This is a genomic window from Caulobacter sp. DWP3-1-3b2 (assembly GCF_049896325.1).
Classification (GTDB): Bacteria; Pseudomonadota; Alphaproteobacteria; order Caulobacterales; family Caulobacteraceae; genus Caulobacter.
On record NZ_JAFCUB010000007.1, the window covers coordinates 51,890 to 106,330 of the forward strand.

Below are 54,441 nucleotides of genomic sequence, written 5' to 3' on the forward strand. Positions count from 1 at the left end.
CGGCGTGTTTTATGACGACGCGGCGCTGGCTGCGGCGTGGGACATTTGCAAGGACTGGACGGCCGAGGATCGCGCTGGCCTGCGTCGCGACGTGCCGAAACTAGGCCTGAAGGCTCAGGTCGCCGGCCGCTCTGCCCAAGACGTGGCCAAGGACTTCGTCGCTATCGCCCGGCAAGGGCTGAAGGCGCGCGCCCACGTCAACGGCGGCTTTCTGGATGAGACGATCTATCTGGGCGAACTTGAAGAGATCGCCGACAGCGGGATAACGCCCGCCGAGCGCCTGCTGGCGGTGTATCACGGCGCCTGGAAGGGCGACATCAATCGGGTGTTCGAGGATTTCGCCTACTAGGGGATTTTTCGAGCGAAGTGGTTCCGGTTCGCGTGAAGAAAAATGCGTCAAAACAACAGATTAGAGTTCACGGCCTGACGCAGTCAGGTCGGGAAAAGCTCTAAGCGGACCTCGAAACGCTTGCGCCTCAAAAAAGGGCGCGCATCGCCGCGATGATCCCGACCCAGGCGGCCACGCTGGCGCCCAAGACGATCAGGCGCCCCCAGGCGATGGGCGGCAGGAGCGGCTGACGCACCGACGAACGCGGGGCGGCGTTAAGACGAGAGTCATAACCAGTGTAGGCCATGGCGTTCCTTCCCATGCCTCTCTCTGGAGGCCTCGCGCTTAAGCGCTGCCGTACTGCAGCGCCTAAATAGTTAACGAAGCCTTGGTAATTCGCGAAAAATCAGCGCGGCTCAGATTGATCCGGTTCCGTCGTACGGGCGGCCGACGACCGAGCGACCGTCGTCGTTCTTGATGTCGTCGCCCTTTCGCGCTTCGTCCTCGGGCGTATCGACATTGGCCTGCCAATGCTCGGCCTGGCTGGCGCCGGAACCGCTATCGGTATGGCGGACGACGTCATCGACATCGACATGGACATCGTCATCCAAGGCCGCGGTCTGGGCTGGGGCCTGGCCAGCGGACTTGAATTCCACGTGCTGTGGATAGAAGGCCAGGCGTCCGGCGATCTGGCTCACGGCCGGAAACGGGGTCTCGTAGGACCAGACGGCGTTCTCGATCAGCTGCCGGTCGCGGTAGATCGTGTAATAGGTCGCGTCCCCCTTATAGGGGCAATGGGTGACCTTGTCGGTCTTCTGCAGGAAGTCCATGGCCACGTCGGACCGAGGGAAATAGCGCACCACCGGATAGTCGGCTTCGGCCAGTCGCAGCACGTCGTCGCTGTCGGCGATCTCGTGACCTTCAAACAGCGCCGCGACCCGGCCCGGCTCGCGCGAGCAGGTGATCGGATGATCCCGGTCTGGCGTTTTCATGGTGTTTCTCCCGTAGCGCGCGAAGGCGGCTATATGCAGAACGCGCGGGGCCCTGAGGGGGGTCCAAAGCGGCAAGCCATTGCTTGTGAAACGCCGACTCCCGTGATCTTCTCCCCGCCGAATGGGGAGGGCGAGGGCGAAACGACCTGTTCGACGCCCCTGCCGCTTGAATATCTCAAGGTTAGTGAATGAATATCGTTGTCGCCATGGGCATCCTGGTCACGCTGGTGACCGGCATACCCGTGCTTATCCAGATCTTGCGAGGCCATCCGCGCGGGCTGATCATCTGTTTCATGGCCGAGATGTGGGAGCGTTTCTCCTACTACGGCATGCGCGGCCTGCTGATCTTCTACCTCACCCAGCATTTCCTGTTCGATTCGAAGACAGCCAGCGGCCATTACGGCTCCTACACGTCGCTGGTCTATATCGTGCCGCTGCTCGGCGGCTTCCTGGCCGACCGCTATCTGGGCACCCGCAAGGCCGTGGCGTTCGGCGCCATCCTGTTGGTGGCGGGCCACCTGACCATGGCGGTCGAGGGCCATCCGGCCACCCAGACCCTGACCTATGGCGGCCACGCCTACGAGTTTCAGGCCACGGGCCGGGGCGAGGAACGCGTCGCCAAGATGATGATCGCCGACAAGCCCTATGACGTGGCGGCCAATGACCAGGGCGACTTCGAGATCAAGAACCTGCCGGCCAATTCGATCATTCCCTCGGTGCTGCCCAAGGGGCAGTATCAGCTGGGCGTCGAAGACCGTGATCCGCTATATCTGAACATCTTCTGGCTGGCCCTGTCGCTGATCATCGTCGGCGTGGGCTTCATGAAGGCCAATGTCGCCACCCTGGTGGGCCAGCTCTATCCCCAAGGCGATCCGCGTCGCGATCCCGGTTTCACCCTCTACTACTACGGCATCAACCTGGGCTCGTTCTGGGCGGCCATCCTCTGTGGTCTGCTGGGCGTCAATGTCGGCTGGAACGCGGGCTTCGGCATGGCCGGCATCGGCATGCTGGCCGGCTTCATCGTCTTCGTGCTGGGCAAGCCCCTGTTGTTGGGCAAGGGCGAGCCGCCCGAACCCAAGACGCTCAAGGCGCCGGTCGTTGGCCCGATCAACCGCGAAGGCCTGATCTATGTCGGCGCGCTGGCCATGGTGGGGATCGTCTTCTTCGTGGTGCAGTATACGCCCGTCGTTGACTTCACGCTGGTGGCCGGGATGTTCGGTTCGCTGGGCTATATCCTGTGGTTCGCCTTCGTCAAATGCGAGAAGGTCGAACGCGAGCGGCTGCTGCTGGCCACCGTGCTGGTGCTGGGCGCGGTGGTGTTCTGGACCCTGTTCGAACAAGCCGGTTCGTCCCTGAACCTGTTCGCGGCCAGTAATGTCGATCTGGTGCTGCTGCACAAGCCGGTGACCTGGTTCAATGGGGCGGTGATCCTGGGCGCGCCGGAGCAACTGGCGGCGGCGGGGATCGATCCCAAGAGCGGCTTCTGGGTCAATACTTCGTTCAACGCCGCCCAGACCCAGGCGATCAACGCCGGCTGGATCCTGATCTTCGCGCCGGTGTTCGCCGCGATGTGGACCTTCCTCGGCTTCCGAGGCCGCAATCCGGGCCCGATGATCAAGTTTGGCCTATCGCTGATCCAGGTCGGGGCGGGCTTCCTGGTGCTGCTGATCGGCGCTCACTTCGCCGATGGCGCCTTCCGCATGCCGCTGGTCTTCTTGGTCATCATGTACATGCTGCACACCTCGGGCGAGATGTTCATGTCGCCGGTCGGTCTGTCTCAGATGACCAAGCTGTCGCCGCTGTCGATCGTCTCGTTCGTGATGGCCGTCTGGTACATGGCCCTGGCCATGGCCAACTGGCTGGCCAGCAAGATCGCCGGCATTGCCGCGACCGAAACCGTTGGCGGCCAGGTGCTGGACCCTGCGGCGGCCATGACCCAGTCGTTGCTGGTGTTCAAGATCATCGGCCTGGTGTCGATCGGTATCGGGGTGCTGTTCCTGATCCTGTCGCCGATCCTCAAGAAGTGGTCACACGGCTCGGACGACACCACGACCATGCCGGCGGCGGAGCCGGCGCCCTCCACCGTCTGATAAGAAGGCCCCGGAGCGATCCGGGGCCTTCCTGCTCTCACGATCAGACCCTGCTGGGCTCGTTCTGGCCGGGCAGGCGCACGTGCAGTATGCGCACATCACCTGCCATGTGATTGTCGTGCATGTCCGGGCGAACTTCGTAGAAAATCCGGCAGCCACTGGCCAGGCGACAGCGCACACCCGGAAATGTCTCGCTCAGTGGCTAGGTGACGGGCGTGTTCACGAGATTCGCGATGGCGCCCACGAGGACTTCCATGCGCTCGAGAGCCTGAGGCGTGGGGCCGGCATAGGCAAAGAACCGATCTTTCGCGGCCTGGAGGTCTCGCCTGGCACGCGGCGTGAGTTCGAGGTCGCGCGGCAAGGCGAGATCAGCCCGTCTGGCGTAACACTTGAGCGCGCGCCTGGTCCAAGAGCTTCTGGAGATAGGTTAGGGCGCCGTCGCCCCGCAGCGAAAGACCTGCCTCCGAGTCCTGTCTCGATTGCTCCAGCACCTTGGCTATCTCCAAGTCCTCCAGCGAGGCTGTGGAGGTCGCGATGTCGTCGGTTTGAGCCATGGGGCGCTCCTGTGCTCTTACAATAACGCCTGTCATTTGGCCTGTCACCTAGCCTGTCACGCGCTCGGCCGCCACCCCTCCGGCGCCAGTTCGAAGCCCTCAAACCGAAACCCTGGCGCGACGGTGCAGCCGACGAGCGTCCACGCCCCCAGGCTGACGGCGGTCTGCCACCAGCCGACCGGCACGATGACCTGCGGACGACAGCCGGCCCGCAGGTCGGGGCCGAGCGTATAGGCCGTGAGGCCGACACCGTCGGGCGGCGACAGGGTCAGAGCGATCGGGGCGCCGGCGTAGTAGTGCCAGGTCTCGACCGCGTCGATGCGATGCCAGGCCGACAGCTCCTGCGCCTGCAGCAGATAGTAGATCGCCGTCGAGGCCGAGCGGCCGTCTGCCGGCGCTTCGTCCTCGAAGGTGCGCCTGTACCAGCCGCCCTCGGGGTGCGGCGCCAGGTCGAGCAGGCGGATGATCTCCCTGGCGCCCAGGTCGCCGGAAAGGCCGAGCGGCGGCGTGCTCATCCCTTGAAACCGTCCTTGGCGGCGCGGATTTCGCCGAACGCCTCGGCGGGCGACAGGTGGGGGCGCAGCAGCGGCGCGCGCAGGAACGGGTTGGTGGCCTTCTCCAGGCCGATGGTGGTTGGCACGGTGGCTTCGCCGCGCTCACGGGCGGCGAACACCTGATCGGCCCGGATCTTGAGCGCCGGTTCGTCGTCCACCGACAGGGCGAAGCGGGCGTTGGACGCGGTATATTCATGGGCGCAATAGACGGTGGTGTCGTCCGGCAGCGCGGTCAGCTTGGCCAGCGACCCCCACATCTGCTCGGCGGTGCCCTCGAAAAGTCGCCCGCAGCCGAGGGCGAACAGCGTGTCGCCAACAAAGGCGATGCGGTCCGCCGCATCGTAATAGGCGATGTGCCCCAGGGTGTGGCCGCCGGTGTCGATCACCGATAGGGTCGTCTCGCCCAGAGCGACCGTGTCGCCCTGGCCCACCGGCCGGTCCAGCGGCGCGATGCGGGTCACTTCCTGTGGTCCGACGATCGTCGCCCCGGTCGCCGCCTGGATCGCCGCGTTGCCGCCGGCGTGGTCCGGGTGCCAATGGGTGTTGAGGATCAGGTCCAGGCTCCAGTCCAGGGTTTTCAGCGCCGCCAGTATGGCGTCGGCGTCGGGCGTATCGATGGTCGCGACCTTGCCGGTGGCGTCATCGCGCACCAGAAAGCCGTAATTGTCCGACAGGCAGGGGAACTGGTGGACGGTCAGCGACATGCTTCGGCTCTCCTGGGGGCGACGGAACGGTGACGCGCGGTGTTCGCCCGCCTACATAGATGAGGCCGCCTGCCAGGAGACTCAATGCGTCGCGACGTCCTCGATCTTAGAGCCTTCTACGCCACCCCCCTCGGTCGGTCGGCGCGCGAGATGCTGGGGCGCAAGGTCGAGGAGGCCTGGGGCGATGCGCGGGGCCTGGACGTGCTGGGCCTGGGCTACGCCACGCCCTTCCTCGACACCGCCCGCGCCAAGGCCCGGCGCGTGGTTGCGGCCATGCCGGCGACGCAGGGCGTCGAGGTCTGGCCCCGCGGCGAACCCAACCAGGCCACCTTGGTCGAGGAGACAGCCCTGCCGTTTCCCAACGCGATGTTCGACCGCATCCTGGCCGTTCATGCCCTGGAGGAGGCCGCTGACCCGGCCGCCGTTCTGCGCGAAATCTGGCGGGTCATGGCCCCCTCGGGCCGACTGATCGTCGCCGTGGCCTCGCGCGACGGGCTGTGGGCCGGGGCGGAGAGCACGCCGTTCGGGCACGGCCGGCCGTTCAGCCGCCACCAACTGGAAAACCTGCTGCGCGAAGCCGACCTGGAGCCCGCCGGCTGGACGCGGGCGCTCTATGTGCCGCCGACGGCGGTGATGTCGCGCTGGGCCGAGGGGTTCGAGCAGGTTGGCGCCCGCCTGTGGCCGCGCTTCGCCGGCCTGATCCTGATGGAGGCGGTCAAGCAGACCTTCGCGGTCAAGCCGCGCGGCAGCCGCCAGCGTGTGCGGGTCTTCGCGCCCGGCGTGCTGGCCCCGTCACCCACCGGTCCGACGCCTGTTCGGAAGGCGCCGGGCAATCTAAATGCCGCAAGGCCCTTGGAGCCTTCGATTTCCGGGCCTAGCCTTGAGTCGCAAACACCGTCGCCAGCGAGAGCCGCGCCATGAAGATGATCGTCGCCATTATCAAGCCCAGCCGTCTGGACGCCGTGCTTGAAGCGGTCACCGAGGCGGGCGCGTCGGGCCTGACGGTCACCGAGGTGCGTGGCTATGGCCGACAGAAGGGCAAGACCGAGGTGTATCGCGGCGCCGAATACGAGGTGAAGCTGCTGCCGAAGGTCAAGCTGGAGATCGCCGTGCCCACCGATGTGGTCGAGTCGGTGGTCGAGGCCCTGCAGCGGACCGCCAACACCGGCAAGATCGGCGACGGCAAGGTGTTCGTCATGGACCTGGAACAGGCCCTGCGCATCCGCACCGGCGAACGCGACGCCGCAGCGATCGCCGGCTAGCCTCGCCAACAAAAAATGACGGCCAGCGGCCGGGCAAGCGCAGCCATGACGCCGGTCGATGCGTTGGGAGCGTTCACGTCAAAGGGGCGACATGGCCGACGACGCATCTCTGCCGAACCCCGCCACGCTGCTGCAGCCGGGTTCGACCTGTTGGCGGCTCGAGACCGCCGAACGGCTGGCGCTGTTCATCGACAATGATGAGGCGTTCGACGCCCTGAAGACCATCCTTTTATCGGCCCGCAAGTCGATCTGGATCCTGGCCTGGGTGTTCGATCCCTTGACGCGCCTTGACCCTGACCGGGTTAAGAAGAGCCGCGACCCGGAGCGCGTCGATCGCATCGGCCTGCTGCTGCGTCGCCAGGCGGCGCTGAATCCGGTGCTGGACGTCCGTATCCTCGTCTGGGACATGCCATTTCCGATCGCGGCCTCGCAGCTGTTCGGACCCCACCGGGGCAAGGTGTTCTTCGCCGGCTCGCGGGTGAAGTATCACCTGGACAACACCCTGCCGGCCAGCGCCTGCCACCACCAGAAGGTTGTCGTGGTCGACGGCACAGTGGCCCTCGTCAGCGGCGGGGACATCGGCATCGATCGCTGGGACACCACCCGGCACCTCGACAACGACCCTCGTCGGCGTCTGCCGACCGGCCATCACTATCCGGCCCGGCACGAGGTGGCGGCGATGGTCGAGGGCAAGGCCGCCGAGGCGCTCGGCGACCTGTTCATCGAGCGCTGGCGCAAATCCACGGGCGAGATGATCGAGCGGTCCGACAAGCCCGCCGAGAGCCCGTGGCCCGACGATCTGTTGCCCGACCTGCGCAAGGTCGGCCTGGGCATCTGCCGCACCCAGCCCGCCTGGAAGGGCGATCCCGAGATCAATGAAACGATGTTGATGCACCTGGCCAGCATCAAGTCGGCCAAGCGGCTGATCTATCTGGAGAACCAGTACATCACCTCGCCGATCATCGTCGAAGCCCTGGCCGAGCGCCTGGCCGAGGCGGGCGGTCCCGAGGTGGTCACCATCGGTCCGGCCCACAGTCCAAGCTATTTCGACCAGATGACCATGGACAGCGCCCGCACGGCGGCGATCAACCGCCTGCGCGAAGTCGACGTTCACGGCCGGTTCTCGGCCTTCAGCGCCAAGACGCCCAAGGGCGCGGCGATCATTGTCCACTCCAAGGTGGCGATCATGGACGACAAGATGCTGCGGCTCGGTTCGGCCAATCTGAACAACCGCTCGATCGGTCTCGACACGGAATGCGACATCGCCTTTGAAGGCCGGGACGACGCCAGCCGGGCGGCCGTGCGCGCCTTTCTAGGAAGGTTGATCGGCCACTTCATCGATCACGAGACCGAGCATGTGCTCGAAACCTATGATCGCGAAGGCAGCCTGGCGGTGACCATCAACCTGCTCGATCGCCGGGGCGGCCAGCCGCGTCGCCTGGCGCCGGTGCCGGTCCGCGAGCTGACCGGCGTTCAGAAGTTCATCGCCGACTGGAGCCTGGGGGACGCCATCACCCCGGACGACGCCTGGCGTCCTTGGGGCCGCCGCAAGCGGCTCAAGCGCGATCTGCATCGCCTGATGAACCACGAGGGCTTGAAGCTGACATTGCCGGGTCACCTGCAACGGGACTGATCTCCAGATCGACGACCAACGGCAAATGGTCCGACGCCACCCGGGCCAGGGCGCCGTACGGCGAACTTATGCCGACCGTCTTCAGACCCTTGGTCAGAAAGACGTGGTCGATCCGCATGAACGGGAACTTGGAGGGGAAGGTCGCGGTCGGCGTCTTGTCCCAGCCAGCGCTCCGGGTCTGGGCGTCGCGCAGCACCGCCTTCAGCATCCGGTAGGTGGCCGAATAGGGCGAGGCGTTGAAGTCGCCCAGCAGGATGCCGGGCGCCGTCCAGGCCTCGTGCGTCATCCACTTATCGCCGAGTAACGCTGCGGCCTGGCGCTTTTGTTCCTGGGGCACCAGGCCAAGGTGGGTGTTGATGATCTGCACCGGAACGCCGCCGACCTCGACGGTGACCCATAGCGCGCCACGCGGCTCCAGGCCGGGGATACGCGTGTAGAGCGGCAGCCCCTCGGCCTTGACCTTCCTTTCGGGCAGGGCGGTCAGGATGGCGTCGCCGTACAGCTCCTCTTCCACCGCCATGGCGGGATGGAAGTGCGACTTCATCTTCAGCAGTTCAGCCAGGCGGTGGGCTTGGTCCACGCCCTTGGTTCGAGCGCGGCGGACGTCCAGTTCCTGCAGCGCCACCACGTCGGGTTTTTCGGCGGCGATGACCTCGGCCACGCGCTCGACGTCGAGCCGGCGGTCCGTGCCCACGCAGCGGTGGACATTGTAGGTCATGAGGCGAAGTTTCATCCGTCGAAGAGATCGCCTGAGGCCGCTGGAGGTTCCGCCGCGACCGGGGATGGGTTGCGACTGAGCATGAACAGGCAGCTCTCGGCGCGCCAATTCTCCAGGGCCCTGGTCGGGTCGATCTGCCGAGCGGGCCCTTGGCCAGCGAAGGCGGCGCAGGTGTCGATGCGGACGTCGAGGTCTTCGGTCAGGGCCAGGAAGTCGGCCAGGGTGCACAGGTGGATGTTCGGCGTCGCCCACCAGGGCAGGGGCAGGGCCTCGGTCTCGGGCATGCGGCCGCGATGCAGCAGCGACCAGCGCACCTTCCAGTGACCGAAATTGGGGAACGACACCACCGCGCGGTCGGCGATGCGCAGCAACTCGGCCAGCACATGGCGCGGCCGGCGCGTTGCCTGCAGGGTCTGGGACAGCACCGCATAGTCGAACGAGCGGTCGGGGAAGTGGTCGAGATCCAGGTCAGCGTCGCCCTGCACCACCGACAAGCCGCGCGACATGCAGGCGGCCACGCCGGCAGCGCTGATCTCCAGACCCCGGCCATCGACCTGCTTTTCGCGGGTCAGCAGATCCAGCAGCACGCCCTCGCCACACCCGACGTCCAGCACCCGCGATCCCGGCCGAACCAGGCGCAGGATCTCCTTGAAGTCTTCCCGGATCATAGTCCTCCCCCTATGGGGGAGGTGTCGGCGAAGCCGACGGAGGGGGGAGTGGTCGGCAGCCAGCCGCATCCCGGATCGACGATCCTAAAACCCCCTCCACCGGCCTTCGGCCGCCTCCCCCACAGGGGGAGGGCCTTGGTCATGCGAACCCTCACAGACCTCTTTCCCGGTCCACCGAACTCATGAACCCTTGCAGCGCCGCGTCCATCACCGGCTCGTCCAGCAGGAAGGCGTCGTGGCCCTTGTCGCTCTCGATCTCGACGAAGGCCGCGCGGCAGCCGGCGGCGGTCAGGGCGCGGACGATGTGGCGGTTCTCGGCGGTCGGATAGAGCCAGTCGCTGGTGAAAGACAGCACGCAGAACCGCACGTGGCGAGCGCCGGCGAAGGCCTGGGCCAGCACCCCGCCATGGCCGGCCGCCAGGTCGAAATAGTCCATGGCCCGGGTGATGTAGAGGTAGGAATTGGCGTCGAAGCGATCGACGAAGCTGGCGCCCTGGTGGCGCAGATAGCTCTCCACCTGGAAATCGGCGTCGAAGCCCCAGGACAGGCCGTCGCGCTGCAACTCGCGGCCAAACTTCCGCTGCAGGGCCGGCTCGGACAGATAGGTGATGTGGGCTGCCATCCGCGCAACGGCCAGGCCCTTCTCGGGCCGCGACTTGCCCTTGGCGTAGGCGCCGGCTTTCCAGTCAGGATCGGCCATGATCGCCTGGCGACCCACCTCGTGGAAGGCGATGTTCTGGGCCGAGTGGCGCGACGCCGAGGCCACGATCACGGCGCTGAACAGGCGCTCTGGATAGTCGGCGGCCCATTGCTGGACCTGCATGCCGCCCATCGAGCCGCCGACGACGGCCAACAGGCTTTCGACACCCAAGGCGTCGATCAGCATGGCCTGGGCCCGCACCATGTCGGCGATGGTGATCACCGGGAAGGTCAGGCCGTAGACCTCGCCCGTGGCGGGGTTGACCGAGGCGGGCCCGGTCGAGCCCATGCAGCCGCCGATGACGTTCGAGCAGATGACGAAGTGCCGGGCCGGATCGATGGGTTTGCCCGGACCGATCAGCCGCGTCCACCAGCCGGGCTTGCCGGTGGTGGGATGGGTCCCCGCGACGTGCTGGTCCAGCGTCAGGGCGTGGCAGATCAGGATGGCGTTCGTGCCGTCCGCGTTCAGCGTCCCCCAGGTACGATAGGCGACCTCGAGATTTTCCAGCTTGGCGCCGGAGTCGAGACGCAGGGGCTGGTTGGACGGGAACCGCCAGGTTCCGCCCTCGGACAGCACAGCCCCGGCGAAATCGAGATTTGCCATGCCGCCTTGGACCGCTTGGCGCCCCCTGTGTCAACTGGGCTCGCAACCGCGCTTCCGATGCGCGGCGGCGAAGGCTATGGAGGGTCATGGACCGACTGATCCTCATGCGCCACGGCAAGGCCGAGCAGCACGCCGCCTCGGGTGGTGATTTCGAACGCGCCCTGGCCCCCCGCGGGCAGAGCGACGCCGCCCTGATGGGCAAGGTGCTGGCCAAGGCCGGACTAGCGCCGGATCTGGCGCTGGTGTCCTCGGCCCGCCGCACGCGCGAGACCTGGGACGCCGCCGGCCCGGCCTTTCCCAAGGCCAGGGCCGAGCCCCGCCGCGACCTCTATCACGCCGAGGCTCAGGACGTGCTGGCGGCGATCCGCGAGGGGGCGCCCGACAGCGGAACCGTCATGGTCGTCGGCCACAATCCTGGCCTGCACGAACTGGCGCTGCGAATGGCGATGGGCGCAGCGGCCGATCCGGCTCTGCTGGCCAAGCTGCGCGGCAAGTTCCCGACCTCGACGGTCGCGGTGTTTTCGATCGACACGGATGGAGCCCCGACCTTGAGCCACCTGTTCTATGCTTCGGAAAATGGCGGACAAGGCGGCGAATGAGCACGATCTACAAGCTGCTGTCGGCCGATAGCTGGGCCGCCGCGCGCGCGGCCGGCGCATTCGAGGGCTCGGCCGTCGATCTGGCCGACGGCTTCATCCACTTCTCGTCGGGCGAGCAAGCCCAGGAAACCGCCGCCAAATGGTTCGCGGGTCAGGATGACCTGCTGCTGCTCACGGTCGAGATCGACGACGCCGACCCGGCCCTGAGGTGGGAGGCCTCGCGCGGCGGGGCGCTGTTTCCCCACCTCTATCGCCCGCTGCGGACCGATGAGGTCACCGCCGAGCGGCCGCTGGCCCTCGACGCCGTTGGCGCGCCGATCATCGGCGAGCTCTCCGCATGAGCCTGCACGACATCGCCGCGCGCGCCCTGCATGGGCTCGATCCCGAGGACGCCCACGGCTGGGCGATCAAGGGCCTGAAGATGGGTCTGGGTCCGCGCCAGTCGGACGTGGACGACCCGATCCTGTCGCTGACCGTCGCCGGCCTGCCGCTGTCCAACTGCGTGGGTTTGGCTGCGGGCTTCGACAAGAACGCCGAGGTCCCGGCCGCGATGTCGAGGGCCGGCTTCGGCTTCGTCGAATGCGGCACGGTCACGCCCCTGGCCCAGGCCGGAAACCCGCGCCCGCGGCTCTTTCGCCTGACGCAGGACCAGGCGGTGATCAACCGCATGGGCTTCAATAACGAAGGCCTGGAGCCGTTCGCCGCCCGCCTGTCGACGCTGAAGGCGCAGCGGACGCGCGGTATCGTCGGGGCCAATATCGGGGCCAACAAGGACGCGACCGACCGCATCGCCGACTATGTCACCGGCCTGACCCGCCTGTGGGGTTTGTCGGACTATTTCACCGTCAACATCTCGTCGCCCAACACCCCAGGCCTGCGGGCTCTGCAGACCAAGGCGGCGCTCCAGGACCTGTTGGGCAAGCTGGCCGAGGCGCGCGGCCTGCTGAAGGCGGCAGGGACGGTGGACTATCCGATCTTCCTGAAGGTCGCGCCCGACCTGGAGGACGGCGAGGTCGAGGCCATTGTCGAGACGGTGAAGGCCAATGGCCTGAACGGAATCATCGTCAGCAACACCACCATCGCCCGCCCCGGCGGTCTGAGGTCGCCGCACGCCACCGAAAGCGGCGGCCTGTCGGGACAGCCCCTGCTGGCCGCCTCCAACGCCATGATCGCCCGCTTCCACGCCGTCAACAGCGGTCACCTGGCGCTGATCGGGGCCGGCGGAGTCGCCAGCGGCGCCGACGCCCTGGCCAAGATCAAGGCCGGGGCCTGCGCGATACAGCTCTATTCGGCCCTGGTCTATGGCGGCCCGGGACTGGTCAGCCGCATCAAGCGCGACCTGGCCGCCCGGCTCCGGGCCGAGGGCTTCGCCTCGGTCACCGACGCGATCGGGACTGCATGACCCCCGACGCCGCCCTGACGTGGCTACGTCGCTTCGGGCCCCTGGCGGCCCTTCTGGTCCTGCTGGCCCTTGCCCTGGGCACGGGCCTGGCGGGCAGGCTGTCGCTAGAGACCCTGCAGGCCCAAGGTACGGCGCTGCAGGCCTACGCCCACGCCAATCCGCTGAAGTGTGCGGCGATCTATATCCTCATCTATGTCGCCACCGTCTCGATCTCGCTTCCGGGCGCGCTGATCCTGTCGCTGACCGGCGGCTTTCTGTTCGGGCCGATCGGCGGCGGCTGCGTCGCGGTGACCGGCGCCACCGGCGGTTCGACCGTGGTCTATCTGGTCTGCCGCACGGCTTTCGGCGACTTCCTGCGCCGTAAGCCCGGGGCTCTGCTGGCGCGGGTCGAGGAAGGGTTCAAGGCCGACGCCTTCTCCTACCTGTTGACCCTGCGGCTGATCCCGGCCTTTCCGCTGCTGCTGGTCAATGTCGCCTCCGGGCTGATGAATATCCCCCTGCGCACCTATCTGCTGGCCTCGTTCCTGGGCATGATTCCCAGCTCGTTCGTCTATGCTGGGATCGGCGCGGGCCTGGGCCACTTCTTCGCGAGCGGCGAGCCGGTGACGATGCACAGCCTGTTCTCGCCGCGCATCTATCTGCCGATCGTGGCCATGGGCGCCCTGGCCTTGTTGCCGCCGCTCTGGCGCTATTGGCGTAACCGGCGCGTTGCCGAAGCCTCAGACGTGAAGTAACCCAGACAGATGGCCGAGCCGGTCACGTCGTCAGAGACCGAACCGCCCTCGTCAGGGGGAAAGCCAGGGCGTCGCTTCCCGTGGCCCGGCGGCCTGTCGGCGCGCCTGCTGCTGCTGACCGCCCTGTTCGTGGCGATCGCCGGCGCCTTCATCCTGCCACCGGCCCTGGCCGACTTCGAGAAGCAGTGGCTGCTGGATCGGGTCCGCGCCGCCGAGCTGGCCTCGACCATCGCCGACGCCGACCCCGAGCGCCGGATCACCGACAAGGTCTCCCAGCAATTGCTGGACCAGGCTGGTGTGGTGATCGTCGCCCTAGAGGTCGATGGCGCCCGCCGCCTGGTCTTGCCCACCGAGCCGCGCGGCCTCAAGATCAAGCCGCCCTATCTCGTGGACCTGCGCCGCCAGAACTCCGGCTCGTGGCTCGCCGCCCCGTTCTTCACCTTGAAGAGCGCGCCGGGCAGCATGGTGCGGGTGATGGCCGAGCCGCGTTTCCGCCAGGAAGCCGAGTTCGTCGAGATCGTGCTGCCCGACGGCCCGCTGAAGGCCCAGCTGATCGGCTATTTCGGCCGGCTGGCGGCGGTGACCCTGTTCGTCGCCTTGCTGGCGGGAGGGCTGATCTATCTATCGCTGAACTTCCTGCTGGTGCGCCCGATGCAGCGCATCACCCAGGCCATGGAGCGGTTTCGCGCCGACCCCGAGGACGCCCGCGCCCGCGTCGTGGTCTCGCGCCGCCGCGACGAGATCGGCCGCGCCGAGCGCGAGCTCGACCTGATGCAGACCGACCTGATCACCGCCCTGCAGGCCAAGGCCCGCCTGGCCGCCCTGGGCGAGGCGGTGGCCAAGATCAATCACGACCTGCGCAACATGCTGACCAGCGCCCAGATGGCGTCGGACCGCCTGGCCGCGCTCGGCGATCCCAAGGTCGCCCAGGCCTTGCCGCGTCTCGAACGCGCCCTCGACCGCGCCATCACCCTGGCCACCGATGTCATGGCCTATGGCAAGTCCAAGGAGCCCGCGCCGCTGGCCCGACCGCTGCCGCTCCGCGCCGCCCTCGACATGGCCGCCGAGGACTCGGGCCTGCTGCCGACCGGGGTGGCTCTGGAGACCGTCATCGAGACCCGCGAGCAGGTGCTGGCCGATCCCGATCAATTGCATCGCATCCTGACCAACCTGCTGCGCAACGCTCGCGAGGCCATCGAGGGTTCCCCCGATCGCGGGGGCAAGGGCAAGGTCTTTGTCGAATTGCGCCGCGTCGACGGCATGAGCGTGCTGCGCCTGTCGGACGATGGCCCTGGCGTGCCGGAAAGGGCTCGCAACAACCTCTTCCAGCCGTTCGTCGGCTCGGTGCGGCGGGGCGGCACGGGCCTGGGCCTGGCGATCGCTCGTGAGCTGGCCCAAGGCCATGGCGGCGATCTGGCGCTCGTCGAGACAGGACCGGGCGGCTCGGTGTTCGACCTGACCTTGGCAGGCGTGCTCGAGCCGGCGCCGGCCCCGGTGAAGCCCAAGGCGAACTCCAAACCCTAGAGCATTTTTCGAGCGAACCGGAACCACTTCGCTCGAAAAATGCTCTAGGCAAGCCTCGAAGAACGCAGAGCGCCCCTACAGCCCCCCCTACAGCCCCTTGGCCACGCCCTCGCGCCGAGGATCCGCCCCGCCTTCCAGCACGCCACCCGGCCGGACGATCACGCCATGCAGGCCGGAGGTCTCGTTCTGGCCGGTACGGATGGCCACGCCCCGCGCCTGCAGAGCCGCCGTCATCTCCGGCCCGAACTTCTCGACATCGGCCGAGAAGCTGTCGCCGCGCGCCACGATATTGGGCAGGTTGATCGCCTGCTGCATGGACAGGCCCCAGTCGAACACCCCGACCATGGCCTTGAGATTATAGGACAGGATCGCCGAGCCGCCTGGCGAGCCCAGGGCCGCCAGGAACTTGCCGTCCTTGTCGAGCACGATGACCGGAACCATCGACGAGCGCGGCCGCTTGCCGCCGGCCACGGCGTTGGCCCCGGGGGCGCCGTCGGGGTCTTTCGGGTCGAAGTTGAAGTCGGTCAGCTGGTTGTTGAGGAAGAAGCCGCCGACCATCCGGCCAGAGCCGAAGACGCTCTCGACCGTGGTGGTCATTGACACCACATTGCCCTGCGGATCCACGATGACCATGTGGGTCGTGCCGGCCGGCTCACGCGTCGAGTCCGCGCCCACGACCGGGGCTCCCCCGGGCAGGCCAAAGGTGGGCGCCGGACCCGCGCTCGTGCCGATCAGCTTCGCGCGCTCCGCCACATAGGCGGGGTCCAGCAGGCCTTCGACCGGGACCTTCACGAAGGACGGATCGCCGATATAGCGGTCGCGGTCGGCGTACATCACCCGTTCGGCCTCGGCCATCTGCGTCCAGGCTGTCGGATCGGTCGGCCCACGCGTGGCGATGTCGGTGTGTTCCAGCATCATCAAGGCCTGCAGCAGCGACGCGCCGCTCGACGACGGGTTGGGCACGCAGACCGTATAGACCTTCCACGGCCGGCACAGGGCGTCGGCCGAGCGCGGCCTGTAGGCCTTCAGATCGGCCAGTGTCATGCTCGACGACAGCTCGCCCTGATGCAGTCGATCGACGATCGCCTGGGCCAGCGGGCCGTCATAGAGCGCGCTGGGCCCCTTGGCGGCCAGGCTGCGCAGGGTGACGGCGTAGGCCGGGTTCTTCAGCGTGTCGCCGGCCTGGTAGCGCTGGCCATTCGGCTTGGTGAAATAGGTGATGACATCGGGCGCGACGTTCTCCGGAATGCGCGGGCTGTTGATCATCCCGGCCAGGCGTGGACTGACGGTAAAGCCGCCATCGGCCAGGGCCTCGGCGTCCTTGAACAGCGTGCCCCACGCCGCCTTGCCGTGCTCCTTCTGGGCCTGGGCCAGCATGGCCACAGCCCCCGGCACGCCCGTCGAGCGGCCGGAAAGCAGTGCGGTGACGAAGTCCAGCGGCTTGCCGTCCGGTCCCATGAAAAGCTGCGGCGTGGCCGCCCGCGGAGCCTTCTCACGACCGTCATAGGCGGTCACCTTGCCGGTCTTGGCGTCGTAGAACACCATGAACGATCCGCCGCCCAGGCCCGAGCTTTGCGGCTCGACCAGACCGAGCACCGATTGCACCGCCACCGCCGCATCCACGGCCGACCCGCCATCGCGCAGCACCCGCAGCCCCGCCGCGACCGCCAGCGGATTGGCGGCGGCGACCATGCCCCGCGGCGAATAGACGGGCGTCGCGGCGATCGGCGTCGCGGCCATCGCCGGTTCCGGCGTCACGGCCGCCAGGGGCGCGCAACCGGCGAGCAAGGCGAGAACCAGGGGAGCGATCAAGCGCATGGGCGGACTTCCGTCGAAAGGTCGGTAAGCGAACGGCGCCCCGCACCAGCGCGGATCCACGCGCGGCCAAGGTCGTCCAGGTCTTTCAAAAGGGGAGCGCGGCCTTGCGGGTCAAGCCCCCGCCCTGGTTCTCCACAAACTTCCCCCCATCTGCATGAAAACCCGCTTGCGCCCCACCGGTGAACGGGCTATCTCCCCCGCCTCGCCGAAAGGCAATGCGCGCCCGTAGCTCAGCTGGATAGAGCATCAGACTACGAATCTGAGGGTCGGACGTTCGAATCGTTCCGGGCGCGCCATTTTCTCCGAACAATCTCAATGGGTTGTGAGCTTCGCTGTCACGGAGCAGCGGCGGCGTTTGGCTGTAACAGCTGTAACGACGCTGGGGTTGCCGGTGGATTTTCTGACTTGGTTGGCACAAAGCGGCTCCAAAACAATGGCTTATCGGAATTCCGGTAGTCTAATACCAATCGCCCCTAGCGTGAACCTTTGGCCCATTGGCGGTGGCCGATGGATTTGATGCGGTCTGGCTCTGCCATCAATTTGTTCCAGGCCTCGCAGATGGCTTGGACGATGGCGTCGTCGTCGTCGAACACCCGGTTGGAGAGGAAGCGCTGTCGCAGGTGCTGCCAGACGTTCTCGGCGGGATTGAGCTCGGGTGAGCGTGGCGGCAGGGGCAACAGGGTGAGGTTGTCGGGCGGTCTGAGCTTTTGGGTGGTGTGCCATCCGGCCTGGTCGAGGACGACCACGCCATGGGCTCCCGCAGCGCCCAGTCCCGCAGCGTCTGCCGGTCCATGCCGGCCAACTCAGCCGCTTCGGCTCGACTGCGGCCTTCATAAACCGCCGCCAGCGCCAGCAGTCGCCGCGCCTGATCTGGATCCTTGGCCCGCGCCGCCAGACGACGGACCTGGGCGGCGTCATAATCGTCTCGAAGCTTGATCGCCGACATCCACAACCTCCCTTGCAACCACGAGAGTGAATCACTGTTCGGCCAGTCAGGGAGTCCTGTCGGAGTCAGAGCTAGGGGCTTTTGGTATTGGCCAACTGTCCGAATTTCCGGCGCCACCTCACAAGAGAGCTACTTCTGAACATGGCGGCTGATGATCGTCCTTACAAAAACACCGTCGCCGTCCTCGCCACGATGCACGGGAAAGAGCGCGCAATCGGCCCTGTGCTCGAACAGGAAATCGCAAGTCTCCCCTGCGAATGGTGCGGCGACCAGTCCCATGTCATTCGCGCAGAGGTGTTGACCCGCCAAGCCTGCGACTATCGACAAGAGCGTCCCGCGACGAGCGCCACGACCGCAGATCCTGGCCGCCGTGAGGGCTGCAGGCCGCTGCCGTCGTTTGGCCGATCAGGCGCAATCAGGGCGCGACAGGGATCATCACTTCGTTGCGCCGCAAGAACCAGGGGGTCCACGGGGGATCATACTGGGCCAGCGACGCCGGGCCGACAGCGCGGAGGTGGTGTGTTCCAGTAATCTTTTCGAGCTCGGAGGTTTTGGCGGCCACATCGTCCTTCCGCGCCAGGCCAGAGAATCGGAGAACCGCAAAGCGGGCGGGCGCAAGAACGCGCAGGTGCACCTTAGGGTCGTTAGGTTCGGGAAGCGTCGCTAAGGAATAGGCGCTCGGCATCGTGAAGCGCACGACCCATTCGTTTGCACTCTGGGTCTGGGTGACCGGCGCGGTCATGGCGATCTTCTCGCTCATCGACGACTGGGCCACCGGCGCCGTCATGGCGATGCTCTGGCGGCGTTTGTTGCCACCAAATATATAGCCGGCGAGCAGGCGAAAGCCTTTGCCGGCCGCTTCCTTCTGGTCCCCGCCGACGGTCACCTCAGCAACCACCAGGGCCGGATAGTCGCGGACTTCGAAAGCGCCCTCGCGGAGGACGCCCTTAAAGGGTGGTTCTTCGACGGCCATCGCAACGGTTCCGATGAGGGTGACGCCCAGTACTGCGCCCAATACTCTCCGTCTCATAATCATCCTACTCTCTTGCGACCCGTCAGCACGCCGCCGGCTCTTTGGTGGCGTGCTCCGGTGCGGTGTACGGCGGCCGATTGCGATTGAGTCGAAGGCCATGCGACAAGTTCTCGCGGGTGCAATTCAAGCCGCCAGAGCCCGCATCCGACGAGTTCTATTCGTGCTCCCCGTCGGGCCTACGTGCCGATTGAAATGCAAACAACGCTGGCTTCTTTTCTGCGGCTGTGTAGGTCGCAACAGTTATGGCCGCAGCTGCTATTAGAGCTATGTGTCCAATCATACTTACAGCGAAGAACGTATAGCTACCAATAGCAATAGAAAAGGCAGAAACCCACATCCAAGCCAGAATCTGCAGTATCATATGTCTAGTGGGCACGTCCGGGATATGACGCAGCGGGCTGACATTATGGTCGAATACGTAACTCCAAATGTGAACTACAAACTTTTTCATGAGACTTTTCCTTCTGATTGTTGCGGTCTTGCTTTTGCTGTTGAGAATATCTGTCTAATCGGCTCGGTTGCATCCCACTTGAGCGATCCTTCCATCTTCACAAGCCCGCCACGCCGTAACTGCGGGCCCGATGGCGGCTAGCGCTCGCAGCACCTGGACGCCGGGCTTCGGTCGTAGGCCGGCGCAGGCGCCGCCGGCCCAGATCTCTACGGTACTGGGCACGAGGGCGCGCAGTTCAGAGAGGCCAGCTACCGCCTGAGTCACCGGGATCATCGACGAGAACGACAGCGCCAGGATGTCGACCTCGTGCGCCCTGGCGGCAGCAGCAATTTCGGGGATCGGTGTCTGCACGCCCAAGGAAATGCCGAGGCAGCCTTCGAGCGTGAACATCGCCTCGGCCATCAGCAGGCCCAGAGCATGCGGTTCTTGCGGAAAGGTGCTGAATAAAACCCGCGGGCGACGGCGCGGCACGCCTGCGCCCTGGGCTGCATTGATGGCGCTGCGCAGGACGGTCGTGAACTGCTCGGTGAACAGGTGTTCCTGATGGATCTCAAGCTCGCCCCGCGACCACGCGACCCCGACCGCCTCTGCTAACCCAGGCCCGATTTCGGCTGCGAACGCGCCCAAGCCGGCCCGCATGACCATGGCGTTCAAAACCTCCCGCAGCCCGGCCGCGTCATAAGTCTCCAGAAGCTTCAGAACCTGCTGGCCCTCGCCCCCGACGAACTGTGCCGCCTGGGAGTCGATCTGCCGCAGCAGGGCGAAAAGGTCCTCGTCCGGGCGGCCGACCACTCTCCCGGGACGATGGCCCGCAGCCACCAAACGGCGGAGCAGGCGGAGGGTGGCCACCTGATCGGCTGGGTACAGCCGTTCGTCATTGTGGTCCCTCAACGGTTTGGGGAAACCGTAGCGTCGCTCCCAGACGCGCAGCGTGTCTTTGGGCAAGCCGCAGTCGCGCTCGACCGCCGCGATGCTCATCAGGCGCGAGTTGTCGGATACATCTACATTTGTCATGGACAACTATCAGTTATTTTCTGGACAATCAGGCTTCAAGGCGTATTTGTCCAGGACAAATACGCGGAGCCCGCCATGAACATGATCACCACCGCGCTGATGCCAGATGTGCAGTCCAGCGAGGATTCTCGAAACATCGTCATACAGCGGGTGGGCGTGAAATCGGTTACCTATCCGATGCTCATCGCCACGCACGACGGCGTCCAGCCTTCGGTTGCGGTCATCGACATGTACGTGTCCCTGCCGGCCCACGCCAAGGGAACCCACATGTCGCGGTTCCTGGAGGTGCTGGAGGATTTCAAGGCGCCCCTTTCCGCGGAAACCCTATCAAGCCTGATGGCGACCATGCTGACGCGCCTCGGCGCCGAGAGCGGCGTCATCGAGATGCGGATGCCCTACTTTGTCCGCAAGACCGCGCCCGTTTCGGGGATCAAGAGCTTGCTCGACCACCAGCTGACGCTCCGCGCCGAACATGCCAATGGCCAGCTGTCGATCACTCAGCAAATCCTGACCCCAGTCACCAGCCTCTGTCCGTGCTCGAAAGAGATCTCGCTCTACGGCGCCCACAACCAGCGCTCGCACATCACCATTGCCGCGACGCTGGCGCAGGGCGCCGTGTTGCCGTTGCAGGACCTCATCGATATCGCTGAGGCGAGCGCGTCCTGCCAGCTCTGGGGGCTTCTGAAGCGACCAGACGAAAAGTATGTGACCGAGCGCGCTTACGAGAACCCGAAGTTCGTGGAAGATCTCGTGCGCGATATCGCTGTGTCGCTGTCCGCCGATCCCCGCGTGGCCCGCTATGAGGTCTCCTCGGAAAACTTCGAGTCCATTCACAATCACTCAGCGTTCGCATGGCTGTCAGGCCCCCAGTAGCCGTCGCGGACGCGCGTTCGCTGACCGTCTGGTACGATGGCGACTGCCCGATCTGCAGGGCGGAGATCGGGCTGATGAGTCAGCTTGATCGCGCCTCGGCGATCGAGTTCGTCGATCTCAGCCTACCAAGTGCGTGTCCGAACGATCGCGTGGCGCGGTTGGCGCGGCTGCACGCCCAGCCTCGCGGCGGGCCGGTGGTCGCCGGGGCGGCGGCCTTCGTGGCCATGTGGAGTGTCCTGCCGGCCCTACGCCCGCTCGCCGTGCTGGCCTCGCCGCCGCCGGTCCTTTGGCTCCTGGAACGAGCCTACGGCCTCTTTCTGAGATTGCGCCCGGGATTGCAGACGATCTTGCGATGGGGCCTGGCGCGGCGGGCGAGGAAGCTATGACAGGGCGAACGGGACATACGCCGCGCGGCGTCCTGGCCTACGGCGTTCTGGGGATCATTCCCTTCTGGTCGCTGGCCGTCGCGAGCGTACTGGCGCCGAAATGGGTGGACGTCGCTGCGGCGATCGAAGCCGTCTATGCCGCCCTGATCCTTTCATTCCTGGGCGGGGCGCGATGGGGGCTGGCGGTGCGGGACGCCGCGCCCGATCCCATCGTCGTGGGGCTGGCCATGACGCCGACCCTGGCGGGGCTCGCGGCCCTGGTTTTCCTCCCTGACGCAGCCCGCCTTCAGTTGACCGTGCTAACCGCCGCCTTGGCCCTGAACTGGGCCTGGGACGTCAGCGCCAAGGGATTGCCGCCTTGGTACGCCCGGCTCAGGACCGGTCTCACGATCGGCGCCGTCGGCGGGCTGTGCGTCGGGGTCCTGCAGGTTCCGCAGTGACCAGCGAGGGGAACGGCGACATCGCGGTGGTGATCGGAGCAGGCGGCGGCATCGGTCGAGCCCTCCTCGAGGCGCTTCGGCGCGATGCGCGATACGGGCATGTGGTTGGCCTGTCACGTCAGCGCCCGTCGGATCTGATCGATGACGCGGATCAGACCTGGATCGAAGCCGATATACTGGAGGCGCCGAGCCTTTTGGCGGCAGCGCGGCGGGTGGCGGCCCTGGGGATGCCAACCCGCGTCATCGTGGCCACCGGCGCGCTGCACGGTCCAGGCTTTGGCCCGGAGAAGTCCCTTCGGACCCTGAACTCGGACACACTGGGTCGGCAGTTCCAGATCAACGCAATCGGCCCGGCGCTCGTCGCGCAGCATTTCCTGCCCTTGATGCCGCGTGACCGCGCCAGCGCATTTGCATCCTTGTCGGCGCGGGTGGGCAGCATCGCCGACAATGCGGCGGGCGGCTGGTACGGCTACCGGGCCTCGAAGGCCGCGCTCAACATGATCATCCGCACGGCTGCGATCGAGCACGCACGCACCCATCCGCTTGGTGTTTGCGTGGCGATCCATCCGGGTACGGTGGCGACGCCGCTCAGCCGGCCGTTCATCGGGCAGACCCCGCCGGCCCGGCTTTTCACGCCGCAGGTCGCGGCAGGCCACATCCTGCGTGTCCTTGACGGATTAAGCCCCGAGGCGACCGGTGGGTTCTACGCCTGGGACGGCGCGGCGATCCCTTGGTGAGTCACCTTCTTCACACCAGATCGGCCGCCCTGACGTGAATCTCGCCGTGCCCGCCGCGCAGCGAACGCCGCACGACCTCTGCTGACGCTCGTCGGAGGCAACGCGATCTTCGCGGCGGCCCCGTTCGCTGTCAAACCCCCGGCCCCCGAGCACTGAGGAGTTTGACAGGGAACGGGGCCCTAGTGACCTGGCCCCGCTGGTGGCCCGCCTGGACGAAATGGAGGCCGCTGACGCTGCGTTCCGCGAGGCGACGCAAGCCCGCCGGGCCCATTACCTTGAGCCTGCGGTGTTTGCGCAGAGATATGCCGCCCAGGCGCCTAGATCCCGGCGCCTGGAAAAGTCCCATAAGAACGACAGTTCCACTGTACAGGATAGGGACGCGCCTTCGCCGCGAAGTTCCTCCTTCGCGCGTCCGGCTACGCCTCCCGCGCACGGCAAACGCAACGGATCCTCGGGCCAACCCCACAGCAACGGAACGTCCAGCGCCATTTGCTCTCCGGAGGGAGCAAGCGGCTTGGGCGGCGCTCAACCTGCACCCTCTGCGGCGGCCGAAATGGTGCGCCAGGAGCTCTTATGAGGCTGCCGGTCAGCAACGACACGCTGCTGCGGGTAGTCCGCCGGCGCGGCTCTCCAGCGCCCACGCCGCCCACAGTGGTTGGCATCAACGACTGGGTCTGGCGACGCAACCATCGCTACGGGACGATCATCGGTGATCTGGAACGGAGGCGGCCCATCAGCCTGCTTCCAGACCGCGAGCCGCGCCAGGGCTCAGGCTTGGCTGAGCCAGCAACCGCAAATCGCCATCGTCGCTCGCGATCGGGGCGGCGCCTACGCTTTGGCGGCCGCCAAAGCGGTTCCGCATGCGGTCCAGGTCGCCGACCGCTGGCACTTGATGGAGAACGCCAGCCGCGCCTTCCTCGACGCGGTGCGCAAGTCGATGCGCCAGATCCGCAGCGCCATTGGCGCCATGACCATCAACCCAGCCCTACTCAGCGCCAGATGTACGGCCGGGGGAAGCTAGATCTCCTACAGGCCCGGCTGATTGGCCATGCCACCTGATCGCGTCACCAAATGTGCGTCAGAGCCTTTTTTCCACGCCGCTGCACAGTGAGAAGACGTTGAGGCTTGTTCGGGTCGGGCATGCTGTACCCCTACTGCTCGCCGCGTTTCTACTGGCGACTTATCTCCCGGCTTTCACGTCAAACGCCGAGGCCAACTCTTCGCTGAAGGCTTCTGCACAACGGCGGCCTGTCGCCTGTAGACGGTCAGGACCGAGAGGTCGGGCTCGCGCGGACATCCCAGATCAATTTTACGTCGTTGACGCGGGCAAAGGGGTCTCGAATCAGTGTTTTAACGGAAGGCCCTGGGCCAAAATGCTGAAGATCCAGCATCACCGCCGTGGTCCGGCGCGGTGGTGGTCGGCTCCGGTGGGACTAGGCGGCCCATGGCGATGTCTCCAGCGTGTCAGGGGATGGGACCGAACAGCTCGTCCAGCAGGTCGGCGAAGAAGGCGATCCGCGCCTCATGGAGGACTTTGGCCCCTGCGGGGTCTTCGTGGGCTACGACTTCCATCTCGGCGCCGAGGGGCCCAAGCTCATCGAGGTCAATACCAATGCCGGGGGGGGGCCTTCCTCAACGCCATGCTGGCGCGTGCGCAGAGGGCCTGCTGCCGCGAGGCGGACGACGCGATGCGTGGGCGCGTCCAGATGAATTCGACGCGATCGTCTGGAAGATGTTCCTGGCGGAGTGGCGGGCGCAAGGTCGCGTGGGACAGCCGCGAACAGTCGCCATCGTCGATGATCGGCTGCGGGAGCAATATCTGCTTCCCGAGTTTCTGCTGGCGCAACGCTTCTTCGAGCGCAACGGCCTCAAGGCCTGGGTGGTCAATCCGGAGCAACTGCGCTTCGTCGAGGGCCGATTGGAGTTCGAGGACCAGGCGGTCGATCTTGTCTACAATCGCCTGGTGGACTTCGCCCTGAGCGAAAGCGGCCATGAGCCGTTGCGAGAGGCCTATATGGCTGGCGCGGTTGTGCTCACGCCCAACCCTCGCAATCACGCGCTCCTGGCCGACAAGCGCAACCTGACCCTGCTCTGCGACCCGGGCGCGGCGAGCCGATGGGCGATCACATCCAGCCAGCGGCAGAGCCTGGCGGCCGTGCCCGCCACCGTCATGGTCACCGCGGATAATGCGGACCAGCTCTGGGCGGCGCGCAAGCGCTACTTCTTCAAGCCGGCGGCGGGCCATGGGGGCAAGGCGGTCTATCGTGGCGACAAGATCACCCGAGGCGTTTGGCAGGACATCCGGCAAGGCGGCTACATCGCCCAGGCGTTCGCCGCGCCCCGCGAACGGCGGACCAGGGTCGACGGCGAGATCCAGTCGCTGAAGCTGGACATGCGCCTCTACACCTATGCTGGTTCACCGCTTCTGATGGCCGCCCGCGTCTACCAGGGACAGACCACCAACTTCAGGACGCCGGGGGGCGGCTTCGCGCCGGTTTTCGTCATCTGAATGGGGAGCCGCAAGTTGTCTCCACGGCGATCGTCCTGAACACAAGCTGCGGCGCGTGGCGGGCCTTGGATGCGGGTCTAGGCGATTGAACGGCCTGGCTTGGCTTGGCTTGGCTTGGATCAAATCCCCATCTCTGCCGTTGCGGCAGATACCCCGCGAAGGCGTCTCGCCCAGTCTCCACTGCGCATATGGGCGCGCGTCGCCCGCTTTCCGCGACGCGGCGGGCGCCGTTCCGGTCTGTTTCGAGGCGGCCGCCGTGATCACCGTGCTGGTGCTCCTGGGGCAGGTCCTCGAACTGTGGGTCCGCGAACGAACCAGCGGGGCGATCAAGGCCCTGCTCAACTTGGCTCCCAAGACCGCGCGGCGCCTCCGCGAGGACGGGACCGACGAGGAGGTCACGCTCGACCTTGTCCTCGTAGCCGACCGGCTGCGGGTCCGACCAGGCGAGAGGGCGCCGGTGGACGGCGAGATCGTCGAAGGCCGCATGTCGATCGACGAGTCCCTGGTGACGGGCGAGTCCATGCCGGTCACCAAGCAGCCAGGGGGCAAGGTCATCGCCGGCTCGATCAACAAGACCGGCTCCTTCGTGATGCGGGCCGAGAAGGTGGGCGCCGACACCTTGCTCTCACGCATTGTGCAGATGGTCGCCGACGCGCAACGCAGCCGCGCTCCGATCCAGCGGATGGCCGATCAGGTCTCCGGCTGGTTCGTGCCCGCTGTCATCGCCGTGGCGGCCGGCCTCGCGGTAAGCCAAGCGACGCTTCGCGCAAGGTCTGTGTTTCGGAAGGGCTTACTGAGAAGAGGCAGCTCCGGCGATACGCCGGAGTGCTCCGCAAAACCAGAAACAAGCAGGATCGGGACTTCCGGAAGAGCGACCTTCACGGCGGCGGCCATTTCCACGCCCGTCATTCCGGGCATCAAATGGTCGGTGACAATCAGGCTGGGCCGAAGGCCGGCCTCGATCATGGCCAAGGCGGTTTCAGCCGAACTAGCCTCTTGGACGGCCCAGCCCATGTCCGTCAGCATCTCAGCTGTTATTGCCCGCACCGACTCTTCGTCATCCACCAGGAGAACTGTGCCCTTAGGGCCTTCGGTCAAAAACGATGTCTCAGGATCCCCTGTCGTCGGGCGAACCGCCTCTTCACTTTGCGGAAGCCAAAGCTCTACGGTGGTGCCGACGCCAAGGCCGCTTTGTATGGTCAGGCTCCCGCCCAATTGTTCCGCGAGGCCATGCACCATTGAGAGCCCAAGCCCGGTGCCCTTGCCGACGCCCTTCGTCGAGAAGAAGGGCTCGATGGCTCGTGCCAGAGTGGCCTGATCCATTCCCACGCCAGTATCGGCTATGGAGACGATGACATAGCGGCCAGGCTCGAGGTCGGCGCGGTCGCCGCGCTTGATGGTTGCGCTCCGGGCCATCAGCCGCAGCGTCCCATTGTCCTCCATCGCATCGCGCGCGTTGACAGCGAGATTCAACAGAGCCATTTCCAGCTGGTTGGCGTCGGCCAACGCTGGCGGCAGCCGGTCCTCTAGCTCGACCACCACCTTGATATGGGGGCCGATCGTGCTGGCGACCAAATCCGCCATGCCAGCCACCAATTCGCTCACATCAAGGGTTGTCGATTGCAGGGGCTGGCGCCGTGCGAAGGCGAGCAAGCGCTGCACCAGGGTCTTGGCGCGCTCGGCCGACTGGATCGCCATGGAAACCAAGCGCTGTTCGCGCTCGCCCCTGGCGCCCTTGCGTTCGAGCATGTCCAACGCCCCAAGGATCGGGGTGAGCAGGTTGTTGAAGTCGTGCGCCACGCCGCCAGTCAGCTGGCCCATGGCCTCCATCTTCTGGACCTGACGCAACTGGGTTTCGGCGAACCTCAGGCGCTTTTGCTCGCGAACGCGATCGGTCACATCGTAGGCAAATTGGTACGCCCCGATCTGCTCACCGGAGGCGTCGCGCAACACGTTGTACTTCATCTCATAGGACCTGCGGCCACGCGTGGCGTCGCCGAATTCCCCGACTTCCGTGAACTCTTCCCCTCCTAGGGCCCGCGCCCAGACCGAGCGGACCTCGGCCTGGTGGTCGGGCTGGGGCGCCAGGAGATCGAGCATCGAAAGGCCAGCCTTGGGTCGCACCCCATAAATCCGTTCGAACTCATCAGCGGCGGCCCGGTTGACGGCCATCCAGAGGAACTCCAAGTCAACAACCTGCACGAAGGCGTCTGTGCCCTCCACAATATCAGCCAGGAGCCTGCGTTCGGCGAGCGCGGCCGCGACGCGCTTTTCCAAGGTAATGGCCAAGTCTCTGAGTTCGGTTTCAGCCGCTCGCTGGGCCGTGATATCGGTGTGGACACCGACCCATTCAACAATGGAGCCGTCCGAGCCGAAGGTCGGGACCGCGCGAATCGAGAAGGTGCGCCAAGCGCCGTCGGCGCGGCGCAGTCTGTGCTCAAACAAGAACGGCTTGCGCTCGCGGACGGCCTCTTCCCACGCATCGACGGTAGGCTGAGCATCCTCCGGGTGCACGGCTGCGGCCCAACCATAGCCTTGGTATTCGTCTCGAGACTGTCCGGTGAGCCCCGCCCAGCCCGGCTGCTCTCCTACCATGCGTCCCTCGGGATCGTTGGTCCAAATCAGGCCTTCGACCGCCGCGACCGCGGCCTCGAACCGCCCATGGCTCGTCCTGAGGGCGGCTTCGGCGCCGACCCTTTGAATATGAGCCCACGAGCGCTGGGTGACTTCGCCGATCAGCGCCAGGTCGTCCTCGGTCCATGAGCGCGGGGCCGCGTCATGGATCGCCATCAAGGCTGTCAGCCGACCGTCCTTGACGAGGGGCATGCAGATTGTGGCGGCGATCCCAATCGCCTGGAAGGTCGCGGCCTCTTCGGGGGCAAGCTCGGCCAGATTATCCATGACGATCAGCGGCCGGCCAGCGCCAAGGTTGGCCACCGCCAGCTTCCCGAAGTCAGCAAGCCTGTAGTGGCCAACAATGGTCTGCGAACCTGGCGCCGCCCAATCGCCTCGGACCGTAAAGCCGTCCTGATCGGCGTCCATGTCAGCATAGGCGCAGTTCGAACCGCCCATATATTCGCCGACCATCCGCGTGGTGATGGCCAGGATCGCGTCGGCATTGTCGAGGGTTGAGAGGGCCCTGTTGAGGGTGTCGAGGAAGCGGAGGCGGGCTTCGCTTCGTCGCAGTTCGGGCGCGTCGTCCGTGACGTCGCGGCCAACGGTATAGAAGGTTTGGCTGCCGGACTGCGGATCGGGCACGGCGGACCATGAGAACGCCATGGCTTGGCCGTCCGACCTCAGCAGCCTGATGCGAAATTGATGGACGGGCTCCCCCTTTTGCAAGGCCCCAACGACCTGGGCCGCGAAGGGGAGGTCATCAGGATGGATGATTTCAGAAAACGGCCTCGCAAGGAGGTCTTCTTCAGACCTCCCGAGGTGGTGCGACCAGGCCGGGTTGATACGTCGCAAAAAGCCGTCGTATGTCGCCACCGCTAGGAGATCGCGGCTCATCTCAAAAAGCTGCTCGCGTTCTTCCTCAATGCTTGCCAATGGCTTTGGGTCCTCGTGGATTTGAGCAGGGGTCTCTGCCCAGACGCCCAAGAGCCCGGTGACGCCGCCACGTTCGCCGCGAACAGGCGTGATGTCGAAGTGCGCATCGACCCGGCCTCGCACGTCCAGGCCGAGGGTCGAGGCCGTGATAAGCGCTGGAGCGCCGGTGAACACGCGCTCGAATACGGGCTGCAACGGCGACCCTGCATAGGGCCAACGCTGTTCGTCCGCCAGACCTGGGGGGTCTGCTTCGGGTCCGACGAGGGCGTTAAACGCATCGTTGTAAAGCCAGATCCGGTCCTTGCCCCAGCCGACGAACATGGGCTGTTTCGAGTTTAGCATGAGCTCGACAAGAGCCTTCAAGACGGGTGGCCACTCCGCTGGTGCGCCAAGCGATGTGGACGTCCAGTCGAAAACACGCAGGCGCCGGCGCATATCACCCTCGCCGTCGAGGAAGGCCCGGTCTGGCTCCAGCACGGCGAGCTCCCGTTCGCTCATCTGGAAATCTTCCCCGGCGCAGGTCCAGCAAAATAGGCTCTGGCCAGGTTGAAAGCGATGCGGGACCGGGTCGTTCCACTGAGGGCGATGATCGGCCAGCTCCGTTGGGTCCGACACGCGTCGCCTGACATCATTGACAAGGCACACCTTGCGAGAGAGTGCGCGCTGCTCGCGAACGCCTTCACGGCTTGGCTCGGGTGTCCAGGACATCCCGAACACGGGCCGCCATCTGCTCAAACGTGAACGGCTTGCCGATCAATTCTACCCCGGCAACCGGGAAGCTGGACCCGTCGAGCCTGAAGAACAGCTCGCCCGAGACCTCGGCCGGCTTGCCGGTGCTCGCCCCGTGATAGCTGTTCAGGGCATTGCTTTCAGCATCGGCGCGCAAGGCGGCGATTGGCCGGCCGATATACTCGTCCGCAGTATATCCGAGCAGATCCAGTTCCGCCTGGTTCGCCCGCAGTACCAGGCCATCGCTCCCAACCAGATGAAGCCCGATCGAGCCGTTATCAAAGAAATCTTCGAGAGCAGCCGCAAATTCGTCGGTCGAACCCAATGTGGCGCGGTTGGGCTCAATAGCCATCGGGGGCCTCACACTGGACGCGTCGTGGCCGACGCAACAAGTTTCAGTTAGGTCCCCCGACCTTGCATGTTTTCTACTCCGGGCTCGCTGGGCAGGTCGAGCGTGAATTAGGGGATAGGTCGCGGGAGGGGGAGCTTGCACGTCGTGATCTCTCGCGCCTGGGTCCTGCGGCGCGTAGCGTCTTACCGGCGCCTGTCGCTCTTTCTGACGATGTGTGAGAGCGCCTCGACCGAATACGGCTTCTGCAACAGGGGAAAGCCCTTTTCCTTACTGTCGGATAGAGCCTCGCTATAACCGGAGGTCAGGATAATCGCCTTTTGCGGCTAATGCTCTAGCGGCGGTAGACACCAACGACGCAGTGACGCGCGAAGCGTTTGGCTGTTTTCCGAATGGCTCGGCGTCGTCGCAGGCGACCTGTCGCTGACAGCCGGCGCAAGGAGCGGCATCTACATCTTCAATCCGATGATCCTGAGTTGGGGCGAGCACTTCAACAAGCACCGCTGCCGTTCATGTTTCGAGGCGAAAGGTCGAATGGCGGGCTATGTGGCAGACATTCCGCTCTTCCTTGTCACTGAACGGAACTGCGGCCTGCTGGGTCTGTCGACCCTCTTTGAGGCCGGCGCTGGTGGTTGTAGATCGCTCTAAGCGTTCGCATCGCGCCGTTGGCGGTTGCAGGACCGTTCTCGACCGAAAGCTTGTCGCGGCCTTCCGGGGAAAGTGGAAAATCAGTCTCAATGTGGGTGCGCCAGAACATGCTACCCAACACGACGATTTTCAGCAAATCACATTTGGTGATACGGGGTTATCGTAGCCAAGCGTCAGGTGTTGTATATACTGGAAAGGCGCCAGTCTATTATACGAATCTGAGAGTCAGACGTTCGGATCGTTCCAGGCGCGCCATTTTATTCTTCACGATATTCCGATGTCGGTCCTCCTGGGGCCGTATTTGCCGCGCGAGCGATGGCGTCGCTTCGCCCCCGTCAGACGGTTAGCTTCCGCGCTTTCACCTTCACCCGCAGCACGCGGTGGTTGGAGGACATGTAGAGGTGGCCGTCGGCGGCCAGCTCGCAGTTGGAGATGACATCGTCGGCGCGGATGATCCCGAGGCGGCGCCCTGCGGACGTGAAGATCGAGATGCCGTCCTGGCCCGAGGCCCAGAGATTGCCGCGGCTATCGACCTTCAGGCCATCGCCGCCCGCTATGCCTGTGGCGGCGCGGTCGACGAAGGACCGGCGCCCGGTCGCGCCGCCCTTGGCGTCGAGGTCCCAGGCCACCCAACCCGATTTGCGGTCGCTGCCATAGAGCGTGCCCCCGTCGGGCGACAGGCCTATGCCATTCGGCTCGATCGTCTTGTCGATCAGGGTCAGGGCGTTGTCAGGACCCAGGCGGTAGACGCCCGAATAGTCGGTCTGGCGGTAGGGCGAGGCCCAGTCGCCGTTCAGGCCCCAAGGCGGGTCGGTGAAATAGATCGCGCCGTCGCGGGCCAGGACCAGGTCGTTGGGACTGTTGAGACGCTTGCCCTCGAAACTGGCGGCCAGGACAGTCTTCTTCTGGGTCTTCAAGTCGATGAACGAGACGCAGCGGTTGCCGCTGTCGCCGATCACCAAGCCGCCGCGCGCCAGGATCAGGCCGTTGGAGCCCGCCTCGCGCAGGCTGCCGGTCTCGGGTCCGGCATAGCCCGACGGCGACAGCCACACCGCGCCGCCGCCCTTGCCGCCCCCCTGGCCGCCCCCCTGGCCGCCCCTAGGGGGCGACCAGCGCAGGATCCGGTTGGCCGGCACATCGGAGATCAGCAGGAAGCCGTCCTTACCGCCGACCCAGACCGGGCCCTCGCTCCAGGTGAAGCCGTCCAGCACCTGCTCGACCGGCGCATCCGCGTCGATCAGGGCGTCCAGGGCGGGGTCCAGGCGTTCGACCTTGCCGACCACGGGATAGGTGGCGGCGTGGGCGAAGGCGGGCGTGGCGGCAAAACCGGTCAGGGCGAGACCAGCGAGCGCGCGACGGCGGCTCAGGGCGAGGGGCGGGTGCTGGGTCACGGATCGGTTCCTCCGGCGAACGCGCGTCGCCTTCAGACCCTGCATATCGAGGGAGGCGCGCGAATGTCCATCGTTGTCATCGCGTGATCGGGTTGGGCCGCGATCCGATCCTAGCTGAGCGTGCGCCACACCTGGCCGGCGTGCTCGTCGAGGCCCGGCGCCTTGGGGTCCGGACGTCCGGGTTCCTGGCGAAACAGCAGCGGCGTGCCGACCACGGCGTTTCCCGCCGCATCGCGCCAGATCATCCCGCGCGCCGCCACTGCGGGGTCGGCGAAAGCCTCCTTCAGGGTGCGGACCGGGGCGAAACAGATGTCGCGCCCTTCAAACCAAGCTTCCCATTCGGCCTGGGTCCTGGTGATGAAGGTCTCGCGAAAGAACACCCGCAGGGGCTCCTGGCCGGGACCGGGCGGCTGGCGGGCATGGTCCAAGAGGTCCGACCGCCCCAGCGCCTCGAGCAGGGTGGCGGCGAACTTCACCTCCGACCCTCCCAGCACGATCCAGCGGCCATCGCGGCATTCATACAGGTTGAACATCGCCGCCCCGCCCCAGGAGCGCTCGGCCTTGGGGACGTTGGCGCGGTCTTGGGCGAACACCGGGCCGGTGGCGTTGGGCGTCCAGGCCATCAGACTGTCGAGCATGGCGACGTCGAGATGGTCGCCCAGACCCGTCTGGGTCCGGCGATAGAGCGCCATCAACACGCCGGACAGGGCGGTCAGCGAGGCCAGGGCGTCGGCGGCCATCAGGCCGGGCATGGCGGGCTTGCCGTCCTGGCCCTCGTTCAGCGCCACGAGCCCGGCCAGGGCCTCGACGGCCAGGTCGTGGGCGGGCCGGTCGCGATAGGGGCCGGTCTGGCCAAAGGCGCTGATCGAGCAATAGACAATCCCCGGATTGACCGCCTTGACCGCCTCGTAGCCGACCCCCAGGCGATCGACCACGCCGGGCCGAAAGGCCTCGACCAGAACGTCGGCTTCCTTGGCCAGGGTCCAGAACGCGGCCTGGCCTTGAGCGGATTTCAGGTCCAGCTGCACCGAGCGCTTGCCGCGATGGGTGTTGCGAAACCACACGGTCTGGCCGTTTGTCGACAGGCCGATGTGCCGGCTGGGCTCGCCTTCGCCGACCGGCTCGATCTTGATCACGTCGGCCCCGTGGTCGGCCATCATCAGGGTCAGCATCGGACCGGGCAGGAAAAGGGAAAGGTCGAGCACCTTGACGCCGTCGAGCTTCATCGGTCGTCACCCCGCAGCAGACCGTTGTGCTCGCCCATGGCCGGGGCGCGGGCGGCGGGCATGCGCTGGCCATCGACCTTGATCGGGCAGGCCAGCATGTGCAGGCCCTGGGGCCTAGCCGGATGGTCGATGTGGTCGCGCATGGCCACCTCGGCCACGAAGGGGTTATCCAGGGCGTCAGCCAGGTCGGCGATCGGAGCGAACGGCACGCGGCCGCCCAGATAGGTCATCCAGTCGGCGCCCGTCCGCGTCTCCATGATCGCGTCGAGGATCGGGGTCAGGGCGTCGAGATGGGCGCGGCGCGCTGGCATGTCGAGGAAGCGCGGATCGGTCTTCAGGTCCGGCCGCTCGACCAGATCGCACCAGACCTCCCAGAACCGCTGCGTCTGGCACATCAACATGCCCCAGCCGTCCTGGGTCTTGACCCGCTGGGACGGGCTGATCGATGGATGGGCGCCGCGCGGCGGCCGTCCGACGACATGGCCCTCGTTCATCGCCCACACCGCCGGATAGGAGGTCTGGTGCAGGGCCACGTCGAACAGCGACACGTCGACGTCGCAGCCGATGCCGCTGGCCCGCGCCCCGAGGATGGCCGAAACGATCCCCAGGGCGAACACCGAGCCGGTCATGAAATCGACCATCGACAGGCCAAACCGCACCGGCGGTCCGTCCGGCTCGCCGGTCATCGTCATGAACCCGGCTTCGGCCTGCATCAGATAGTCGTAGCCCGGCCAGGCCTCGCGACTATTGCCCCGTCCGTAGGCGGACAGATGGGCGCAGACGATCGCGGGCTTGATCGTCTTCAGGCTGTCAAAGGTGATCTTCAGCTTGTCCGGCTGGTCGCCGCGCAGGTTGTTGACCACCGCGTCGGCGCCGGCCACCAGGCGCTCGAAGTCGGCGCGGCCCTCCGGCGTCTTGATCTCCAGCGCCACCGACTGCTTGCCGCGCGAGAAGGTCTGGAAGAACTGGCTGTCGCCGTCGCCCAGGAAGTAGGGACCCAGGCCCCGGCTGATGTCGCCGCCCAGGGACGGGGCCTCGATCTTGATCACCTGGGCGCCCAGCTCGCACAGCAGCTGGGTGCCATAGGGCCCGGCGGCGTACTGCTCGACCGCCACGATGCGCACGCCGTCCAGGGGTCTGTTCATGCGCTCCGCCTCTGCTTGAGGCGATGATGCGACGGCCCGCCGGTCGCGCCTAGGGCGACGTGAGGGAAGGCTGCTTGTTTCCGCGCGGCGATGGACGTAGCAAGCCGCTCGACAACGCCGCCGTCGGAGATCCCATGACCGTCGTCCTGCAGACCGCCCGCGCTCGCGTCGAGATACTGCCTGGCCTGGGCGGCGCCTTGGGGCGTTTCACCTGGGACGACCGCGACGTGACGCGACCCACGCCCGCCGGGACGACCGAGGTTCTGGACGCGGGGTGTTTCCCGCTCGTCCCCTATTGCAACCGCATTCCGAACGGCTGCTTCAGTTTCGCCGGCCATGAGGTGTCGCTGTCGCCGAACCTGGGGGACCATCCGCACGCCCTGCACGGTCAAGGTTGGCGCGCGCCCTGGACGGTGGAGTCTGCGAGTGATGTGGAAGCTGTCTTGGTCTTCGAACACGCCCTCGGTGAATGGCCTTGGGCCTATCGCGCCGAGCAGCGGTTCCATCTCGCTGACGACGGTTTGCGCATCGAGCTGTCGGTGACCAATACCGGCGACGCGGCGATGCCCGCCGGCTTGGGGTTCCATCCGTATTTTCCGGCCCCGGCCGGCGAGCGCTTGAGGGCGGGGGTCACCGGTGTGTGGATGATCGACGAAGACTGCCTGCCCACCACGCTCGTCGAGGGCGCTTGGCGCTCGGATTGGGCGGCCGGCGCCTTGACCGCCGTCGAAAGCCTGATCGACAACTGCTACACAGGCTGGAACGGCGTGGCGACGCTGACGGGTCCCGACGGCGCGACCACCACCGTCACAGCCTCGCCCGAATGCCGTTGGCTCCACGTCTATTCGCCGCCGGGCGCCGACTTCATCTGCGTCGAGCCGGTCGCCAACCGTCCTGACCCGTTCGGGGGCAAGGACAGTGGAATCAGGATCCTGGCGCCGGGCGAGACGATGTCGGTGTGGATGAAATTCGCCTCGGCATGAGCGGTCCTCGATCTCGCGGCACGCGGTCTCGAACATCTAGAGACTTCGTCAATCCACCATGGCTTCCAGGGCCGCGCGGTCGCGTAGCAGCACCTTGCGGGCCGCCGGCAGGGCGATAAGCCCGTCGTGCTGAAACTGGGTCAGGGTTCGCGAGACGGTCTCGATGGTGAGGCCCAGATAGTCGGCCATGTCCTGGCGAGTCATGGGCACATCGAGCAAGGCCTGGGCGCCCGTCCGTTCGGCGAGGTCCAGCAGCAGGGCGGCTACCCGTTCGCAAGCGGCGCGGCGGCCTAGCGTCAGCGCATGGTCCTGGCTGCGGCGCAGGCTGTCGGTGGTCAGTTCCAGGAGCCGGCGCGCGACGTCGCCGCGCTCGGCGGCCAGCGTGTCGAGAGCGGCGCGCGGCATGGCGCGCACCAGGGTTTCGGACAGGGTCTCGGCGCTGGCCCGATAGGTCGGGCCGCTCTCCAGTCCAAAGACGTCGCCAGGGAAGTGGAAGGCCTCGATCTGCCGGCGACCATCGCGCAGGATCCGACAGGTGCGCAAGGACCCCGAGATCAGCTGAAAGACCCGGTCGGCGGACTGGTCCTGGTGGAAGATCGTCTCGTCGCGCCCGTGGCTCAGATGCAGGCCGTCGAGGACAAGGGCCGGCGGTGGGCGGGCAGGCGATAGGGTGGGCGCGTGGATCACGGACAGCATGGCGATCTCCCGATAGCGCCGTCACTGTCTCGCGTCGCGGTCGGGCGGTACAGTCGTGACCGACGCCTAAGGGCGAATACCTAGGACGGCTTACCCCTGCCGCGCCGACAGCGTCATCCGCACCAGCGCGGCCAGGTTGTCGGCGTGCATCTTGGCCATCAGCTTGGCGCGATAGATCTCGACCGTTCGGGGGCTGATCCCCAGGTCGCGGGCGATCACCTTGTTGGGCTGCCCCTCGACCACGCCATCCAGCACCTGGCGCTCGCGTTCGGACAGGGTCTCCAGCCTCTGCAGGACCAGGGTCCTGTCGTCGGAGGCCGCAGTGGAGGCCGGCGTCGGTCCCGCGGCCAGCGCCCGGGTCAGGGCGTCGAGGATCCGCGCCTCGCCGAACGGCTTTTCGATGAAATCGATCACCCCTGCCCGCATGGCCTCCACCGCCAGGGGGATGTCGCCATGGCCGGTGATCATCAGGACGGGCACGCGCGAGCCGCGACTGTTCAGTTCACGGACCAGCTCCAGGCCGGTCATGTCGGGCATGCGCATGTCGGTGATCACGCAGCCGGCGCCATCGAGCGGCAGGGCGTCGAGCAGCGCCAGGGCGGAGGCGTGGCTGACCACGGCGAAGTCGGCGGCCTCCAGCAGGAAGGCCAGGGCCTCGCGGGCGCTCTCGTCGTCATCGACCAGGTGGATCACGGCTTCACTCATTGATCGGGCTTTCATCGTCGTGTCGTGCGTGGTCGTGCTGGGGCGGCAGGGTGAAATGAAACACCGTCCCGCCCTTGGGATTGGCGTCGGCCCAGATGCGCCCGCCGTGCGCCTCGATGATCGAGCGCGAGATCGACAGGCCTACCCCCATGCCCTCGGCCTTGGTGGTCATGAATGGCTGGAACAGGCGCTCGCGGAAATCGTCATTGATGCCCGAACCGGTGTCGGTGACGCTCACCTGGACGGAGTCGCTGTCGAGGCGCTGGCTTGCGATGGTCAGTTCTCGGCGCGGCGAGTCGGCCATGGCGTCGACGGCGTTGCGGATCAGATTGACCAGCACCTGCTGGATCTGGACTCGATCGGCATAGACCGCGTCGGCGGCGGGATCGAGCTTCAGGCGGGTGGTGACCAAGTGCTCGCGGGCGCCAATCAGGGCCAGGGCGGCGGCGTCCTCGACCACCTTCGACAGGCGTTCGGGCGCGCGCTCGCTGGCTCCGCGCCGCACGAATTCGCGCATCCGGTGGATGACGTCGCCGGCCCGCAGGGCCTGGGCCGAGGCCTTGTCGACCGCGTCGCGCACCTTGGCCTGATCCTCGGGCCGGCCCCGGTCGAGCAGGCGGCGCGAACCGGTCAGCAGGTTGGCGATCGCCGACAGCGGCTGGTTCAGTTCGTGCGCGAGGGTCGAGGCCATTTCGCCCATGGCGGTCAGTCGCGAGACATGAACGAGCTCGGTCTGCAGGTCGCGCAGCCTCGTCTCGGTCTGCTGGCGATCCGTCAGGTCGCGGATGAAGCCGGTATAGAAGGGGCTGGAGCCTCGGGTCTCGCCGACCGCCAGCTCCATCGGAAAGGTCGAGCCGTCCTTGCGCTGGCCGACCACGACGCGGCCCGTGCCGATGATCTTGGGTTCACGGCTGCGAGCATAGTTGGCGAGGTAGCCGTCGTGACCCTCCCGGTGCGGTCCAGGCATCAGGCTGCTGACATTGCGTCCTATGGCCTCGGCCGCGCTCCAGCCGAACAGGCGCTCGGCGGCCGGGCTGAACGAGGTCATCAGGCCGGCGGGGTCGATGACGATCACGGCGTCGGGCGCGCTGTCGAGGATCGACTGCAGATGATGGGTCATGGCCGCAGCGCGTCGACGGGCGGCATGGAACCAGCCGCCGCCGATCGACATGCCGACCCCGATCATCACGAACACCAGGCTGGACAGGGCCGTGGCCTGGTCATGCAGGCCGCGCGCCTTCAAGGCCCACACCGCCGCCGCCGCCAGCACGGTGGCGAACAGCCCTGGCGCCAGACCGCCGACTGCGGCGCTGATCAGCACCGCAGGCACGAACAGCAGGAAGGCCGACGACGCATTGAACGCCGGCGGCAGGGCCAACTGCACCAGGCAACAGGCCGCCACCGTGGCCAAGGCCGCCAGATAGGCCCGAGGCCGCAGGTCGCTGTGCAGCGTGCCGGCCGTAACCGTGGTCATCACGTGATAGCGATCTCCGCTCCGCAAGGTCGGCTACCCTATAGCGCGGGGCGAAGCGATTGGCAGTTGCTGATCGCACAGGGCGCGCGGCGCGGCGCGGTGGCTCACCAGGATCAGGCCCTGGCCGGTGCGTTTGAGCCGAGCGTCGAGGCGCGCGACGACCAGGGCCTCGGTCGCCGGGTCCAAGCCTTCGGTAGGCTCGTCGAGCAGCAGCCAGGGCGCGTCGCGCAGCAGGGCGCGGGCCAGGCTGAGGCGCCGCCGCTCGCCGCCGGAGAGCCGTTCGCCGTTCTCGCCGATCCAGGTGTCCAGGGTCAGGGGCATGTCGCGAACGCGAGCCTCAAGCCCGGCGTCGGTCAGGGCGTTCCACATCGCGGCTTCGGCGTGAGCGCCGGCGAGAGCCAGGTTGGCGCGGACGGTGCCCTCGATCAGGACGGCGTCCTGCGGGGCGTAGGCGAAGGTGGAGCGCGTTTGGGCGCTTGGTTCTTGGCCTGCGCATAATAGTAACATCCGCTCATCCCGGCGAATGCCGGGATGAGCGGATTTGGAAAAAGAGCGCAATCCAAGGAGCCGCTCAAGGATGGTGGTCTTGCCGCAGCCGGACGGACCAGTCAGGACCAGCCGGGCGCCGGGTTCAACCAGCAGGTCCCCGAAAGTCAGGCTCTTCCGCTCCGCTATGGCGCGGGCGCCCGCCTCGCTCGGCTCATGTTTCAGCACCGTGTCCAGCCGCACCGCCGCCGCATCCGCCCCGGCATCCTGCTCGAAGGCCTTGGTCACGCCGGACAAGCCTTCCAGCGCCATCGCCGCCGCCAGGCCCGCCATCGCCGCCAACGGCTGGGCGGCGCTTTGGGCGAAAACCAAGGTCAGCGCCACGGCGAGGCCGAGGATCAGGCCTTGCAGCACGACCAGCCAGCCCTGGGCGGCGACCGCCTTGCGCCTCAGGGTGTCGAGGTCGACGCCCAGCGCCTCGATCTCCGCCGCCGCGCGATCCTGGACGCCGTAGACCCGCAGCTCCGGCGCGGCGGCGACATAGGTGGCCAAGGCGTCCTTCAGCGCGCCGGTGGCTTGCTGGATCGCGGGTCCGGTGCGGACGCTCAGGCGGCGGGCCAGCCAACGGCTCGAGACCAGCGAGACCGCGACGCTCACCGCCGCGACCAGGGCCGAGGCCCAGCTTGCCCCGGCCGCCATCGCCACCCCGGACGCCACGGCCGCGCCGGCGCCCCAGGGCGCGGAGAGGCGGATGAAGCGGGTTTCCACGGCGTCGATGTCCTGCACCAGCCGCGCCGAGGCCTCGCCGCGCGACAGGGCCATCGCCTCGGCGGGCGGCGACGCGGCCAGGGCGGCGAACAGGGCCGGGCGGATGGCGGCCAGGGCCTTCAGCGCGGCGGCATGGCCGCTCAGGCGCTCCAGATAGCGAAAGGCGGTGCGCAGGATGGCCAGAAGGCGAATGCCGGCGCTGGGCAACAGCACGTTAAACGCCTGGGCCGCCGCGAGGCCTCCCAGGCCGGCGATCGCCGCGCCAGTCAGGAACCAGCCCGAGAGCCCCAGCAACAGCACCGTCGAGGCCCCGACGATCGTGGCCGAGGCGGCGGCCAGGCGCAGTCCGTCGGCGTGGCGCCGGCGCTGCTGGCGGATCAGCCGGGCGAGGGGACCGCTCACAGCCGCACGACGCGGCTAGCCAGCGCGGCCAGGGCTTCGGAGTGGGTGGCGATCAAGGTCGTGCGGCCCCGCGCGGCTTGGGCGATGATCGGCAGCAGGGACTGTTCCGACGCCGCGTCAAGATCAGCGGTCGGCTCGTCGAGCAGGAGGATGCCGGCGGGCTTGAGCATGGCGCGGGCCAGGCTCAGCCGGCGCCGTTCGCCCCCGGAGAGGCCGGCGCCGCGCTCGTCGAGCCGAGCGTCGAGGCCGCCTCGACCATCGAGCACCTGTGTCAGGCCGACCGCCCGCGCCGCGACTTCGAGCTCATCGCGGCGCGCGCCTGGATGGGCCAGGGCCAGGTTGTCCGCGAGGGTTCCTGGCAGGACCACCGGCGACTGCCCGGCCCAGGCCACGGCGGACGCGATCGAGCCCAGGTGCGACAGGCGCTGGTCGCCGATCAGCACCTCGCCGCTGCTGAGCGGGGCCAGGCCCAGCAGCAGGTTCAGCAGCGTGGTCTTGCCGCTGCCGCTGGGACCCAGCAGGGCGACGACCTCACCGGGGGCGATGGCGAGGTCGAAGCTGTCGAACACCGGGGTCTCACCGGCGGCGTAGGTCACGGTCACCGACTGAAAGCGGATCGCGGGCGGGGCGTCGAACACCATGACGGGCGGGCTTGGCGTCGGAGCGGGCAAGGCGGCCAAGGTCAGGGCGGCGGCTTCGGCGGCCTGGCGATCGTGATAGGCGGCGGCCAAGCGGCGCAGCGGGGCGTAGACCTCGGGCGCGAGGGCCAGGGCGAAGAAGGCCCGCTTGAGGTCCAACTGTTCGGGCGCCGGGAAGGGCAGCAGCCGCAACAGGTTGAACCCGCAATAGACCGCGACCAGGGCCACCGAAAGGGCGGCGAAGAACTCCAAGGCCCCCGACGACAGAAAGGCCATCCTGAGCACGCGGATGGTCCGCGCCGCCAGGTCCTCGGCCGCGCGCGACAAGTCTCGCGTCACCGCGCCCTCGGCCTGGAAGGCCAGCACCACCGGCAGGGCGCGGACCCGGTCCAGGCACAGACTGGACAGCCGCTCCAGGGCCAGAAACTGCCGGCGCGACTCCTCGCCCGCCGCCCCGCCGGCCAGGGCCATGACCAGGCCGAACGGAACCAGGGTGAACAGCAGGACGCCGGCCGCCACGGGCGAGGCCACGGCGACGGCGGCGATGATCAGCAGCGGCGCGACCGCCGAGGCCAATCGGGCCGGCACGAAGCGCGAGACGTGGCCGTCCAGCGCCTCCACGCCCTCGACCACGGCTGACAGCGCCTCGCCGCCGGTGCGGCGCGCGGCGCCGTGTCCAAGTATGGCGGCGACCGCCTGATGCCGGGCCGCCGCCTTGACGCCCGCCGCAGCCTCCGCGCCCGCCCGCGCCCCGCGACGCGCCAGCAAGCCGCGCGCCAAGGCCGCGACCGCGATTAACACCAGCCACGGAGCGGCGGCAGGGAGACCGCGCGGCAGGGCGTCGATTCCGAGTGCGAGGCCCCCGGCGAAGGCGATGGCGGCGGGAACGTCGGCCAGCAGCCACAGCGGCGCGGTCTTGCCCGCGCGCCCGCCGGCGGAACCGATCGCCTTCAGCCAGGGCCGCGCGACGGCGTCGAGGTCGGCGGTGAAGCGAGCGGACATGGACCGTAGTTAGGGGAAGGGAACGAAGGCGTCCTTGATCCTGATCAAAGCGCCCTGGCCTCTACGCGTCTAGAGGTGCGTGGTCATTGGGGTGATCGAACGCCCCTCGACAACCGGAGCGCCACATGGATCCCGCCGTCGTCGATCTCTCTCGCCTGCAGTTCGCCCTGACGGCGTTGTATCACTTTCTTTTTGTGCCCCTGACGCTGGGGCTGTCCTTCATGCTGGTCATCATGGAGAGCGTCTATGTGATGACCAAGCGGCCGATCTGGCGGACCACGACGCGGTTCTGGGGCACGTTGTTCGGCATCAATTTCGTGCTCGGCGTGGCCACTGGCCTGACCATGGAATTCCAGTTCGGCATGAACTGGTCGTACTATTCGCATTATGTGGGCGACATCTTCGGCGCGCCCCTGGCCATCGAGGGGCTGATGGCCTTTTTCCTCGAAGCCACCTTCGTAGGCCTGATGTTTTTCGGCTGGGACAAGCTGAAGCCCGTGACCCACCTGGGCGTGACCTTCCTGGTCGCCTTGGGCACCAACCTGTCGGCCCTCTGGATCCTGATCGCCAACGGTTGGATGCAGAACCCGGTCGGCGCGGCCTTCAATCCAGACACCATGCGCATGGAGGTCACCGACTTCAGGGCGGTGATCTTCAATCCCGTGGCTCAGGCCAAGTTCGTGCACACGGTCAGCGCCGGCTACACGATCGCAGCGGTCTTCGTGCTGGGCGTTTCCGCCTTCTACCTGCTGCAAGGCAAGTACAAGAGCGTCGCCAAGCGATCGCTGACCGTGGCCGCCGCCTTCGGCCTGGCCTCGTCTTTGTCGGTGGTCGTGCTTGGGGACGAGAGCGGCTACGCCCTGACCGACAACCAAAAAATGAAGCTCGCGGCGCTGGAAGCCATGTGGGAAACCGAGCCCGCCCCGGCCGGCCTCACCGCCTTCGGCATCCCTGACCTGAAGAACCGCGTCACCCATGCCGAGATCAAGATCCCCTATGTGCTGGGCCTGATCTCGACCCGCAGCCTGGACCGCCCGGTGGCCGGCATCTTCGAACTGGTCGCCCAGGCCGAGACCCGCATCGAAAGCGGCGTCATCGCCTATGACGCGCTGGAGAAGCTGAAGGTCACGCCCACCGACCTCGCCGCCAGGGGCGTGTTCGAGACCCATCGCCGCGATCTTGGCTACGCCCTGCTGCTCAAGCGCCATATCGCCGACCCGCGGCAGGCCGATCACGCCCTGATCGCCAGCACCGCCTGGGACACCGTGCCCAATGTGCCGGTGATGTTCTGGGCCTTCCGGATCATGGCGGGCACCGGCCTGCTGATGATCGCCCTGTTCGCCACCGCCTTTGTCTTGGTGAGCCTGCGCAAGCACGAGACCCGATGGTTCCTGCGCCTGGCGGTCATCGCCATCCCCCTGCCGTGGATCGCCACCGAGCTGGGCTGGGTGCTGGCCGAGGTCGGGCGTCAGCCCTGGGCGGTGGAAGGCGTGTTGCCCACCTTCCTGTCGCCCTCCAGCCTCAGCGTGCCGCAGATCCTGACCAGCATCGTCGTCTTCACCCTGCTCTATGGCGCCCTGGCGGTAGTCGAGGTCGGGTTGATCCTCAAGACCATCAAGAAGGGCCCGTTCGCCGAGCAGGAAGCCTTCCCATCAGGCCACGGCGCCCCCGCCGGCGAAGCCGTGGCCTAGGAGAACCAGATCATGGACCTTCCTCTCGACTATCCGACCCTGCGGGTCATCTGGTGGGCCCTGCTGGGCATATTGCTGATCGGCTTTGCTTTGACCGACGGCTTCGACATGGGTGTGGGCGCGCTGCTGCCCTTCGTCGCTCGGACCGACGAGGAGCGGCGCATGGTGATCAACACTGTCGGCGCCACCTGGGAAGGCAACCAGGTGTGGTTCATCACCGGCGGGGCCTCGATCTTCGCGGCCTGGCCGCTGGTCTACGGCGTCAGCTTCTCGGGCTTCTACCTGGCGATCTTTCTTGTGTTGGTGGCGATGATCCTGCGGCCGGTGAGCTTCAAATACCGGTCAAAGCGCGCGGATTCGCGTTGGCGGACCTTTTGGGACTGGGCGCTGTTCACCGGCAGCTTCGTGCCGGTCCTGGTGTTCGGTGTGGCGGTCGGCAATGTGCTGCAGGGCGCGCCGTTCAAGCTGGATGGCGACCTGCGTAGCACCTATTACGGCGCCTTCTTCGGCCTGTTCACCCCCTTCACCCTGGTCTGCGGCCTGCTGTCGGTCGCCATGCTGGTGCTGCACGGCGCGGCCTGGCTGGGGGTCAAGGCCGAAGCGGGCATGGTGCAGGATCGAGCTCGCCGGTTCGGGACCGGCGCGGCGATCGCCAGTCTGCTGCTGTTCCTGGTCGGGGGCCTGCTGGCCATGCGCCTGGGCTTCCGGATCGAGGGCGTGATCGACCCGGCCGCGCCGTCCCACCCGTTGCGGACCATGACGGTCGCGGCTCCGGGCGCCTGGTTCGACAACTACGGACGCCATCCCTGGATGCTGATCGCACCGATCCTCGGCTTCGCCGGCGCCTTGGCCGCCCTATTCGGGTTGTGGAAGCGGTCCACGCTGCTGGCGTTCGGCGGCTCGTCGGCCTCGGCGACGGGGATCATCGCCACGGTCGGGTTGTCGATGTTCCCGTTCATCCTGCCCAGCACCATCGACCCGCGCTCCAGCCTGACCGTGTGGAACGCATCGTCCAGTCACCTGACCCTGTTCATCATGCTGATCGTCGTCGTGGTGCTGCTGCCCGTCGTGCTGCTCTACACCGCCTGGGTCTACAAGGTGTTGTGGGGCCGGACGAGCACGGCCGCCCTGAAGACCGATCCGTCGCTCTACTGAGGAGATATAGCCATGTGGTATTTCACCTGGATCCTGGGCCTTGGCCTGGCTATCGCCTTCGGGGTGCTGAACGGCGTCTGGTACGAGTTCAACCTGACCGATGACGGGGACCTTGGGGTTTCCGAGCCGGATTAAAGTTTTCCAACCGCTCATCCCGGCGAATGCCGGGACCCAGATCCCAAGCGCCTGGACTGACTGGATAGGCTCGGCGTCTGTGGCGTCAGCGTCGGAGTCATTCCATCTGGGTCCCGGCATTCGCCGGGATGAGCGGCATTTTTGAGGCGTTCCGCGACAATTCGGCGCGTGGCGATGACCACCCCATTAACCGTTATTAAACGACGATCGCGCTCTTCTGGCCTCCGACGCGAAACCGGATTTCGGCCTTTCGCCGCAAGACCTTTTCGCCTCGGGGATGACCATGACCGACCAAGCCGAACCCGCCCTGGAGCTGATCTCGTTCTGCATCGGCGAGCAGGAGTTCTGCATTGACGTGAAGACGGTCCGCGAGATCCGCGGCTGGACCCCGGCCACCCCGATCCCGCACGCTCCGTCGTTCCTGAAGGGCGTCATCAACCTGCGCGGCGCGATCATGCCCGTTATCGACCTGCGCAACCGCCTGGGCTTGGGGGTGACCATCCCCGAGACCCGGCACGTCATCGTCGTCGTCGAATGCCAGGACCGCCTGGCAGGTATCTTGGTGGACGCCGTCAGCGAGACCTTCTCGGTGTCGCGCGACCACCTGCAGCCGACTCCGGACCTCGGCGCGGACGAGCTGCGCTTCATCCAGGCGATCATCTCGCTGGACAGCCGCCTGATCACCTATCTGAAGATGGACGACGTCTTCCCGGCCCAGGTCAGCCGAGCGGCTTAGACCTCGCTTCATCGCGAACGAAAAAGGGCGGACCGCGAGGTCCGCCCTTTTTGATTCCCAGGGATCGGTGGACTACTGCTCGCGCACGATCCGCGCCGCCGCAGCGTGGAAGCTCGCCTCGGCTTCCGCGGCGGCCGCCACCGCGTTGTGGCGGTCGGCCGAGACCAGCATCGGCGCGCGGCCGGTGGTTGGGACGGCGTAGCTCTGAGCGACCTTGCGGGAGTCCTGGGCGCGAAGAGCGGCGTTGGACGCGGTGGTCTCGTGCCAGTGGGCCAGCTGCTCAGCGGTCAGGGCGCCGTCGGCCGGCACGTCGCCGTGGTGCACCACTTCGCCAAAGCCGATGGCCACGAAGCCATGGATCACGCCGTAGTCCTCTTCGGACAGCAGGAAGGTGATCTGCCGCTCCTCGACCTGGCCGGTATAGTCGTCCATCTCCGGATCGAACTCGCGCAGCACCAGCACGTCGCCGACCGCGAACTCGCGGTCGTTGCGGCGAATCTCGAAGCGCTTCTTGCCCAAACGCAGGGCCGCGAAATATTGCGGCCAGGTCTTCAGTTCGTGACGGGTCATGGGGGACTTCTGCGGGTGTTCGGGAAATCGGAAGGCGTGGTCTCAGAGACCGGATCGGGCTGTCAGGTTAAGGCGGGAGCATGGGGTTGTGGACTCTAAAACGCCGTGTTCCCGGCGAAGGCCGGGGCCCAGATGGAATGGCGGTGGGGCTGACGCCAATAGCGCCCCGCGCTTCCGATAAACCACGCCGCTTGGGATCTGGGTCCCGGCCTTCGCCGGGAAAACGGACTTTTGAGGTCAGCCCAAACAGACCCGGGCGATCTCGGCGCGCAGTTCCGGCAGGCCGTCGCCCTTTTCGGACGAGGTGGCCAGCACCTTTGGGAAGGCGGCAGGCCGCTTGGCGATGGCCTTCTGGGTGGCGGTGACCACGGCCTCGACCTCGGCCGGCTTGATCTTGTCGGCCTTGGTCAGGACGATCTGGTAGGAGACCGCCGCCACGTCCAGGGCGTCCAAGGCCTCGGTGTCCACGGCCTTGAGGCCATGGCGCGCGTCGATCAGCAGATAGACCCGCTTCAGGTTCACCCGCCCACGCAGATAGGCGCGGCCCAGGTCCTGGAACTTGTCGGCCACGGTCTTGGACACCCGTGCGAAGCCATAGCCCGGAAGGTCGACCAGCCGCAGCTGCTCGGCCAGCACGAAGAAATTGACCTCGCGCGTGCGGCCAGGCGAGTTCGAGGCCCGGGCCAGGTGGTTCTGGTTGACCAAGCCGTTGATCAGGCTGGACTTGCCGACATTGGAGCGGCCGGCGAAGGCCACTTCCGGGAAGTCGGACGTGGGCATGCCGTCCATCTTCACCGCGCCCATCATGAACAGGCAAGGCTGGGCGAACAGCACGCGGGCTGTCTCGATTTCGTCGTCGGTGAAGGCGAGTTCGTCGATCATCAGGTCGCCTCGGCGGTGGTCTTGCCGCGCAGACGGTCGATCACCTTGTCGATCGGGTTCTCGACCTTGTAGCGGTGCATGATGATGTACTGCTGCAGGATGGTCAGCACGTTGCTCCAGCACCAGTAGATCACCAGGCCCACGGCGAAGCCCGACAGGGTGAAGGTGAAAATCAGCGGGAAGAACTGGAAAATCTTCTGCTGGATCGGGTCGCCGGCCGGCGGGTTCATCGAGGTGGTGAGCCACATGGTGATCCCGTAGAGGATCGGCCACAGGCCCAGGTGGGCGATCGAGGCGCCGAGGAAGGGCAGGGTGGAGGGGTCCCAGGGGATCAGGCCAAACAGGTTGAACAGCGTGGTCGGCTCGGGCGCCGACAGGTCCTTGATCCAACCGAAGAACGGCGCGTGCCGCATCTCGATGGTCACCGTCAGCACCTTGTACAGCGAATAGAAGATCGGGATCTGGATCAGCATGGGCACGCAGCCCATCATCGGGTTGATCTTCTCCTTGCCGTACAGCGCCATCATTTCCTGCTGCTGTTTGGCCGGATCTTCCTTGTGCTTGACCTTCAGTTTTTCGACCTCGGGGGCGATCTTCTTCATCTTCGCCATCGACTCGTAGCTCTTGTCGGCCAGCGGGAAGAGGATGAGCTTCAGGGTCACGGTCAGCAGCAGGATGGCGACGCCGAAGTTGCCGACCAGCTTGTAGAAGATCTCCAGGATATTGAAGATCGGCTTGGTGAAGAACGAGAACATGCCCCAGTCGACGGCCCAGTCGAAGCGCGGGATCTCGACCTTGGGCCGGTCCCAGAACTTCCACCAGACCACAGGCTTGCCGCCGTACTGATAGCGGGTGATCAGCGGCACGGTCTTGGCGCCGGCGAACAGGCGGGTGCTGTGGGTAATGGTCTGGCCGGGGTTCAGCGCCTGGGTGGCGCCCAGGAAGTTGGACTCATAGATGTCCACGCCGCGCGACTGGGTGACCCGGAACCGACCGCTGATCATCTCGGACTGGTCGGGGATCAGCGCCGACAGCCAGTATTTGTCGGTGATGCCGATCCAGCCACCCTTGGATTTCAGGTCGTTCTGATCGGGCTTGTCCTTCTTCCACTTGGGGTACTTGGCCTTGTCCTGCAGGATGTACTTGTCGTCGGTCACACCGCCGAGCACGCCGATGCCGCCTTCGTAGACGATCTGGGTCTTGCCCAGGGTGGCCGGGATGCCTTGGCGTTGCACCGAGGCGTAGGGCGCCAGGGCCACAGCCGCGCCGGCCTGGTTACGCACGCCGTCGGTGACGGTGAACATCGCATCGGCGTCGACCGAGATGAGGCGGGTGAACACCAGGCCCTGGCCGTTATCGTAGGTCAGGGTGACGGGCGTGTCGGGGCGCAGCACCTGGCCCGGCGCTGCGGTCCAGACGGTCTGGGCGGTGGGCAGGCCGGGGAGGTTGGAGCCTACCCAACCGAAGTCGGCGAACCAGGCGAACTCCATCCCCTCGGGGCGGAACAGCTCGACCGGGGCCGAGGTCTTGGAGAGCTCCTGGGTGTAGCGCTTCAGCCAGAGGTCGTCGATGCGCGCGCCCTTCAGGGCGATCGAGCCCGACAGGGCCGGGGTGTCGACGGCGATGCGCGGGCTCTGGGCCTTGGCGTCTTCGCGCGACAGCTTCACTGACTGCGGCGCGCCGTTGGGGCCGAGCGTCATGCCGGGTTGCAGCGCGACCTGGGCTTCGGCGATCTTCTTGGCCTGCAGGGCCGCCGCGGCCTTCTTCTGCTGCGGCTCCATGTAGAAGAAGTTGTAGCCAATCAGGATCGCGAACGCGCAGACGAGAAAGATCAGCGTGTTCTTGTTGTTGTCGTTCGGCTGCATGGATGACTTAACCAGAAACGGAGGAATCGGACGCGGTGGGGGCGTGCGGAGCGGGCTGCTGACCCGGGCCCGCGCGATCGAGGTCGGCGGCGAGGCTTATCAGCGCGGTTTTAACGTCGTCAAGCAAACGTCCCCAAGCCCGCTGGCCGGTGCCGCCGCGAGCAATGAACACATAGTCGCACGAAGGGCGACCATGAAGGGGAAGAAGTAGCCTGGCGGCCTCGCGCAGGCGTCTTTTGGCGCGATTTCGCTGAACCGAGCCGCCGATCTTCTTGGTGGCGGTGAATCCCACGCGGATTTGCGGATCGTCGTCGTGACGGGGGCGCATCTGCATGAACACCGCGCCACGCGCCAGGGCCGGGGCCTTGGCGGCCTTGAGGAACTCAGGGCGCTTCTTGAGGCGCTCGATCTTCACGGACGCCGGGGTCTGGGACGGAAGCTGGGCTTCGGTCATGAAAAAAGCCGCCCTTTCCGGTGCAGGCGCTGAGCCTGTTTCGAGGAAAGGGCGGCTTCTGTCATGGTCTTGATCCCGCCCACTCTTGCGAAGAAGGAGGGAGGAAGTCTGTTAGGCCGTCAGGCGCTTACGGCCCTTGGCGCGGCGACGCGCGACGATCTTTTGGCCGTTCTTGGTGGCCATACGCACGCGGTAGCCGTGACGGCGGGCTCGCACGAGCTTCGACGGCTGGAATGTCCGCTTCACGAGGTGGCTCCGATATTAGTTGGGCGCGGAAGCCGCTAGGCCCCCGCGAGTGAGGGGCGGTGGATAAGGGAAGGGGCGGGCGCTGTCAACATGAGTCCCGACTCTTAGGTCCGTGAGGCTCCGAGCCCGCGCGGCGCCGGTTCGCCTCCCTGCGCCAGGCTCCAAGACCGGTTGCGCGATAATTCATCCGAACCGATGATTGGGGCAGGGTTTGGGCGGCTGTCGGTCTGTCGGCGGATCAAACGGGCACGGGACAACAAGGCATGCATGTGGTTCAGGGCATCGGTGACGCTTCCGATCCGGCCCTGCCGGGCTCGATGCTCGACGCCTTGTCCTCCAATATCGCGATCCTGGACAGCGACGGCCGCATCGTCGCGGTGAACGAGGCCTGGGCCCATTTCGTCACGCTCAGTGATTTCGACCTGAAAAACCTTGGCCTGGGAGCGGATTACATGTCGCTCCCCAACGCCCTCCATGCGAGCGACAGCGCCGCCATCGACGAGGGTCTTCGGGCGTTGTGGGGCAACGAGCCGAGTCCCTTTCGGCTCGAATACGAAACCGGCGGCGCGGTGGGCCGGTATTGGGTCCGGCTTTCCGCCGTCAGGGTTGGCGAGGGCGAGAAGCCCTTGCTGATCGTGTCGCACGAAGACATCACCCCCCAGCGCCGCGCCCAGGCCGCCCTTGGCCGGGCGACGGCGGCGCTGCTGCATGCCGAGGACGACGAACGCCGCCGTATCGCCCGTGAACTGCACGACGGCACGGCCCAATACCTGACCGGCGCCAATCTGATGCTGGGCAACCAGAAGGTGGAAGGGCGCGCCGAGGAAATCCGCATGGAGGTGAAATCCCTGCTGACCAGCGCCTTGGATGAGATTCGCAGCCTGTCCTATGTGCTGCATCCGCCGGCCCTGGAGGAGCTGGGCCTGGGCCTGGCGTTGCGGCAACTGATCGACGGTTTCGCCCGGCGCACCAGCCTGTCGATGCGCATCGATATCGCCGACGATTTTCCCAAGATGAACGCGGCGACCGAGATCGCGCTTTATCGCGTCGCCCAGGAAGCCCTCGCGAACGTCCACCGGCACTCGGGCAGCTCTATGGCCACGATCAGCCTGCGCCTGGCCGGTGAGATGGTGCTTCTGTCGATCCGCGACTACGGCGTTGGCTTGGCCAGCGAGGATTCGCTGACCGGTGGCGTTGGCCTGGCCGGCATGCGCCTGCGCCTGGAATTCCTGAACGGCCACGTCACCCTGACCCAGGGCCTGCCCGGCGTCTTGGTCGAGGCCTGGGTGCCCTTCCTCGCCAAGAACGCGGCCGGGGCCTAGAGGTCAGGCCGGATCACGGCCTTGCCGATCACCTGGCGCTCGGCCAACAGGTTGAACGCCTCGCGCCAGCGCGCCAGCGGCAACTCCGCATGGACGTGCGGCGAGATCACGCCCTCATCGGCCATTCTCCAGATCGCCGCCTGGTTCTCCCGGCCCTTTTCCGGAAACCGCCGGCCATACTCGCCGGCCCTGACGCCCATCACCGAAAAGCCCTTGATCAGCGGCATGTTGACCGAGATTGTCGGAATCCGGCCGGCGGTGAAACCGATCACCAGCAACCGTCCGTCGAAGGCGATGCACCGCACGCTCTCGTCGAACACGTCGCCGCCCACCGGATCGTAGATCACGTCGGCGCCTCGCCCGCCGGTGATCGCCTTTACCTGGTCACGGAAACCGTCGGTGACATTGACGACAGCGTCGGGGGCGTAGAGTCGCTCGATCGCCGCCAGCTTGGTGTCGGACGCAGAGGCGGCGATCACCCGCGCGCCCAAGGCCTTGGCGAGGTCCACGGCCGCCAGGCCCACCCCGCCAGCCGCGCCGTGGACCAGCACCCACTCGCCGGGCTCAAGCCGCGCCCGGCGCACCAGCGCGACATAGGCGGTCAGATAGGCCGCGCCATAGGCCGCCGCCTCGCTGAACGACAGCCGCGCGGGCTTGGGCTTCAGGCTCTCGGCGCTCAACACCGCATAGTCGGCGAACCCGCCCAGCCGCGCCCCGCCGACCACGGCGTCGCCGATCTTCCAGCCCGTGGCGCCTTCGCCCAGCGCCGCCACCTCGCCGGCGAGGTCCAGGCCTGGGGTAAAGGGCAGCGGCGGTTTGAACTGGTATTCGCCGCGGGTCATCAGCAGGTCGGGGAAGTTGACGCTAGCGGCCTTCACCGCGACCAGCACCTCGCCTGGGCCGGGCGTTGGCGTGGGCACGTCGCGGATCGCGCAGCCGGCGAAGTCGGGGGCGAGGGTCTCGACGACGAGGGCGCGCATGGTGCTGTTCATGCGCCCCCCCAAATTTCGTTCATCCCGGCGAATGCCGGGACCGAGATCCCATGGCGTTTGGGTAATTGGAAAAGCGCTGAGATCATGGAATCCACTGTTGAGCTCTTCCATCTGGGTCACGCATTCGCCGGGATGAGCGGATATAAAAGACCTAGACCCGCGCCTCGAGCGCCGCCCGAACCAGCCGCGCGATCTCCCGGCACGCCGCGTCGGCCGCCGGCACGGCCCCGGTGAACGCCGTGAAGCCGTGGGCCAGGGCGTCGTAACAGCGGTAGGTCACCGGCACGCCGGCGGCGGCCAGGCGCTTGGCGTAGGCCTCGCCCTGATCGACCAGCGGGTCGAACCCGGCGGTGATCACCACGGCCGGCGCCAGGCCGGTCAGGTCCTCGGTCTTGTCCGGCGACAGGCGCGGATCGGCCGGATTGGCGTCTGGACCCATATAGTGGCCCATGAACCAGTCCATGATCGGCCGGCTGAGGGGATAGGCGTCGCCATAGGTGCTCATCGACGCTGTCTCGCTGGCCACATCCACGGCGGGATAGATCAACAGCTGCAGGGCCGGCTGGGCCTCGCCCGTTCGCTGCATTTCCTGGGCGATGATGGCCGCGAAGTTACCGCCCATGGAATCGCCGCCGATCACCGCCGTTCCCGGCGCCGCGCCAAAGCGAGCGGCGTTGTCGCGTGACCAGCGGTAGGCGGCCAGCACATCATCCAGTCCGGCCGGGAAGCGGTGGTCGGGCGCCAGGCGGTAGTCAACCGAGATCACCGCCGTGCGGCAGGTCCGCGCCAGAATCCCGCAGAAGGCGTCGCAGGTTTCCAGGTCGCCGATCACGCCTCCGCCAAAGTGGGCGAAGACGATCAGGGGCGCGCCGCTGTCCTGGTCGGCCGGGCGATAGGCGCGCAGGTTCAAGGGGGCTCCACCAGCCTCCCTCGACACGGGCCCATCGATTGAGAGGTTTTCGGTGCGCACGCCCGGCTCGGGCGGCCCGCTCATGGCGGCCAGGCCTCGGGCGCTGGCGGCCCGGGCCTCGTCGGGCGCCAGGCTGGTGATCGACGGCATCTTGGCCGCCGCGTGGCTGAGGAACTGGAAGCGCGGATCCAGGGTGCGCCCGCCACGATAGACCACACCGCCTCCGGACATCGCTCGCAGCACCGGGCTGGGCAGCGACATCAGGGCCTTGAGGATGAACTTCTGGACGGCGGGATCGGCCATTTGGGCTCTTTCTTATGGAAGGCGCGGCTTCAGGCGTGAGGCAGGGCGGGCAGGCCGCCGAGGATCATCTTGACGGCGAAATCGGCGGCGCCGGCCACGTCGATCGGGCGACGCTCCAGCATCTTGTCGCCGATCTCGCGGGCGATCGCGATACAGGCGGCGGCGAAGTAATCCAGATCGACCGCCGGGGCGTGGTCGTGCTCCAGAACCTTGGCCAGGGCGGCATGGACCTCGTCGAACACCGCGACGATTTCGGGCGTGGGGCGGGCATGGGGAAAGACCTCGCCGGCCGGCCGGTTGACCCGCCAGCTCTCGTGCTCGCCTTCCAGAAACTCAAAATAGGCCCGGACCGCGCCGCGCAGAAAGCCCTCGAAGTCGACGGCCCGTTCGGACTCGGCCCGCAGGATCGGCCGGAAGCGGCGCGCCCCGTCGTCGGCGAGGGCGTCGAACACTTCCTCCTTGGACTTGTAGTAATTGTAGAAGGTGCCCGAGGCCAAACCCGTGCGGCGGATGATGTCGCGCACGGTGGCGGCCTCGTAGCCGAGGTCGCCGAACACCGCGCGCGCGGCGTCGAGGATCGCCTGGCGGTTGGCGACCTTGGTGCGCTCGCGCTTCCCGGGCTTATGGTCCTCGAGAACCGGTCGGACGGGGAAATAGGCGATGTTCGACATCGGAACGCGACTCGTGACGAGGCCCAGCTGACGCCCCGTCATGATTTCAGCCTCATTCCGCCGCCAGGGGCAAGGCCTCGACGGCGCGCGCTGCGATTGAAAGCCTGTTGCCGGCCGCCTTCGCCCGCCTTTCACCCGCCGCGATCTCCTTTTTCAGGTCGGCGCAATAAACGCCGAAATCGACCTGTATGGTGTGACGGGCCGAGGCGTAATACTGGCCGGTGTGGCGCTCCTCGTCCTTGGCGGTGATGCGCTGCATGTCTGCGATCGCCGGGAGGGCGTAGCGGCCAGTGAGGTATTCGGCGACCAGCTTGGACTGCTGCTCGGCGAAATTCACCAGGGTCGGCAGGGCCTGGGCCAGGCCCATGTAGAAGAGATTGGGCGTCCCGGGCTTCATCATCCGCTTGAATAGCGGCAGGCGGTGATCGGCGTCCGGAACCAGGGCCGGCTCGGCCAGGAAGGGGAAGCTGATCTTGTAGCCGGTGGCGAAGACGATGACGTCGACTGCCTCGACCGTGTCGTCCGCGAAGCGGACGGTCTTCCCCTCCAGCGCCTTGATCGCCGGCTTGAAAGTGATGTCGCCGCAACCGGCCCGGGTCAGGAACTCGCCCGACACCGAGGGGTGGGCCTCCAGCGGTTCGTGGTCGGGCTTGGGCAGGCCGTAGTCTTCCATCTTGCCGACGTGCTTGCGGATCAGCGAGCGGGCCATCGACAGGCCCAGCTTGCGGGGCATCCAGGGCGGCATGGCCGACTTGTCCGACGGCTTGCCGTTCAGATATTTCGGAAACACCCAGACCCCGCGCCGCGCCGAGACGATCAGCTTGCCGGCGATGGGCCGCTGAGCCAGTTCGCTGGCGATATCCATGGCCGAATTGCCCATGCCGACCACCACGACGGTCTTGCCGCGCATATCGACCGGATCGAAGGGGTCGCTATAGGCATGGGCGTGGAAGGCGACGCCATCGAACGACCCTGGATATTCGGGAATCCGCGGGTCCCAGTGGTGGCCGTTGGCGACGATCAGCACGTCATAGAGCCGGGTCTCG

The 54,441-nt window shown here is 66.7% G+C and carries 54 protein-coding genes, 1 tRNA gene and 3 pseudogenes (2 of these 58 only partly in view); 25 read left to right on the plus strand and 33 right to left on the minus strand.

The window, feature by feature from the left end; genetic code table 11:
- Positions 1-349, plus strand: partial view of a glutamate--cysteine ligase gene (locus ACP7AG_RS07290; RefSeq protein WP_426030331.1) — the end only. 1,010 nt of this gene lie to the left of the window's left edge; only the last 349 of its 1,359 coding nucleotides appear in the window; its start codon lies beyond the left edge, outside the window; the stop codon is at positions 347-349.
- Between the two features lie 127 nt (positions 350-476).
- Here ACP7AG_RS07290 and ACP7AG_RS07295 read toward each other — a convergent pair whose 3' ends face one another.
- Entirely contained in the window at positions 477-635 is a 159-nt protein-coding gene (locus ACP7AG_RS07295) for a hypothetical protein (RefSeq protein WP_426011228.1), read from the minus strand.
- A 109-nt stretch (positions 636-744) separates the two neighbouring features.
- The gene (locus tag ACP7AG_RS07300) at positions 745-1,320 is read right to left on the minus strand and encodes a DUF427 domain-containing protein (RefSeq protein ID WP_426030332.1); all 576 of its coding nucleotides are present in this window, start codon (positions 1,318-1,320) and stop codon (positions 745-747) included.
- 188 nt (positions 1,321-1,508) lie between these two features.
- Between ACP7AG_RS07300 and ACP7AG_RS07305 the strand changes: the two genes are divergently transcribed.
- On the plus strand, positions 1,509-3,410 hold the full coding sequence (locus ACP7AG_RS07305) for a peptide MFS transporter (RefSeq protein ID WP_426030333.1): 1,902 nt from the start codon (positions 1,509-1,511) through the stop codon (positions 3,408-3,410).
- A gap of 202 nt (positions 3,411-3,612) precedes the next feature.
- Here the strand turns inward: ACP7AG_RS07305 and ACP7AG_RS07310 are convergent, their stop codons facing one another.
- Genes ACP7AG_RS07310 through gloB form a run of 4 tightly spaced genes read right to left on the minus strand, consistent with a single transcriptional unit; the run spans position 3,613 to position 5,222 of the window.
- The gene (locus ACP7AG_RS07310; protein ID WP_426030334.1) at positions 3,613-3,771 is read right to left on the minus strand and encodes a hypothetical protein; all 159 of its coding nucleotides are present in this window, start codon (positions 3,769-3,771) and stop codon (positions 3,613-3,615) included.
- Positions 3,772-3,778: 7 nt separating this feature from the next.
- Complete coding sequence (locus ACP7AG_RS07315; protein ID WP_426030335.1) at positions 3,779-3,964, minus strand: hypothetical protein; 186 nt, start codon at positions 3,962-3,964, stop codon at positions 3,779-3,781.
- A 56-nt stretch (positions 3,965-4,020) separates the two neighbouring features.
- On the minus strand, positions 4,021-4,479 hold the full coding sequence (locus ACP7AG_RS07320) for a cupin domain-containing protein (RefSeq protein WP_426030336.1): 459 nt from the start codon (positions 4,477-4,479) through the stop codon (positions 4,021-4,023).
- Complete coding sequence (gene gloB, locus ACP7AG_RS07325) at positions 4,476-5,222, minus strand: hydroxyacylglutathione hydrolase (protein WP_426030337.1); 747 nt, start codon at positions 5,220-5,222, stop codon at positions 4,476-4,478. The genes ACP7AG_RS07320 and gloB overlap by 4 nt, the downstream gene beginning before the upstream one ends.
- An 84-nt stretch (positions 5,223-5,306) precedes the next feature.
- On the opposite strand from gloB, the gene ACP7AG_RS07330 reads away from it, so the two are divergent.
- The 3 genes from ACP7AG_RS07330 (at position 5,307) to ACP7AG_RS07340 (ending at position 8,117) form a co-directional block, all read left to right on the plus strand.
- Positions 5,307-6,143, plus strand: a complete 837-nt coding sequence (locus tag ACP7AG_RS07330) for a class I SAM-dependent methyltransferase (RefSeq protein ID WP_426030338.1) — start codon at positions 5,307-5,309, stop codon at positions 6,141-6,143.
- The gene (locus ACP7AG_RS07335) at positions 6,140-6,484 is read left to right on the plus strand and encodes a P-II family nitrogen regulator (protein ID WP_421739545.1); all 345 of its coding nucleotides are present in this window, start codon (positions 6,140-6,142) and stop codon (positions 6,482-6,484) included. The genes ACP7AG_RS07330 and ACP7AG_RS07335 overlap by 4 nt, the downstream gene beginning before the upstream one ends.
- A 91-nt stretch (positions 6,485-6,575) precedes the next feature.
- On the plus strand, positions 6,576-8,117 hold the full coding sequence (locus tag ACP7AG_RS07340; protein ID WP_426030339.1) for a phospholipase D-like domain-containing protein: 1,542 nt from the start codon (positions 6,576-6,578) through the stop codon (positions 8,115-8,117).
- On the opposite strand, the gene ACP7AG_RS07345 is transcribed toward ACP7AG_RS07340, so the two are convergent.
- From ACP7AG_RS07345 to metX, 3 genes are all read right to left on the minus strand, one after another.
- On the minus strand, positions 8,041-8,850 hold the full coding sequence (locus ACP7AG_RS07345; protein ID WP_426030340.1) for an endonuclease/exonuclease/phosphatase family protein: 810 nt from the start codon (positions 8,848-8,850) through the stop codon (positions 8,041-8,043). The two genes, ACP7AG_RS07340 and ACP7AG_RS07345, sit on opposite strands and share 77 nt — an antisense overlap.
- Positions 8,847-9,503 (minus strand): methionine biosynthesis protein MetW, encoded by a 657-nt coding sequence (metW, locus tag ACP7AG_RS07350; protein ID WP_426030341.1) that lies wholly within the window; start codon positions 9,501-9,503, stop codon positions 8,847-8,849. The genes ACP7AG_RS07345 and metW overlap by 4 nt, the downstream gene beginning before the upstream one ends.
- Before the next feature lie 151 nt (positions 9,504-9,654).
- A complete protein-coding gene (metX, locus tag ACP7AG_RS07355) occupies positions 9,655-10,806 on the minus strand; it encodes a homoserine O-acetyltransferase MetX (RefSeq protein ID WP_426030342.1) in 1,152 nt (383 codons plus the stop codon).
- An 86-nt stretch (positions 10,807-10,892) separates the two neighbouring features.
- On the opposite strand from metX, the gene ACP7AG_RS07360 reads away from it, so the two are divergent.
- Genes ACP7AG_RS07360 through ACP7AG_RS07380 form a run of 5 tightly spaced genes read left to right on the plus strand, consistent with a single transcriptional unit; the run spans position 10,893 to position 15,065 of the window.
- Positions 10,893-11,405 (plus strand): SixA phosphatase family protein, encoded by a 513-nt coding sequence (locus ACP7AG_RS07360; RefSeq protein ID WP_426011239.1) that lies wholly within the window; start codon positions 10,893-10,895, stop codon positions 11,403-11,405.
- Complete coding sequence (locus ACP7AG_RS07365; protein ID WP_426011240.1) at positions 11,402-11,746, plus strand: DUF952 domain-containing protein; 345 nt, start codon at positions 11,402-11,404, stop codon at positions 11,744-11,746. The genes ACP7AG_RS07360 and ACP7AG_RS07365 overlap by 4 nt, the downstream gene beginning before the upstream one ends.
- A complete protein-coding gene (locus ACP7AG_RS07370) occupies positions 11,743-12,807 on the plus strand; it encodes a quinone-dependent dihydroorotate dehydrogenase (protein WP_426011241.1) in 1,065 nt (354 codons plus the stop codon). Before ACP7AG_RS07365 ends, ACP7AG_RS07370 begins: the two co-directional genes overlap by 4 nt.
- Entirely contained in the window at positions 12,804-13,541 is a 738-nt protein-coding gene (locus ACP7AG_RS07375) for a TVP38/TMEM64 family protein (RefSeq protein WP_426030343.1), read from the plus strand. Before ACP7AG_RS07370 ends, ACP7AG_RS07375 begins: the two co-directional genes overlap by 4 nt.
- Positions 13,542-13,550: 9 nt before the next feature.
- Entirely contained in the window at positions 13,551-15,065 is a 1,515-nt protein-coding gene (locus tag ACP7AG_RS07380; RefSeq protein WP_426030344.1) for a sensor histidine kinase, read from the plus strand.
- 87 nt (positions 15,066-15,152) lie between these two features.
- On the opposite strand, the gene ggt is transcribed toward ACP7AG_RS07380, so the two are convergent.
- Entirely contained in the window at positions 15,153-16,883 is a 1,731-nt protein-coding gene (gene ggt, locus ACP7AG_RS07385; protein WP_426030346.1) for a gamma-glutamyltransferase, read from the minus strand.
- A gap of 219 nt (positions 16,884-17,102) precedes the next feature.
- Here ggt and ACP7AG_RS07390 point away from each other — a divergent pair.
- Positions 17,103-17,179: transfer RNA gene (locus ACP7AG_RS07390), tRNA-Arg, on the plus strand.
- A gap of 177 nt (positions 17,180-17,356) precedes the next feature.
- Here the strand turns inward: ACP7AG_RS07390 and ACP7AG_RS07395 are convergent.
- The 4 genes and pseudogenes from ACP7AG_RS07395 to ACP7AG_RS07410 form a co-directional block, all read right to left on the minus strand.
- Positions 17,357-17,829, minus strand: a pseudogene (locus ACP7AG_RS07395) (transposase).
- 415 nt (positions 17,830-18,244) lie between these two features.
- Positions 18,245-18,844 (minus strand): SOUL family heme-binding protein, encoded by a 600-nt coding sequence (locus tag ACP7AG_RS07400; protein WP_426030347.1) that lies wholly within the window; start codon positions 18,842-18,844, stop codon positions 18,245-18,247.
- A 172-nt stretch (positions 18,845-19,016) separates the two neighbouring features.
- On the minus strand, positions 19,017-19,313 hold the full coding sequence (locus tag ACP7AG_RS07405) for a hypothetical protein (protein ID WP_426030348.1): 297 nt from the start codon (positions 19,311-19,313) through the stop codon (positions 19,017-19,019).
- Positions 19,314-19,367: 54 nt separating this feature from the next.
- Complete coding sequence (locus ACP7AG_RS07410) at positions 19,368-20,327, minus strand: MerR family transcriptional regulator (RefSeq protein ID WP_426030349.1); 960 nt, start codon at positions 20,325-20,327, stop codon at positions 19,368-19,370.
- 75 nt (positions 20,328-20,402) lie between these two features.
- Between ACP7AG_RS07410 and folE2 the strand changes: the two genes are divergently transcribed.
- The 7 genes and pseudogenes from folE2 to ACP7AG_RS07445 form a co-directional block, all read left to right on the plus strand.
- A complete protein-coding gene (gene folE2, locus ACP7AG_RS07415) occupies positions 20,403-21,200 on the plus strand; it encodes a GTP cyclohydrolase FolE2 (RefSeq protein WP_426030350.1) in 798 nt (265 codons plus the stop codon).
- Positions 21,179-21,586 (plus strand): DCC1-like thiol-disulfide oxidoreductase family protein, encoded by a 408-nt coding sequence (locus ACP7AG_RS07420; RefSeq protein ID WP_426030351.1) that lies wholly within the window; start codon positions 21,179-21,181, stop codon positions 21,584-21,586. The genes folE2 and ACP7AG_RS07420 overlap by 22 nt, the downstream gene beginning before the upstream one ends.
- On the plus strand, positions 21,583-22,026 hold the full coding sequence (locus ACP7AG_RS07425; RefSeq protein ID WP_426011249.1) for a DUF3429 domain-containing protein: 444 nt from the start codon (positions 21,583-21,585) through the stop codon (positions 22,024-22,026). Before ACP7AG_RS07420 ends, ACP7AG_RS07425 begins: the two co-directional genes overlap by 4 nt.
- Entirely contained in the window at positions 22,023-22,763 is a 741-nt protein-coding gene (locus ACP7AG_RS07430; protein WP_426011250.1) for an SDR family NAD(P)-dependent oxidoreductase, read from the plus strand. Before ACP7AG_RS07425 ends, ACP7AG_RS07430 begins: the two co-directional genes overlap by 4 nt.
- A gap of 543 nt (positions 22,764-23,306) precedes the next feature.
- Positions 23,307-23,760 (plus strand): annotated as a pseudogene (locus ACP7AG_RS07435) (transposase); the annotation flags it as partial.
- A 768-nt stretch (positions 23,761-24,528) separates the two neighbouring features.
- Positions 24,529-25,272: a hypothetical protein gene (locus tag ACP7AG_RS07440; RefSeq protein WP_426030352.1), complete on the plus strand. Its 744-nt coding sequence runs from the start codon at positions 24,529-24,531 to the stop codon at positions 25,270-25,272.
- A gap of 202 nt (positions 25,273-25,474) precedes the next feature.
- A pseudogene (locus ACP7AG_RS07445) lies at positions 25,475-26,008 on the plus strand (HAD-IC family P-type ATPase); the annotation flags it as partial.
- On the opposite strand, the gene ACP7AG_RS07450 reads toward ACP7AG_RS07445, so the two are convergent.
- Both ACP7AG_RS07450 and ACP7AG_RS07455 read right to left on the minus strand, forming a co-directional pair.
- A complete protein-coding gene (locus ACP7AG_RS07450) occupies positions 25,963-29,529 on the minus strand; it encodes a PAS domain-containing protein (RefSeq protein ID WP_426030353.1) in 3,567 nt (1,188 codons plus the stop codon). The pseudogene ACP7AG_RS07445 and the gene ACP7AG_RS07450 sit on opposite strands and share 46 nt — an antisense overlap.
- Entirely contained in the window at positions 29,501-29,902 is a 402-nt protein-coding gene (locus ACP7AG_RS07455; RefSeq protein WP_426030354.1) for a PAS domain S-box protein, read from the minus strand. Before ACP7AG_RS07455 ends, ACP7AG_RS07450 begins: the two co-directional genes overlap by 29 nt.
- Before the next feature lie 420 nt (positions 29,903-30,322).
- Between ACP7AG_RS07455 and ACP7AG_RS07460 the strand changes: the two genes are divergently transcribed.
- Positions 30,323-30,547, plus strand: coding sequence for a glucokinase (locus ACP7AG_RS07460; protein WP_426030411.1), 225 nt, complete (start codon positions 30,323-30,325; stop codon positions 30,545-30,547).
- 335 nt (positions 30,548-30,882) lie between these two features.
- Here ACP7AG_RS07460 and ACP7AG_RS07465 read toward each other — a convergent pair whose 3' ends face one another.
- The 3 genes from ACP7AG_RS07465 to ACP7AG_RS07475 all read right to left on the minus strand — a co-directional run bounded on the left by ACP7AG_RS07465 (position 30,883) and on the right by ACP7AG_RS07475 (position 34,309).
- A complete protein-coding gene (locus ACP7AG_RS07465) occupies positions 30,883-31,938 on the minus strand; it encodes an SMP-30/gluconolactonase/LRE family protein (protein ID WP_426030355.1) in 1,056 nt (351 codons plus the stop codon).
- Positions 31,939-32,048: 110 nt separating this feature from the next.
- Positions 32,049-33,164 carry a CaiB/BaiF CoA transferase family protein gene (locus tag ACP7AG_RS07470; RefSeq protein ID WP_426030356.1) on the minus strand — a complete coding sequence of 372 codons (1,116 nt, stop codon included), beginning with the start codon at positions 33,162-33,164 and terminating at the stop codon, positions 32,049-32,051.
- Positions 33,161-34,309, minus strand: coding sequence for a CaiB/BaiF CoA transferase family protein (locus ACP7AG_RS07475; protein WP_426030357.1), 1,149 nt, complete (start codon positions 34,307-34,309; stop codon positions 33,161-33,163). Before ACP7AG_RS07475 ends, ACP7AG_RS07470 begins: the two co-directional genes overlap by 4 nt.
- A 134-nt stretch (positions 34,310-34,443) precedes the next feature.
- On the opposite strand from ACP7AG_RS07475, the gene ACP7AG_RS07480 reads away from it, so the two are divergent.
- Positions 34,444-35,292 (plus strand): aldose 1-epimerase, encoded by an 849-nt coding sequence (locus ACP7AG_RS07480; RefSeq protein WP_426030358.1) that lies wholly within the window; start codon positions 34,444-34,446, stop codon positions 35,290-35,292.
- 48 nt (positions 35,293-35,340) lie between these two features.
- Here the strand turns inward: ACP7AG_RS07480 and ACP7AG_RS07485 are convergent, their stop codons facing one another.
- The 5 genes from ACP7AG_RS07485 to cydD all read right to left on the minus strand — a co-directional run bounded on the left by ACP7AG_RS07485 (position 35,341) and on the right by cydD (position 41,463).
- Positions 35,341-35,988, minus strand: a complete 648-nt coding sequence (locus ACP7AG_RS07485) for a helix-turn-helix domain-containing protein (protein WP_426014262.1) — start codon at positions 35,986-35,988, stop codon at positions 35,341-35,343.
- Positions 35,989-36,078: 90 nt separating this feature from the next.
- Positions 36,079-36,693 (minus strand): response regulator FixJ, encoded by a 615-nt coding sequence (gene fixJ, locus ACP7AG_RS07490; protein WP_426014264.1) that lies wholly within the window; start codon positions 36,691-36,693, stop codon positions 36,079-36,081.
- On the minus strand, positions 36,686-38,167 hold the full coding sequence (locus ACP7AG_RS07495; RefSeq protein WP_426030359.1) for a PAS domain S-box protein: 1,482 nt from the start codon (positions 38,165-38,167) through the stop codon (positions 36,686-36,688). Before ACP7AG_RS07495 ends, fixJ begins: the two co-directional genes overlap by 8 nt.
- A gap of 33 nt (positions 38,168-38,200) precedes the next feature.
- Entirely contained in the window at positions 38,201-39,823 is a 1,623-nt protein-coding gene (locus ACP7AG_RS07500) for an amino acid ABC transporter ATP-binding/permease protein (RefSeq protein WP_426030360.1), read from the minus strand.
- Positions 39,820-41,463 carry a thiol reductant ABC exporter subunit CydD gene (gene cydD / locus ACP7AG_RS07505; protein WP_426030361.1) on the minus strand — a complete coding sequence of 548 codons (1,644 nt, stop codon included), beginning with the start codon at positions 41,461-41,463 and terminating at the stop codon, positions 39,820-39,822. The genes ACP7AG_RS07500 and cydD overlap by 4 nt, the downstream gene beginning before the upstream one ends.
- A gap of 125 nt (positions 41,464-41,588) precedes the next feature.
- Here cydD and ACP7AG_RS07510 point away from each other — a divergent pair, with 125 nt between their 5' ends.
- The 4 genes from ACP7AG_RS07510 to ACP7AG_RS07525 all read left to right on the plus strand — a co-directional run bounded on the left by ACP7AG_RS07510 (position 41,589) and on the right by ACP7AG_RS07525 (position 45,180).
- Complete coding sequence (locus ACP7AG_RS07510) at positions 41,589-43,154, plus strand: cytochrome ubiquinol oxidase subunit I (RefSeq protein ID WP_426014273.1); 1,566 nt, start codon at positions 41,589-41,591, stop codon at positions 43,152-43,154.
- A gap of 12 nt (positions 43,155-43,166) precedes the next feature.
- The gene (gene cydB, locus ACP7AG_RS07515; RefSeq protein WP_426030362.1) at positions 43,167-44,309 is read left to right on the plus strand and encodes a cytochrome d ubiquinol oxidase subunit II; all 1,143 of its coding nucleotides are present in this window, start codon (positions 43,167-43,169) and stop codon (positions 44,307-44,309) included.
- A gap of 12 nt (positions 44,310-44,321) precedes the next feature.
- The gene (cydX, locus tag ACP7AG_RS07520) at positions 44,322-44,444 is read left to right on the plus strand and encodes a cytochrome bd-I oxidase subunit CydX (protein ID WP_426030364.1); all 123 of its coding nucleotides are present in this window, start codon (positions 44,322-44,324) and stop codon (positions 44,442-44,444) included.
- A 283-nt stretch (positions 44,445-44,727) separates the two neighbouring features.
- Complete coding sequence (locus ACP7AG_RS07525; RefSeq protein ID WP_426014279.1) at positions 44,728-45,180, plus strand: chemotaxis protein CheW; 453 nt, start codon at positions 44,728-44,730, stop codon at positions 45,178-45,180.
- Between the two features lie 72 nt (positions 45,181-45,252).
- Here ACP7AG_RS07525 and ACP7AG_RS07530 read toward each other — a convergent pair whose 3' ends face one another.
- The 5 genes from ACP7AG_RS07530 to rpmH form a co-directional block, all read right to left on the minus strand.
- Positions 45,253-45,750 carry an ASCH/PUA domain-containing protein gene (locus ACP7AG_RS07530; RefSeq protein ID WP_426030366.1) on the minus strand — a complete coding sequence of 166 codons (498 nt, stop codon included), beginning with the start codon at positions 45,748-45,750 and terminating at the stop codon, positions 45,253-45,255.
- A gap of 237 nt (positions 45,751-45,987) precedes the next feature.
- Positions 45,988-46,632, minus strand: a complete 645-nt coding sequence (gene yihA, locus ACP7AG_RS07535; protein WP_426014281.1) for a ribosome biogenesis GTP-binding protein YihA/YsxC — start codon at positions 46,630-46,632, stop codon at positions 45,988-45,990.
- Positions 46,632-48,497, minus strand: a complete 1,866-nt coding sequence (gene yidC, locus ACP7AG_RS07540; RefSeq protein ID WP_426030367.1) for a membrane protein insertase YidC — start codon at positions 48,495-48,497, stop codon at positions 46,632-46,634. The genes yihA and yidC overlap by 1 nt, the downstream gene beginning before the upstream one ends.
- 7 nt (positions 48,498-48,504) lie before the next feature.
- A complete protein-coding gene (gene rnpA, locus ACP7AG_RS07545; protein WP_426014283.1) occupies positions 48,505-48,951 on the minus strand; it encodes a ribonuclease P protein component in 447 nt (148 codons plus the stop codon).
- A gap of 111 nt (positions 48,952-49,062) precedes the next feature.
- Positions 49,063-49,197: a 50S ribosomal protein L34 gene (rpmH, locus tag ACP7AG_RS07550; protein ID WP_035043203.1), complete on the minus strand. Its 135-nt coding sequence runs from the start codon at positions 49,195-49,197 to the stop codon at positions 49,063-49,065.
- 263 nt (positions 49,198-49,460) lie between these two features.
- Between rpmH and ACP7AG_RS07555 the strand changes: the two genes are divergently transcribed.
- Entirely contained in the window at positions 49,461-50,519 is a 1,059-nt protein-coding gene (locus ACP7AG_RS07555; RefSeq protein WP_426030368.1) for a histidine kinase, read from the plus strand.
- On the opposite strand, the gene ACP7AG_RS07560 is transcribed toward ACP7AG_RS07555, so the two are convergent.
- The 4 genes from ACP7AG_RS07560 to ACP7AG_RS07575 all read right to left on the minus strand — a co-directional run.
- Positions 50,516-51,511: an NADPH:quinone oxidoreductase family protein gene (locus ACP7AG_RS07560; RefSeq protein ID WP_426014287.1), complete on the minus strand. Its 996-nt coding sequence runs from the start codon at positions 51,509-51,511 to the stop codon at positions 50,516-50,518. The genes ACP7AG_RS07555 and ACP7AG_RS07560 overlap by 4 nt on opposite strands.
- Positions 51,512-51,662: 151 nt before the next feature.
- A complete protein-coding gene (locus tag ACP7AG_RS07565) occupies positions 51,663-52,724 on the minus strand; it encodes an alpha/beta hydrolase (RefSeq protein ID WP_426030369.1) in 1,062 nt (353 codons plus the stop codon).
- 29 nt (positions 52,725-52,753) lie between these two features.
- Positions 52,754-53,395 (minus strand): TetR/AcrR family transcriptional regulator, encoded by a 642-nt coding sequence (locus ACP7AG_RS07570; RefSeq protein WP_426030412.1) that lies wholly within the window; start codon positions 53,393-53,395, stop codon positions 52,754-52,756.
- Positions 53,396-53,447: 52 nt separating this feature from the next.
- Positions 53,448-54,441, minus strand: partial view of a flavin-containing monooxygenase gene (locus tag ACP7AG_RS07575; protein ID WP_426030370.1) — the 3' portion only. Its footprint extends 401 nt past the window's final position; only the last 994 of its 1,395 coding nucleotides appear in the window; its start codon lies beyond the right edge, outside the window — the gene reads right to left on this strand; it ends in the stop codon at positions 53,448-53,450.

Excerpts from the sequence above, each read along its gene's own strand:
- ACP7AG_RS07295 (WP_426011228.1), bottom strand. The coding sequence starts at position 635 with ATGGCCTACACTGGTTATGACTCTCGTCTTAACGCCGCCCCGCGTTCG.
- ACP7AG_RS07300 (WP_426030332.1), bottom strand. The coding sequence starts at position 1,320 with ATGAAAACGCCAGACCGGGATCATCCGATCACCTGCTCGCGCGAGCCG.
- ACP7AG_RS07305 (WP_426030333.1), top strand. The coding sequence starts at position 1,509 with ATGAATATCGTTGTCGCCATGGGCATCCTGGTCACGCTGGTGACCGGC.
- ACP7AG_RS07315 (WP_426030335.1), bottom strand. The coding sequence starts at position 3,964 with ATGGCTCAAACCGACGACATCGCGACCTCCACAGCCTCGCTGGAGGAC.
- ACP7AG_RS07320 (WP_426030336.1), bottom strand. The coding sequence starts at position 4,479 with ATGAGCACGCCGCCGCTCGGCCTTTCCGGCGACCTGGGCGCCAGGGAG.
- gloB (WP_426030337.1), bottom strand. The coding sequence starts at position 5,222 with ATGTCGCTGACCGTCCACCAGTTCCCCTGCCTGTCGGACAATTACGGC.
- ACP7AG_RS07330 (WP_426030338.1), top strand. The coding sequence starts at position 5,307 with ATGCGTCGCGACGTCCTCGATCTTAGAGCCTTCTACGCCACCCCCCTC.
- ACP7AG_RS07335 (WP_421739545.1), top strand. The coding sequence starts at position 6,140 with ATGAAGATGATCGTCGCCATTATCAAGCCCAGCCGTCTGGACGCCGTG.
- ACP7AG_RS07340 (WP_426030339.1), top strand. The coding sequence starts at position 6,576 with ATGGCCGACGACGCATCTCTGCCGAACCCCGCCACGCTGCTGCAGCCG.
- ACP7AG_RS07345 (WP_426030340.1), bottom strand. The coding sequence starts at position 8,850 with ATGAAACTTCGCCTCATGACCTACAATGTCCACCGCTGCGTGGGCACG.
- metW (WP_426030341.1), bottom strand. The coding sequence starts at position 9,503 with ATGATCCGGGAAGACTTCAAGGAGATCCTGCGCCTGGTTCGGCCGGGA.
- metX (WP_426030342.1), bottom strand. The coding sequence starts at position 10,806 with ATGGCAAATCTCGATTTCGCCGGGGCTGTGCTGTCCGAGGGCGGAACC.
- ACP7AG_RS07360 (WP_426011239.1), top strand. The coding sequence starts at position 10,893 with ATGGACCGACTGATCCTCATGCGCCACGGCAAGGCCGAGCAGCACGCC.
- ACP7AG_RS07365 (WP_426011240.1), top strand. The coding sequence starts at position 11,402 with ATGAGCACGATCTACAAGCTGCTGTCGGCCGATAGCTGGGCCGCCGCG.
- ACP7AG_RS07370 (WP_426011241.1), top strand. The coding sequence starts at position 11,743 with ATGAGCCTGCACGACATCGCCGCGCGCGCCCTGCATGGGCTCGATCCC.
- ACP7AG_RS07375 (WP_426030343.1), top strand. The coding sequence starts at position 12,804 with ATGACCCCCGACGCCGCCCTGACGTGGCTACGTCGCTTCGGGCCCCTG.
- ACP7AG_RS07380 (WP_426030344.1), top strand. The coding sequence starts at position 13,551 with ATGGCCGAGCCGGTCACGTCGTCAGAGACCGAACCGCCCTCGTCAGGG.
- ggt (WP_426030346.1), bottom strand. The coding sequence starts at position 16,883 with ATGCGCTTGATCGCTCCCCTGGTTCTCGCCTTGCTCGCCGGTTGCGCG.
- ACP7AG_RS07405 (WP_426030348.1), bottom strand. The coding sequence starts at position 19,313 with ATGAAAAAGTTTGTAGTTCACATTTGGAGTTACGTATTCGACCATAAT.
- ACP7AG_RS07410 (WP_426030349.1), bottom strand. The coding sequence starts at position 20,327 with ATGACAAATGTAGATGTATCCGACAACTCGCGCCTGATGAGCATCGCG.
- folE2 (WP_426030350.1), top strand. The coding sequence starts at position 20,403 with ATGAACATGATCACCACCGCGCTGATGCCAGATGTGCAGTCCAGCGAG.
- ACP7AG_RS07420 (WP_426030351.1), top strand. The coding sequence starts at position 21,179 with ATGGCTGTCAGGCCCCCAGTAGCCGTCGCGGACGCGCGTTCGCTGACC.
- ACP7AG_RS07425 (WP_426011249.1), top strand. The coding sequence starts at position 21,583 with ATGACAGGGCGAACGGGACATACGCCGCGCGGCGTCCTGGCCTACGGC.
- ACP7AG_RS07450 (WP_426030353.1), bottom strand. The coding sequence starts at position 29,529 with ATGTCCTGGACACCCGAGCCAAGCCGTGAAGGCGTTCGCGAGCAGCGC.
- ACP7AG_RS07455 (WP_426030354.1), bottom strand. The coding sequence starts at position 29,902 with ATGGCTATTGAGCCCAACCGCGCCACATTGGGTTCGACCGACGAATTT.
- ACP7AG_RS07470 (WP_426030356.1), bottom strand. The coding sequence starts at position 33,164 with ATGAAGCTCGACGGCGTCAAGGTGCTCGACCTTTCCCTTTTCCTGCCC.
- ACP7AG_RS07475 (WP_426030357.1), bottom strand. The coding sequence starts at position 34,309 with ATGAACAGACCCCTGGACGGCGTGCGCATCGTGGCGGTCGAGCAGTAC.
- ACP7AG_RS07480 (WP_426030358.1), top strand. The coding sequence starts at position 34,444 with ATGACCGTCGTCCTGCAGACCGCCCGCGCTCGCGTCGAGATACTGCCT.
- ACP7AG_RS07485 (WP_426014262.1), bottom strand. The coding sequence starts at position 35,988 with ATGCTGTCCGTGATCCACGCGCCCACCCTATCGCCTGCCCGCCCACCG.
- fixJ (WP_426014264.1), bottom strand. The coding sequence starts at position 36,693 with ATGAGTGAAGCCGTGATCCACCTGGTCGATGACGACGAGAGCGCCCGC.
- ACP7AG_RS07495 (WP_426030359.1), bottom strand. The coding sequence starts at position 38,167 with ATGACCACGGTTACGGCCGGCACGCTGCACAGCGACCTGCGGCCTCGG.
- cydD (WP_426030361.1), bottom strand. The coding sequence starts at position 41,463 with ATGTCCGCTCGCTTCACCGCCGACCTCGACGCCGTCGCGCGGCCCTGG.
- ACP7AG_RS07510 (WP_426014273.1), top strand. The coding sequence starts at position 41,589 with ATGGATCCCGCCGTCGTCGATCTCTCTCGCCTGCAGTTCGCCCTGACG.
- cydB (WP_426030362.1), top strand. The coding sequence starts at position 43,167 with ATGGACCTTCCTCTCGACTATCCGACCCTGCGGGTCATCTGGTGGGCC.
- cydX (WP_426030364.1), top strand. The coding sequence starts at position 44,322 with ATGTGGTATTTCACCTGGATCCTGGGCCTTGGCCTGGCTATCGCCTTC.
- ACP7AG_RS07525 (WP_426014279.1), top strand. The coding sequence starts at position 44,728 with ATGACCGACCAAGCCGAACCCGCCCTGGAGCTGATCTCGTTCTGCATC.
- ACP7AG_RS07530 (WP_426030366.1), bottom strand. The coding sequence starts at position 45,750 with ATGACCCGTCACGAACTGAAGACCTGGCCGCAATATTTCGCGGCCCTG.
- yihA (WP_426014281.1), bottom strand. The coding sequence starts at position 46,632 with ATGATCGACGAACTCGCCTTCACCGACGACGAAATCGAGACAGCCCGC.
- yidC (WP_426030367.1), bottom strand. The coding sequence starts at position 48,497 with ATGCAGCCGAACGACAACAACAAGAACACGCTGATCTTTCTCGTCTGC.
- rnpA (WP_426014283.1), bottom strand. The coding sequence starts at position 48,951 with ATGACCGAAGCCCAGCTTCCGTCCCAGACCCCGGCGTCCGTGAAGATC.
- ACP7AG_RS07555 (WP_426030368.1), top strand. The coding sequence starts at position 49,461 with ATGCATGTGGTTCAGGGCATCGGTGACGCTTCCGATCCGGCCCTGCCG.
- ACP7AG_RS07560 (WP_426014287.1), bottom strand. The coding sequence starts at position 51,511 with ATGAACAGCACCATGCGCGCCCTCGTCGTCGAGACCCTCGCCCCCGAC.
- ACP7AG_RS07565 (WP_426030369.1), bottom strand. The coding sequence starts at position 52,724 with ATGGCCGATCCCGCCGTCCAGAAGTTCATCCTCAAGGCCCTGATGTCG.
- ACP7AG_RS07570 (WP_426030412.1), bottom strand. The coding sequence starts at position 53,395 with ATGTCGAACATCGCCTATTTCCCCGTCCGACCGGTTCTCGAGGACCAT.